The 49,208-nt window shown below is 63.8% G+C and carries 83 protein-coding genes and 1 tRNA gene (2 of these 84 only partly in view); 53 read left to right on the forward strand and 31 right to left on the reverse strand.

Annotated features, from left to right (window positions below):
* The 19 genes from ASE67_RS02435 to ASE67_RS02510 all read right to left on the reverse strand — a co-directional run.
* Positions 1 to 247, reverse strand: partial view of a hypothetical protein gene (locus ASE67_RS02435; protein WP_055756419.1) — the 5' portion only. 47 nt of this gene lie to the left of the window's left edge; only the first 247 of its 294 coding nucleotides appear in the window; the start codon lies at positions 245 to 247; the stop codon falls past the left edge of the window.
* Positions 244 to 507: a hypothetical protein gene (locus ASE67_RS02440; RefSeq protein ID WP_055756420.1), complete on the reverse strand. Its 264-nt coding sequence runs from the start codon at positions 505 to 507 to the stop codon at positions 244 to 246. The genes ASE67_RS02435 and ASE67_RS02440 overlap by 4 nt, the downstream gene beginning before the upstream one ends.
* Positions 504 to 776: a hypothetical protein gene (locus ASE67_RS02445; protein ID WP_055756422.1), complete on the reverse strand. Its 273-nt coding sequence runs from the start codon at positions 774 to 776 to the stop codon at positions 504 to 506. Before ASE67_RS02445 ends, ASE67_RS02440 begins: the two co-directional genes overlap by 4 nt.
* Positions 776 to 1,030: a hypothetical protein gene (locus ASE67_RS02450; protein ID WP_156348466.1), complete on the reverse strand. Its 255-nt coding sequence runs from the start codon at positions 1,028 to 1,030 to the stop codon at positions 776 to 778. Before ASE67_RS02450 ends, ASE67_RS02445 begins: the two co-directional genes overlap by 1 nt.
* A 24-nt stretch (positions 1,031 to 1,054) precedes the next feature.
* Positions 1,055 to 1,264 (reverse strand): hypothetical protein, encoded by a 210-nt coding sequence (locus ASE67_RS02455; RefSeq protein WP_055756426.1) that lies wholly within the window; start codon positions 1,262 to 1,264, stop codon positions 1,055 to 1,057.
* The gene (locus ASE67_RS02460; protein ID WP_082456894.1) at positions 1,264 to 2,106 is read right to left on the reverse strand and encodes a recombinase RecT; all 843 of its coding nucleotides are present in this window, start codon (positions 2,104 to 2,106) and stop codon (positions 1,264 to 1,266) included. The genes ASE67_RS02455 and ASE67_RS02460 overlap by 1 nt, the downstream gene beginning before the upstream one ends.
* 12 nt (positions 2,107 to 2,118) lie before the next feature.
* Positions 2,119 to 2,271, reverse strand: a complete 153-nt coding sequence (locus ASE67_RS18035) for a hypothetical protein (RefSeq protein WP_156348467.1) — start codon at positions 2,269 to 2,271, stop codon at positions 2,119 to 2,121.
* A complete protein-coding gene (locus ASE67_RS02465) occupies positions 2,268 to 3,173 on the reverse strand; it encodes a YqaJ viral recombinase family protein (protein WP_235511754.1) in 906 nt (301 codons plus the stop codon). The genes ASE67_RS18035 and ASE67_RS02465 overlap by 4 nt, the downstream gene beginning before the upstream one ends.
* Positions 3,173 to 3,445, reverse strand: a complete 273-nt coding sequence (locus tag ASE67_RS02470) for a hypothetical protein (protein WP_055756433.1) — start codon at positions 3,443 to 3,445, stop codon at positions 3,173 to 3,175. The genes ASE67_RS02465 and ASE67_RS02470 overlap by 1 nt, the downstream gene beginning before the upstream one ends.
* On the reverse strand, positions 3,442 to 3,774 hold the full coding sequence (locus ASE67_RS02475; protein WP_055756435.1) for a DUF6197 family protein: 333 nt from the start codon (positions 3,772 to 3,774) through the stop codon (positions 3,442 to 3,444). The genes ASE67_RS02470 and ASE67_RS02475 overlap by 4 nt, the downstream gene beginning before the upstream one ends.
* Positions 3,771 to 4,067, reverse strand: a complete 297-nt coding sequence (locus ASE67_RS18040) for a hypothetical protein (RefSeq protein ID WP_156348468.1) — start codon at positions 4,065 to 4,067, stop codon at positions 3,771 to 3,773. The genes ASE67_RS02475 and ASE67_RS18040 overlap by 4 nt, the downstream gene beginning before the upstream one ends.
* Positions 4,060 to 4,248, reverse strand: coding sequence for a hypothetical protein (locus tag ASE67_RS02480; protein WP_156348469.1), 189 nt, complete (start codon positions 4,246 to 4,248; stop codon positions 4,060 to 4,062). The genes ASE67_RS18040 and ASE67_RS02480 overlap by 8 nt, the downstream gene beginning before the upstream one ends.
* A 26-nt stretch (positions 4,249 to 4,274) precedes the next feature.
* Positions 4,275 to 4,439, reverse strand: coding sequence for a hypothetical protein (locus ASE67_RS18045; protein ID WP_156348470.1), 165 nt, complete (start codon positions 4,437 to 4,439; stop codon positions 4,275 to 4,277).
* The gene (locus ASE67_RS02485; RefSeq protein WP_055756439.1) at positions 4,436 to 4,693 is read right to left on the reverse strand and encodes a hypothetical protein; all 258 of its coding nucleotides are present in this window, start codon (positions 4,691 to 4,693) and stop codon (positions 4,436 to 4,438) included. Before ASE67_RS02485 ends, ASE67_RS18045 begins: the two co-directional genes overlap by 4 nt.
* A 3-nt stretch (positions 4,694 to 4,696) precedes the next feature.
* Positions 4,697 to 5,047 carry a hypothetical protein gene (locus tag ASE67_RS02490; RefSeq protein WP_156348471.1) on the reverse strand — a complete coding sequence of 117 codons (351 nt, stop codon included), beginning with the start codon at positions 5,045 to 5,047 and terminating at the stop codon, positions 4,697 to 4,699.
* Positions 5,044 to 5,367 carry a hypothetical protein gene (locus tag ASE67_RS02495; RefSeq protein ID WP_055756443.1) on the reverse strand — a complete coding sequence of 108 codons (324 nt, stop codon included), beginning with the start codon at positions 5,365 to 5,367 and terminating at the stop codon, positions 5,044 to 5,046. The genes ASE67_RS02490 and ASE67_RS02495 overlap by 4 nt, the downstream gene beginning before the upstream one ends.
* Positions 5,364 to 5,588 (reverse strand): hypothetical protein, encoded by a 225-nt coding sequence (locus ASE67_RS02500; RefSeq protein ID WP_055756445.1) that lies wholly within the window; start codon positions 5,586 to 5,588, stop codon positions 5,364 to 5,366. Before ASE67_RS02500 ends, ASE67_RS02495 begins: the two co-directional genes overlap by 4 nt.
* 110 nt (positions 5,589 to 5,698) lie before the next feature.
* On the reverse strand, positions 5,699 to 5,974 hold the full coding sequence (locus ASE67_RS02505; RefSeq protein WP_055756447.1) for a hypothetical protein: 276 nt from the start codon (positions 5,972 to 5,974) through the stop codon (positions 5,699 to 5,701).
* Positions 5,967 to 6,317, reverse strand: a complete 351-nt coding sequence (locus tag ASE67_RS02510; RefSeq protein WP_156348472.1) for a hypothetical protein — start codon at positions 6,315 to 6,317, stop codon at positions 5,967 to 5,969. The genes ASE67_RS02505 and ASE67_RS02510 overlap by 8 nt, the downstream gene beginning before the upstream one ends.
* 94 nt (positions 6,318 to 6,411) lie before the next feature.
* On the opposite strand from ASE67_RS02510, the gene ASE67_RS02515 reads away from it, so the two are divergent.
* On the forward strand, positions 6,412 to 6,645 hold the full coding sequence (locus ASE67_RS02515; protein WP_156348473.1) for a helix-turn-helix domain-containing protein: 234 nt from the start codon (positions 6,412 to 6,414) through the stop codon (positions 6,643 to 6,645).
* Positions 6,642 to 6,869: a hypothetical protein gene (locus ASE67_RS02520; protein ID WP_055756453.1), complete on the forward strand. Its 228-nt coding sequence runs from the start codon at positions 6,642 to 6,644 to the stop codon at positions 6,867 to 6,869. The genes ASE67_RS02515 and ASE67_RS02520 overlap by 4 nt, the downstream gene beginning before the upstream one ends.
* A gap of 67 nt (positions 6,870 to 6,936) precedes the next feature.
* Here the strand turns inward: ASE67_RS02520 and ASE67_RS02525 are convergent, their stop codons facing one another.
* Positions 6,937 to 7,203 carry a hypothetical protein gene (locus ASE67_RS02525; protein WP_055756455.1) on the reverse strand — a complete coding sequence of 89 codons (267 nt, stop codon included), beginning with the start codon at positions 7,201 to 7,203 and terminating at the stop codon, positions 6,937 to 6,939.
* A gap of 320 nt (positions 7,204 to 7,523) precedes the next feature.
* Between ASE67_RS02525 and ASE67_RS18050 the strand changes: the two genes are divergently transcribed.
* From ASE67_RS18050 to ASE67_RS18080, 46 genes are all read left to right on the forward strand, one after another.
* Positions 7,524 to 7,679, forward strand: a complete 156-nt coding sequence (locus tag ASE67_RS18050) for a hypothetical protein (RefSeq protein ID WP_156348474.1) — start codon at positions 7,524 to 7,526, stop codon at positions 7,677 to 7,679.
* Positions 7,676 to 8,128 (forward strand): hypothetical protein, encoded by a 453-nt coding sequence (locus ASE67_RS02530; RefSeq protein ID WP_055756457.1) that lies wholly within the window; start codon positions 7,676 to 7,678, stop codon positions 8,126 to 8,128. The genes ASE67_RS18050 and ASE67_RS02530 overlap by 4 nt, the downstream gene beginning before the upstream one ends.
* The gene (locus ASE67_RS02535) at positions 8,125 to 8,343 is read left to right on the forward strand and encodes a hypothetical protein (protein WP_055756459.1); all 219 of its coding nucleotides are present in this window, start codon (positions 8,125 to 8,127) and stop codon (positions 8,341 to 8,343) included. Before ASE67_RS02530 ends, ASE67_RS02535 begins: the two co-directional genes overlap by 4 nt.
* Positions 8,340 to 8,873 carry a hypothetical protein gene (locus tag ASE67_RS02540; protein ID WP_055756461.1) on the forward strand — a complete coding sequence of 178 codons (534 nt, stop codon included), beginning with the start codon at positions 8,340 to 8,342 and terminating at the stop codon, positions 8,871 to 8,873. Before ASE67_RS02535 ends, ASE67_RS02540 begins: the two co-directional genes overlap by 4 nt.
* Positions 8,873 to 9,064: a hypothetical protein gene (locus ASE67_RS02545; protein WP_055756463.1), complete on the forward strand. Its 192-nt coding sequence runs from the start codon at positions 8,873 to 8,875 to the stop codon at positions 9,062 to 9,064. Before ASE67_RS02540 ends, ASE67_RS02545 begins: the two co-directional genes overlap by 1 nt.
* Complete coding sequence (locus ASE67_RS02550; protein ID WP_055756465.1) at positions 9,061 to 9,483, forward strand: hypothetical protein; 423 nt, start codon at positions 9,061 to 9,063, stop codon at positions 9,481 to 9,483. The genes ASE67_RS02545 and ASE67_RS02550 overlap by 4 nt, the downstream gene beginning before the upstream one ends.
* A complete protein-coding gene (locus ASE67_RS02555) occupies positions 9,480 to 9,662 on the forward strand; it encodes a hypothetical protein (RefSeq protein ID WP_055756466.1) in 183 nt (60 codons plus the stop codon). Before ASE67_RS02550 ends, ASE67_RS02555 begins: the two co-directional genes overlap by 4 nt.
* A 2-nt stretch (positions 9,663 to 9,664) precedes the next feature.
* Positions 9,665 to 11,674, forward strand: a complete 2,010-nt coding sequence (locus tag ASE67_RS02560) for an AAA family ATPase (protein ID WP_055756469.1) — start codon at positions 9,665 to 9,667, stop codon at positions 11,672 to 11,674.
* Between the two features lie 218 nt (positions 11,675 to 11,892).
* Positions 11,893 to 12,060, forward strand: a complete 168-nt coding sequence (locus tag ASE67_RS18055) for a hypothetical protein (RefSeq protein WP_156348475.1) — start codon at positions 11,893 to 11,895, stop codon at positions 12,058 to 12,060.
* Positions 12,061 to 12,062: 2 nt separating this feature from the next.
* Entirely contained in the window at positions 12,063 to 12,554 is a 492-nt protein-coding gene (gene ssb / locus ASE67_RS02565) for a single-stranded DNA-binding protein (protein ID WP_055756471.1), read from the forward strand.
* A complete protein-coding gene (locus ASE67_RS17635) occupies positions 12,554 to 12,973 on the forward strand; it encodes an HNH endonuclease signature motif containing protein (RefSeq protein WP_082456896.1) in 420 nt (139 codons plus the stop codon). The genes ssb and ASE67_RS17635 overlap by 1 nt, the downstream gene beginning before the upstream one ends.
* Positions 12,973 to 13,110, forward strand: coding sequence for a hypothetical protein (locus tag ASE67_RS18060; RefSeq protein WP_156348476.1), 138 nt, complete (start codon positions 12,973 to 12,975; stop codon positions 13,108 to 13,110). The genes ASE67_RS17635 and ASE67_RS18060 overlap by 1 nt, the downstream gene beginning before the upstream one ends.
* 1 nt (position 13,111) lies before the next feature.
* Positions 13,112 to 13,666 carry a hypothetical protein gene (locus ASE67_RS02570; protein WP_055756473.1) on the forward strand — a complete coding sequence of 185 codons (555 nt, stop codon included), beginning with the start codon at positions 13,112 to 13,114 and terminating at the stop codon, positions 13,664 to 13,666.
* Entirely contained in the window at positions 13,663 to 14,010 is a 348-nt protein-coding gene (locus tag ASE67_RS02575) for a hypothetical protein (protein ID WP_055756475.1), read from the forward strand. The genes ASE67_RS02570 and ASE67_RS02575 overlap by 4 nt, the downstream gene beginning before the upstream one ends.
* 151 nt (positions 14,011 to 14,161) lie before the next feature.
* The gene (locus ASE67_RS18825; RefSeq protein ID WP_055756477.1) at positions 14,162 to 14,428 is read left to right on the forward strand and encodes an HNH endonuclease signature motif containing protein; all 267 of its coding nucleotides are present in this window, start codon (positions 14,162 to 14,164) and stop codon (positions 14,426 to 14,428) included.
* A 90-nt stretch (positions 14,429 to 14,518) separates the two neighbouring features.
* Positions 14,519 to 14,896 carry a hypothetical protein gene (locus tag ASE67_RS18065; RefSeq protein ID WP_156348477.1) on the forward strand — a complete coding sequence of 126 codons (378 nt, stop codon included), beginning with the start codon at positions 14,519 to 14,521 and terminating at the stop codon, positions 14,894 to 14,896.
* A complete protein-coding gene (locus ASE67_RS02590) occupies positions 14,856 to 16,730 on the forward strand; it encodes a terminase large subunit (protein WP_082456897.1) in 1,875 nt (624 codons plus the stop codon). Before ASE67_RS18065 ends, ASE67_RS02590 begins: the two co-directional genes overlap by 41 nt.
* Complete coding sequence (locus tag ASE67_RS02595; RefSeq protein WP_082456898.1) at positions 16,730 to 17,947, forward strand: phage portal protein; 1,218 nt, start codon at positions 16,730 to 16,732, stop codon at positions 17,945 to 17,947. Before ASE67_RS02590 ends, ASE67_RS02595 begins: the two co-directional genes overlap by 1 nt.
* Positions 17,944 to 18,138 carry a hypothetical protein gene (locus ASE67_RS18070; protein ID WP_156348478.1) on the forward strand — a complete coding sequence of 65 codons (195 nt, stop codon included), beginning with the start codon at positions 17,944 to 17,946 and terminating at the stop codon, positions 18,136 to 18,138. Before ASE67_RS02595 ends, ASE67_RS18070 begins: the two co-directional genes overlap by 4 nt.
* A gap of 4 nt (positions 18,139 to 18,142) precedes the next feature.
* Positions 18,143 to 18,760, forward strand: coding sequence for an HK97 family phage prohead protease (locus ASE67_RS02600; RefSeq protein WP_055756483.1), 618 nt, complete (start codon positions 18,143 to 18,145; stop codon positions 18,758 to 18,760).
* A gap of 26 nt (positions 18,761 to 18,786) precedes the next feature.
* Positions 18,787 to 20,097: a phage major capsid protein gene (locus ASE67_RS02605; protein WP_055756485.1), complete on the forward strand. Its 1,311-nt coding sequence runs from the start codon at positions 18,787 to 18,789 to the stop codon at positions 20,095 to 20,097.
* Positions 20,098 to 20,142: 45 nt separating this feature from the next.
* On the forward strand, positions 20,143 to 20,421 hold the full coding sequence (locus tag ASE67_RS02610) for a hypothetical protein (RefSeq protein WP_055756488.1): 279 nt from the start codon (positions 20,143 to 20,145) through the stop codon (positions 20,419 to 20,421).
* Complete coding sequence (locus tag ASE67_RS02615; RefSeq protein WP_055756490.1) at positions 20,418 to 20,885, forward strand: head-tail connector protein; 468 nt, start codon at positions 20,418 to 20,420, stop codon at positions 20,883 to 20,885. The genes ASE67_RS02610 and ASE67_RS02615 overlap by 4 nt, the downstream gene beginning before the upstream one ends.
* A complete protein-coding gene (locus tag ASE67_RS02620) occupies positions 20,882 to 21,202 on the forward strand; it encodes a phage head closure protein (protein WP_055756492.1) in 321 nt (106 codons plus the stop codon). The genes ASE67_RS02615 and ASE67_RS02620 overlap by 4 nt, the downstream gene beginning before the upstream one ends.
* A 10-nt stretch (positions 21,203 to 21,212) precedes the next feature.
* Entirely contained in the window at positions 21,213 to 21,479 is a 267-nt protein-coding gene (locus ASE67_RS02625; RefSeq protein WP_055756494.1) for a spike base protein, RCAP_Rcc01079 family, read from the forward strand.
* A 3-nt stretch (positions 21,480 to 21,482) separates the two neighbouring features.
* Complete coding sequence (locus ASE67_RS02630; RefSeq protein WP_156348479.1) at positions 21,483 to 23,309, forward strand: hypothetical protein; 1,827 nt, start codon at positions 21,483 to 21,485, stop codon at positions 23,307 to 23,309.
* Positions 23,306 to 23,749, forward strand: a complete 444-nt coding sequence (locus ASE67_RS02635; protein WP_055756499.1) for an HK97-gp10 family putative phage morphogenesis protein — start codon at positions 23,306 to 23,308, stop codon at positions 23,747 to 23,749. The genes ASE67_RS02630 and ASE67_RS02635 overlap by 4 nt, the downstream gene beginning before the upstream one ends.
* Before the next feature lie 3 nt (positions 23,750 to 23,752).
* The gene (locus tag ASE67_RS02640) at positions 23,753 to 24,145 is read left to right on the forward strand and encodes a DUF3168 domain-containing protein (RefSeq protein WP_082456901.1); all 393 of its coding nucleotides are present in this window, start codon (positions 23,753 to 23,755) and stop codon (positions 24,143 to 24,145) included.
* An 11-nt stretch (positions 24,146 to 24,156) separates the two neighbouring features.
* Positions 24,157 to 24,591, forward strand: a complete 435-nt coding sequence (locus tag ASE67_RS02645; protein ID WP_055756502.1) for a hypothetical protein — start codon at positions 24,157 to 24,159, stop codon at positions 24,589 to 24,591.
* Positions 24,591 to 24,971, forward strand: a complete 381-nt coding sequence (locus tag ASE67_RS02650; protein ID WP_055756505.1) for a hypothetical protein — start codon at positions 24,591 to 24,593, stop codon at positions 24,969 to 24,971. The genes ASE67_RS02645 and ASE67_RS02650 overlap by 1 nt, the downstream gene beginning before the upstream one ends.
* 71 nt (positions 24,972 to 25,042) lie before the next feature.
* Complete coding sequence (locus ASE67_RS02655; RefSeq protein ID WP_055756506.1) at positions 25,043 to 25,264, forward strand: hypothetical protein; 222 nt, start codon at positions 25,043 to 25,045, stop codon at positions 25,262 to 25,264.
* Between the two features lie 58 nt (positions 25,265 to 25,322).
* Complete coding sequence (locus tag ASE67_RS18075; protein WP_156348480.1) at positions 25,323 to 25,787, forward strand: hypothetical protein; 465 nt, start codon at positions 25,323 to 25,325, stop codon at positions 25,785 to 25,787.
* 57 nt (positions 25,788 to 25,844) lie between these two features.
* A complete protein-coding gene (locus tag ASE67_RS02660; protein ID WP_082456902.1) occupies positions 25,845 to 28,361 on the forward strand; it encodes a tape measure protein in 2,517 nt (838 codons plus the stop codon).
* Entirely contained in the window at positions 28,358 to 28,948 is a 591-nt protein-coding gene (locus ASE67_RS02665) for a hypothetical protein (protein ID WP_055756510.1), read from the forward strand. The genes ASE67_RS02660 and ASE67_RS02665 overlap by 4 nt, the downstream gene beginning before the upstream one ends.
* Positions 28,945 to 29,550, forward strand: coding sequence for a hypothetical protein (locus tag ASE67_RS02670; protein WP_055756513.1), 606 nt, complete (start codon positions 28,945 to 28,947; stop codon positions 29,548 to 29,550). Before ASE67_RS02665 ends, ASE67_RS02670 begins: the two co-directional genes overlap by 4 nt.
* Before the next feature lie 2 nt (positions 29,551 to 29,552).
* The gene (locus ASE67_RS02675) at positions 29,553 to 29,960 is read left to right on the forward strand and encodes a DUF6950 family protein (RefSeq protein WP_082456903.1); all 408 of its coding nucleotides are present in this window, start codon (positions 29,553 to 29,555) and stop codon (positions 29,958 to 29,960) included.
* Positions 29,960 to 32,041 carry a hypothetical protein gene (locus tag ASE67_RS02680; RefSeq protein ID WP_055756517.1) on the forward strand — a complete coding sequence of 694 codons (2,082 nt, stop codon included), beginning with the start codon at positions 29,960 to 29,962 and terminating at the stop codon, positions 32,039 to 32,041. Before ASE67_RS02675 ends, ASE67_RS02680 begins: the two co-directional genes overlap by 1 nt.
* A gap of 1 nt (position 32,042) precedes the next feature.
* Entirely contained in the window at positions 32,043 to 32,468 is a 426-nt protein-coding gene (locus ASE67_RS02685) for a hypothetical protein (protein ID WP_055756518.1), read from the forward strand.
* A 22-nt stretch (positions 32,469 to 32,490) separates the two neighbouring features.
* A complete protein-coding gene (locus ASE67_RS02690; protein ID WP_156348482.1) occupies positions 32,491 to 32,889 on the forward strand; it encodes a hypothetical protein in 399 nt (132 codons plus the stop codon).
* On the forward strand, positions 32,886 to 34,013 hold the full coding sequence (locus ASE67_RS02695) for a hypothetical protein (RefSeq protein ID WP_156348483.1): 1,128 nt from the start codon (positions 32,886 to 32,888) through the stop codon (positions 34,011 to 34,013). The genes ASE67_RS02690 and ASE67_RS02695 overlap by 4 nt, the downstream gene beginning before the upstream one ends.
* Before the next feature lie 129 nt (positions 34,014 to 34,142).
* Positions 34,143 to 34,595, forward strand: a complete 453-nt coding sequence (locus ASE67_RS02700; protein WP_055756524.1) for a hypothetical protein — start codon at positions 34,143 to 34,145, stop codon at positions 34,593 to 34,595.
* Positions 34,588 to 34,899, forward strand: coding sequence for a hypothetical protein (locus tag ASE67_RS02705; protein ID WP_055756526.1), 312 nt, complete (start codon positions 34,588 to 34,590; stop codon positions 34,897 to 34,899). Before ASE67_RS02700 ends, ASE67_RS02705 begins: the two co-directional genes overlap by 8 nt.
* Positions 34,892 to 35,242 carry a hypothetical protein gene (locus tag ASE67_RS02710; RefSeq protein ID WP_055756528.1) on the forward strand — a complete coding sequence of 117 codons (351 nt, stop codon included), beginning with the start codon at positions 34,892 to 34,894 and terminating at the stop codon, positions 35,240 to 35,242. Before ASE67_RS02705 ends, ASE67_RS02710 begins: the two co-directional genes overlap by 8 nt.
* Positions 35,239 to 35,835: a glycosyl hydrolase 108 family protein gene (locus tag ASE67_RS02715; protein WP_055756530.1), complete on the forward strand. Its 597-nt coding sequence runs from the start codon at positions 35,239 to 35,241 to the stop codon at positions 35,833 to 35,835. The genes ASE67_RS02710 and ASE67_RS02715 overlap by 4 nt, the downstream gene beginning before the upstream one ends.
* Positions 35,832 to 36,104 (forward strand): hypothetical protein, encoded by a 273-nt coding sequence (locus ASE67_RS02720; protein WP_055756532.1) that lies wholly within the window; start codon positions 35,832 to 35,834, stop codon positions 36,102 to 36,104. Before ASE67_RS02715 ends, ASE67_RS02720 begins: the two co-directional genes overlap by 4 nt.
* 2 nt (positions 36,105 to 36,106) lie before the next feature.
* A complete protein-coding gene (locus tag ASE67_RS18080) occupies positions 36,107 to 36,268 on the forward strand; it encodes a hypothetical protein (protein ID WP_156348485.1) in 162 nt (53 codons plus the stop codon).
* A gap of 774 nt (positions 36,269 to 37,042) precedes the next feature.
* Here the strand turns inward: ASE67_RS18080 and ASE67_RS02725 are convergent.
* From ASE67_RS02725 to ASE67_RS02760, 9 genes are all read right to left on the reverse strand, one after another.
* Entirely contained in the window at positions 37,043 to 37,228 is a 186-nt protein-coding gene (locus ASE67_RS02725; RefSeq protein WP_055756533.1) for a hypothetical protein, read from the reverse strand.
* A 199-nt stretch (positions 37,229 to 37,427) separates the two neighbouring features.
* Positions 37,428 to 38,135 (reverse strand): hypothetical protein, encoded by a 708-nt coding sequence (locus tag ASE67_RS02730; protein ID WP_156348486.1) that lies wholly within the window; start codon positions 38,133 to 38,135, stop codon positions 37,428 to 37,430.
* Positions 38,132 to 38,335, reverse strand: coding sequence for a hypothetical protein (locus ASE67_RS02735; RefSeq protein WP_055756538.1), 204 nt, complete (start codon positions 38,333 to 38,335; stop codon positions 38,132 to 38,134). The genes ASE67_RS02730 and ASE67_RS02735 overlap by 4 nt, the downstream gene beginning before the upstream one ends.
* Positions 38,332 to 38,949 (reverse strand): HNH endonuclease, encoded by a 618-nt coding sequence (locus tag ASE67_RS02740; protein WP_156348487.1) that lies wholly within the window; start codon positions 38,947 to 38,949, stop codon positions 38,332 to 38,334. Before ASE67_RS02740 ends, ASE67_RS02735 begins: the two co-directional genes overlap by 4 nt.
* 8 nt (positions 38,950 to 38,957) lie before the next feature.
* Positions 38,958 to 39,086, reverse strand: a complete 129-nt coding sequence (locus ASE67_RS18705) for a hypothetical protein (protein ID WP_268795344.1) — start codon at positions 39,084 to 39,086, stop codon at positions 38,958 to 38,960.
* A complete protein-coding gene (locus tag ASE67_RS02745) occupies positions 39,083 to 39,280 on the reverse strand; it encodes a hypothetical protein (RefSeq protein WP_156348488.1) in 198 nt (65 codons plus the stop codon). The genes ASE67_RS18705 and ASE67_RS02745 overlap by 4 nt, the downstream gene beginning before the upstream one ends.
* A 17-nt stretch (positions 39,281 to 39,297) precedes the next feature.
* The gene (locus ASE67_RS18830) at positions 39,298 to 39,681 is read right to left on the reverse strand and encodes a Lar family restriction alleviation protein (protein WP_055756544.1); all 384 of its coding nucleotides are present in this window, start codon (positions 39,679 to 39,681) and stop codon (positions 39,298 to 39,300) included.
* On the reverse strand, positions 39,678 to 39,926 hold the full coding sequence (locus ASE67_RS02755) for a Lar family restriction alleviation protein (protein WP_055756545.1): 249 nt from the start codon (positions 39,924 to 39,926) through the stop codon (positions 39,678 to 39,680). The genes ASE67_RS18830 and ASE67_RS02755 overlap by 4 nt, the downstream gene beginning before the upstream one ends.
* Positions 39,923 to 40,447, reverse strand: a complete 525-nt coding sequence (locus ASE67_RS02760; protein WP_055756547.1) for a hypothetical protein — start codon at positions 40,445 to 40,447, stop codon at positions 39,923 to 39,925. Before ASE67_RS02760 ends, ASE67_RS02755 begins: the two co-directional genes overlap by 4 nt.
* 372 nt (positions 40,448 to 40,819) lie before the next feature.
* Here ASE67_RS02760 and ASE67_RS02770 point away from each other — a divergent pair, with 372 nt between their 5' ends.
* Together ASE67_RS02770 and ASE67_RS02775 are read left to right on the forward strand one after the other, a co-directional pair.
* Positions 40,820 to 42,451, forward strand: a complete 1,632-nt coding sequence (locus tag ASE67_RS02770) for a hypothetical protein (protein ID WP_055756549.1) — start codon at positions 40,820 to 40,822, stop codon at positions 42,449 to 42,451.
* Between the two features lie 103 nt (positions 42,452 to 42,554).
* On the forward strand, positions 42,555 to 45,362 hold the full coding sequence (locus tag ASE67_RS02775; RefSeq protein WP_055756550.1) for a TonB-dependent receptor domain-containing protein: 2,808 nt from the start codon (positions 42,555 to 42,557) through the stop codon (positions 45,360 to 45,362).
* A 59-nt stretch (positions 45,363 to 45,421) separates the two neighbouring features.
* On the opposite strand, the gene ASE67_RS02780 is transcribed toward ASE67_RS02775, so the two are convergent.
* A complete protein-coding gene (locus ASE67_RS02780; protein ID WP_055756551.1) occupies positions 45,422 to 46,093 on the reverse strand; it encodes a prolyl hydroxylase family protein in 672 nt (223 codons plus the stop codon).
* Positions 46,094 to 46,174: 81 nt separating this feature from the next.
* Between ASE67_RS02780 and ASE67_RS02785 the strand changes: the two genes are divergently transcribed.
* A tRNA-His gene (locus tag ASE67_RS02785) sits at positions 46,175 to 46,251 on the forward strand.
* A gap of 26 nt (positions 46,252 to 46,277) precedes the next feature.
* A complete protein-coding gene (locus ASE67_RS02790; RefSeq protein WP_055756553.1) occupies positions 46,278 to 47,327 on the forward strand; it encodes a Glu/Leu/Phe/Val family dehydrogenase in 1,050 nt (349 codons plus the stop codon).
* Positions 47,328 to 47,346: 19 nt separating this feature from the next.
* Here ASE67_RS02790 and ASE67_RS02795 read toward each other — a convergent pair whose 3' ends face one another.
* Positions 47,347 to 48,231 (reverse strand): diacylglycerol/lipid kinase family protein, encoded by an 885-nt coding sequence (locus ASE67_RS02795; RefSeq protein WP_055756555.1) that lies wholly within the window; start codon positions 48,229 to 48,231, stop codon positions 47,347 to 47,349.
* Between the two features lie 83 nt (positions 48,232 to 48,314).
* On the opposite strand from ASE67_RS02795, the gene hemB reads away from it, so the two are divergent.
* Positions 48,315 to 49,208, forward strand: the 5' portion of a protein-coding gene (gene hemB, locus ASE67_RS02800) for a porphobilinogen synthase (protein WP_055756558.1). It continues 93 nt past the right edge of the window; only the first 894 of its 987 coding nucleotides appear in the window; it begins with the start codon at positions 48,315 to 48,317; its stop codon lies off the right edge, out of view.

The following is a 49,208-nucleotide window of genomic DNA, read 5'->3' on the forward strand; positions in this document are numbered from 1 at the left end:
CAAGCACCTCGTCAATCTGACGATCGCCGTCAGTCGGAGGCCATTCTTGATCGCACATCGCGTCCCGTGCTGCGATAGCCGCCCGCTCGCGCATGGCTGCGGCTTCTGCGTCGGCGAAGGCGAGCATGGCGGCTACGATGTCGCCCACAGGGAACAACAGTTGATCGGCGATGGGGGAGTTCATCACTTCCTCATATGTGCCGACCGTCTTGCACAGCGACTTAATCGCCTTCTGTTCCCGCGTCATGCCAATGCCTCCGCTTGGGCGCGCAAATCACGGACCGTCTGGCTGCGGTTGCGGGTCCAGTCCGGTGCCCAATGGGTCATGTCGCAGCCCTTGCGATCGGTGTAGATCACCTTGGTTCCGGCATGATTGGGGCGGGCAGATGCCCACGTCTTGCACGGCTCGAACAGGGCGACCTCGACCTGCACGTCGAGCGCGTTGTCCTCGCCCTCGCCGTTCGCGACCTCGCTGGCCAGCGCCAGCAGCTTGCTCCGATCGGTCATGCCGTCGTCTCCGGGGGTGTGGGGAGGGCAGTGGGGTCAATGGTCTGCGTCCAGAAGCGACCCAGCCCAGTATCGACCCAGCGAACCATGCGCCCACGCTCACCGCGAACGGTCGATGTCTTGAGCATCGCGAACAGGCTGTCCCGTTCGCTGATGGCCTCGGACAACGCCGCGCCCACAGTCCGCTTGTCCGTGTTCGCCTGATCGCGCTCCGCCCGGACCTTGGCCATCTCCGCGTCATGGGTGCGGACCCGCATGAGGCCGAACATCAGGAATACGCCTTGATGGTGCTGACCGGGGGCCAGTACACCGCAGCCGAACCGTAGTAGGCACCCCGGCTATCGGTCTTGCGGCCCATCACGACATAGCTTTCATGATCGCGACCCAAGCCGCCGCCGCCAGCCTTCGGGAAGCCGACCTGAGCGGGCTTTTGGCCACCCGGTACGACCGCCACGATTTCACCGATCTTGCGCGTGTTGCTGGTGGTCCATTCCACCGGATCACCGACTGCGAACTTCGTCATCATCTTCTCCGTATCTTGCGGGGGTTAGGCGGGGCGTCGCAGATCAGCGAGCGACCGGGTAAGATCCATGCTGGCCCGGCGAATCGCGCCTCCATCCTTGGGCGGGAAGCCGTCATCGACGTAGCTTCCGCCCCCGTGGTAGTATTGGCGCTCGACAGGTGCGGGCAGTGCTTTCGCCCGCGCGATGAAGCGCTCGGCTTCGGCAACGGCGGCGGCCAGCTTCTTGCGGTCCATCACTCGCCATCCCGCGTATCTTCGCCCATGTCGGCGTCGTCGCGTTTCTCGGCGGCGGTGGGATTGTCGACTGGATCGTAGGTGCCGTCGTTGGCGATGTGCTGTTCGAGGGCGTCGAGGCGCGAAACAGGCTGGACCGGCGTCATGGCGACCCGTTCCTCGTCGGTCGGCATAGTCTCGTCGCGTTCGAACATCGCCTCAATGTCGGTCGCCTGCGGAAGCCGTTTGGCGTGGTGCCGGATGACCGTCTTGATCGCGCCTTCGTCTTGGAAGGTCGTCCACATGAGACTGCCACCGCCGCGCCCCTGGTTCTTCGCCTTCTCGATCCGCCACCACGGCATGTAGTCGCGGCTCTTGGTGCCGTCCTTGAACGTCACGATGCTGTAGGCGCCGATGACCTTGCCGGGGTCGCCTTCTTCGTGGGGCTTGTGGAAAATGCGCTGATCGTCGCCCAGCAGGCGTTCGAACTGGTCCTTCTCATAGACCGCAGCTACGTCCCACGACGCGACCTCGCCCGACCGGCGCACCTTCTGCATGATGCCCGCGACCATCGGCATCCACTGCGCCTTGCCCTTGAACGGCACGATCGCGCCTTCGCGGCCATCGGGCAGCAAGCCGTCCTGCGCCGCGCGGACCAGTGCCGTGAACAGCGAGGCGCGCTCAACCTTCGACCCGTCGAGCAGGTCGGGATTTGTCTGAACGGCGGTCGTCGCCACCCGCCGGAACTTGTCGACGCTGATATGGGTCGGGAGAGCCATCTTGATTTCGCTGACCCGCGTGTCGAGCGCCTGACGGAAGGCTTCGACGGGGTGGACGCGGCGTTCTGCCAATTGGGTAGCCATGGTTCAGTTCCTTTAGAAGGGGATCATCGCCGCGTTTGCGGCTCGGTCTGCACGGGCGAGGCGGCGGGGGCTTGCGTCTCGGTCGATCAGCTTCCGCTCCATCTTGAGAGCGTGGTCCGCGCGCTGCGGATCATAGGGCCGCATCGCATTCTTCATGTTCGTCACGCTGCGATCTCCTTCAAATCGAAGCGTCGGTAGCCCCGCCGCCCCTTGATGATTTCGCCCTCTTTCGCGACGCGATCGGGCGTGTCCTTGGGGCGGTTGGCGGCGAGCCGGAACGACGGCAGCAGGGCCTTGCCGGCAGTGCCGATGCGCTCGATCAGCCGCGTCTTGGCGGCTTCCATCTGCGCCTCGCCCGCGTCTCGCATTGCCTTCCCGGCGGCGAAGTCGATCGCCCACTGTTCGGCGGTCAGGTCATCGCGCAGGTCCGCCAATTCCTCGGTCGGATCGCCCAGCACTTCGACCAGCGCCTTGCCGTCGCGAGTGTAATCGACCGGTGGTTCGTGGCCTTCGCGCACATCGTCCCAGAAGGTAGCGACACGGCGTTCGATCTCAGCGAACAGGGCCGGGCGCGCCTCGTACTGGAACCGGCGCAATTCGTTGCCGCCGACCAGCACGATAAGGTCCGCCCATGCGACGCCAGCAAGGCCCGCATAGACCTGCGATTGCAGCAGGTAATTCAGCGGCGGCTCCTCGCCCCATCCTTTCACAACCAGCCAGTCGGCAGTCTTGACCTCCAGAATGCCACGCCCGCGTTGGGGACAGATGACGATCCGGTCAGGATGCCCGCCCAGCCCTTTGCCGTTGGTCAGGCGTTCCGGCGTCGGCTCGGGCACATAACCCCAGCGCTCACAGGCCGCTTCGATCACGATCGGCTCCAGCTTCACGCCGAAATAGACGCGCTCGTTCTCGGGCTTGCCGTCGACCACCGCATTGAAGTCGGGCGTCGCGATCGTACCGCGCTTGCGGTGGTACAGCTCGTACCGCGTGACCCAAGGGCTGGCGTCGAACAGGGCCGCGACCTCAGCCGCACCGACCACCGATTGGCGGAACGCTGCGTCGTCCATCAGCGGTCCCTCCGCATCTGCACCCAGACCGTGAGGCATACAGCCGTCATGGTCAGGCCGGTGATAAAGCCGGCGAGCGGGTTGAAGATCGCCCACGCCATGCCGGTGCCGAAAATGCCGCAGACCGCGAGGCTTTCCAGCTTCTGCGCAGGCGTGATCCCCCCACGCTCGTCCGCCATCGGCATCCCCTGGCACCGGCGCTCGGCTTCACGACGGACGGCGTGCGGGGTGGCGGACAGCCGCGACCAGTGCGCGTGCTGGTGCTCGATCATGCCTGTTGCTCCTTGGCGAGAGCGGCAGCGCGGCGGAGGGCGTCGACTACTTCGGGCTGAGTGCGGGCAGGGTCGTCGTTCCACGCCCCCAAATCAGGGACGCCGAGAAATTCCCGCAGGAAATCGTCCGCCGCTTGGCCTTCGTCGCCTTCTTCGCCGGCAACGCAAGTCGCGCCCATCACGCACCAGCAAACAGGAGTGTCACTCGCCGCTAGCGGCCCCGTGCTTTGCCCCCTGCCATTCCGCGCGAAAGCCTTCTGCGTCCAAGCCCCCGGCTTCTCCAGCAGATCAGCCGCCTCGCTCAGCACCTGCGATACGGGCGCGGTCATGCGGGCTGGCCTTCACGGACAGGCTTGCGGGCACGGATCAAGCGCGAGACTTCGGTGTCGGGCGCGTCGATCTTGCGGAAGCGACGGGTAACATAACCACCCAAATCTCGCGGTGGCCAAATATCACCCTCTAGCCGGCAAAGATGAGCGTCGGGCATCGCTGAAATCCGGTAGTAAGCACCCTGACGCAGATACCCTAGTGCTGCCGCAACCGCCCCCGGCGTCATGGTCGGGGTGTACTTGGCAGGACTGTGCGCATCCACACACACGACCAGATCACCAACATCAAACATTGCGGTTCTCCTCAGCGGCCCAGCGAGCTTCACGCTCAGCGCGGACGCGGGCATCATGGGGGGCGAACAGGGCATCGATGCGGGCCTGCTCGCGGCGGCGTTCGGTTTCGAAGGGCCGGCTGTCGCGCCAGTACGCTTCGAGGTTCGGCACATGCAGGGGCGCGCCGTCGATGAAGGTCATCCCCGCCCGGTTCGTGCTTTCGGGTATCATGCTGCGATCCCCTTCAGGAGTTCGTCGGCTTCCTCGGTCAGGTCCATTGCCTGTCGAAGCGCGTCGTCGATCGGGCTATCGGCGGGCTGCACGACACGGGTCCGCTCCTGTCCAAGGGCGTAGTATGCCTTGGCGAGCGGTTCGTGGTTCCAGCCCGTCATGCCCCGGCTCCGGTCGCTTTGGCGATGGCGGCGCGGGCGGCTGCTTCACGGTCAGCCTGCCTTTTGGCAGCGTACTCGGTGGCGTGCGTGAAGCAACGCGGACCGATCGGCGTCGTATAGGACGCCACGATATGGCAGCAGCCACACTTCGGGCGCTCGATATGATCTTGGACAGTTGCGTAGCCGATGCTTCTCGGCTTCGACCATGCGTGCAGGCGCTTGATGCCGTCACGCTTCATCTGTTCGGCGGACATATCTCAATCCTCCTTGTCTGCGTCACGGGCGGTGCTACGGCGCTCACCAGCGGCGATTGCGTGCATGTGGTCGACCGATGCCGCGACGGGGCAGGCCAGCACGCGCTTGACGGCACGGTCCCATTCCTCGCGGGCGGTGATGCCGTCGAACATGCGCATCGCTTCATCGAAGCGCGCTTCCTTCGACAGGCCGCTGTAGGTCGTACTGACGGGCACACGGACGATCGGACGCGGGCCACGCTGCTGCGCGACGATCATCATTGCCTGAGCCTGCGTCAGCTTGCCTGCACGCGCGTCTCGGTCGTCGGCGGCTTCGCATAGGGCAGGGGTGATGCGGAACGCTGGGGCGTTCATGGCTGCTCACCTCGCGCTAGCGAAAGCGCTCGCCGTTCTACCGGAGACGCAGACCCCTCGTTGATTGCCTTTGCGATGCGCTGGTAAAGGATGGTCCGCATGTCTGACGGGAGCCGCCTTCCGTCGCAGAGTGACAGGGCGGCAAGCATCGCCTGATCTGCACGTGCGCGCTGGCTGTTGAGTTCTGACATGGCGATGACCACGCCACTGGTGACGGCCTCCGTTAGGCGGCGATGATCGTCAGGATGCTTGACAAGCCATCCCATGATCGCAGCGCACAGATATTCGAGGTCCGCCGCCCCGCCATCCGCCGGGGTCATGCGGACACCTGTGCGGCAAGGTAATCGCGACATGCAGCCACGACGTCTGCGCGCGAGTCCCAGTCGCGCCCGTTCATGTAGTAGCCGGCGACAAGCCAGCCTTCGCCGGGCATCGAGAAAATCGTCACGTCGGCAGGCGGGATCAGCACCCAGTCGCCGTCGATGTCCTGTTCAAGCTCGTAGCCAACGGGCAGGCCGTCGCTATTCTGGGGAACACCCACTTGTCGTCTCCCACATCCCGCCGAAGCGGTGCCGCGGTGTGCGGCTGATGGGAGATGGTTCGCACATTACGAACCTAAGGGCAAGCGGTTTGTTCGCTAATTACGAACTTTTATTTTTCGCCGAGTGTCATCACCCAAACGAGTAGGCAAGCGCAGACGATCGAAAGCACCGAAAACTGCTGCGAAAGGATCCAGTTTATCGCGCGATCAAAGCCGATCCAGTCAGTTTGCACGACGCCGAACAGCCATTCACCGGTCCACGCTGGCCACTCGCCATAGCGCAGCCATTGATATGCTTGCAGGGCGGTTAGGACGATCGGGGCGACCAAAAGCGCAAGGAACGTCCAGACAGCGACGCCATATAGCGCAGTAGTCTTCTCACCCATCGGTGCCGGTTCGTTCCACGTTGGGTTTCATGTCAATGGATTTATCAACTGCCGGCACAGACTTAGCGACAAGCGCGGCGGTATCGCGGAACGACCGCAAAGCCATGGCACGCTCCGGCGGGATCAGTAGTTCGAACGGCTCGACGTGCAACGCAACCGCCGCCGTTTCCAATATCTCCGGATTGAAGTTCTGCTTGCCGTTATAAAGCTGGTTCATGGTGGCCTTCGACCAACCGGTCAGCTCCATCATGCGCGCCTGTGCGCCACGCTGGTTCAAGCCAACCGCGTCCATCCACTCGACCAGATACCAGGGCGCACCCTTGGGAAGACCTCGACGTGCCATGTTCGCATAATACGTCCGTTTCGGTTTCACGTCGGCTCGCACAGTGCGAACTTTAGCGCTTGTCTGAATGTTCGTAATGTGCGAACAAGATGGCATGACAAGCACCCCCGGCACCATGGAACTGGCAGGCAAGGCGGGCATCGCTAAATCCTACGCCAGCGAAATCATTAACGGCAAACGGTCGCCTTCGCGCCCGCTGGCGATCCACATAATGCGGGCGATTGGTTGGCGGCATCCGTCGATTGACGGTCTGACCGATGAGCAGATCAAGACGCTGGAAGCGATTGAGCCGTACCAGCCCCGTCGCCGTGCGCAGGTGTCGGCATGAAGTGTCGATTTGATCTGCGGTTCTGGGTTCTGCTGGCTGCAATTCTCATTGGACTGATGTTGTTCTTCAGCTTGCTGATGGTCGGCATTCGCATTGCGACGCAGGCGCTCGGCTTCACGGTTTACGCGCAAGGTGTCGCGATCGGTATGGCAAGCTGCGTCCTGCCGTACCTGTTCTGTCACTACGTGTTCGGCGGCGACAAGCCGTCTGAAGGGGATGCGTAAGATGGCAACCGTCACGCACCCCCTTCGTATCGCGATCGAGCAAGCATGGCTGGATGCGGCGTTAGCCTCAGCCCGGTCGGTATTTGATGTGCTTGTTCCCAGCGGTGGATTTCCGCAGGCTCTCGTTCCAGATTTTCCGGACTTCATCGGTGACGTGAGCGCCAGCGGCTTTCGTGATCTCCGCCTTGAAGCCAGCAATCTGCTCGGGCGTGAAACGGTCGACATGACCGCACTCGGGACATGCGAAGTCGTCTTCCATCCCAGTGATCGGTACGTCGAATTTGTGACCGCAGTCGCCCGTGACCGGGATGTGTCCTGTGACTTGGACCTCCATGGGTGGCCTATCCTTTCGTCGGTGTGTTGCAGCACGACGATAGCGGACGGGGAGGGTGGCGCAACCGCTCTCCCCGAAAGCACCACTCCCTCCCCCCGTCGCGAACGCGGGGCGGATCGGTGAGCCGCGTCGTACCAGACTGCCCGTATTGTCGAGATACGGGCGTCCTGCATCGTGTCGTCGGGCACGACCACGGCAGGATCATTTTTGCGCCTGAACCGTGCGCGCATGTGTGGACGCCCCGCACGCCAGACCAGTCGGACCTCTTTGAGTCGACCGCCCAGCGCCCGCCCCACACCCCACACAGCGAGGTACAGTAGATGACCGTCCTCCTTAACATCGCGCTGGCATTCGGCATTGCCGTCGTCGCGCTCAGCATCTTCGGCTGCGCTTGCTCGCTGGTCCGGCGCGTCCGGCTTGCGATCGAATTGCGTAATTTGCGTAATCATGTCGACGGATCGGATACGGTAGCATGAGCGGCGCGTCTGTCCAAAAGCGCCCCGCTGGCAAGTCGCAGGTGTCCGATGCGTTTGCGTCCGGGCTGTCGCGCGCTGTCACCGCTGCTGGTGGCAAGGGTGCCTGTGCCGATCGCCTGGAGGTCGAGCCGAAAACACTCGGCCGCTGGATGGCCGGTGACACGATGCCCGAGCTGCATCTAGCAGCGGGCGCGCTCGCGATCGACAAGACCGCGCTGAACGACGTGCTGGCGATCTACGGCCTGACCGCCACGCCGAAGGTCGCAGATGCTGCCAACGACATGGCACTGGTCGGCGCGCTGTCGAACAGCGTGACGGAATTTCTGCGGTTGATAGCGGATGGCAAGCGCTGCCACATTGATACCGCGGTGCTGGCGACGCTGTTCCGGCCGCTGATCCCCCAGATGCAGTCGATTGTCGACGAGCATGACAAGCGGGTGGCAGCATGAGCCTCACCCGTCAGCAACAGCGCATCGTCGACTTCCTCACCAGTCGCGGTGCTGCATGGACGCGCGCCAAGGACATTGCCGTCGCCGTCAGCAAGCGTTCGAGCCGGCACGGCATCTATGTCCAGATCGGCCATATGCGTCGCAAGGGCGTCGCGATCGACACCCACCCGCATGCCTATCGCAGCGAAGGCTATCGCCTGGGCGGTGTGGCATGACCGGCTGCTTGGACTGCGGCACCGCGCTCGGTCGGCGCAATGTGTCGGGCCGCTGTCGCACCTGCACCATCAAGCGCGTCAATGCCTGTCCGGCGACGGCGGAAAAGCGCAAGGCTGGCATTCATGCCAAGCTGGCGCGCGATCCAGACTATCGGGCTGCACTCGTCAGAAGGGCCGTCACCCTGCATGAGAAGCTGACCCCGGAGCAGCAGGAAGCCCGCCGGCTGCATGGCATCCGCCAGCGCGTTACTGTGCTGTCCCGCCCCGACGTGCAGGCCCGCACGCATTCGCCTGAAGCGCGTGCGAAACGCGGGCGATCGGCATCCGCGACGTGGCTTAGCTGGTGCCCCGCTGACCGGCGCGAGGAATATCGGCGCCTAATTCGGTCGAAGCGGATTCCTGCCGCCGAAGCGCGAGCAATTATCGAGGCGGAAGTCGCCGGCACGCCTGCCGCAGCACGGCGCGAGGTGGCGACGCACCAGCTGCAAATGCGACTGCGCCATGAGCGCGATCTGGCGAGCCGGTACTGATGCGTGTCGACCGCTACGCCCGCGTCCCGAAGGCCCGCACGCGCGAGGACAAGCGCCTCGACGTGGTGCGCTACCTCAACATGGGGCGGCCGCACATGATCGCCAAGGAGACGGTCGAGACGATCGCCGAGCGCTATGACGTGACGGTCGACGTTGCCCGCGCCGAGATGCGCAAGGCCGGCCTGCTGTGAGCGCGTGGGCCGCCCTTGCTTGCGATGCAGCGCCCAAGCCGCTGTTCCCGGTCGAGCCGAAGGACAAGGCGCGCGATAGCGAGGCTACGCGGCAGTCTGGGTTCCGCAAACTGCTGCGCTACCAAGGCCCGTCTGTCACGTCGTGGGGCGTGCCGAACGCTGGCAAGCGTGGGCTGAAGGCGCAGGCGCAGTCGAAGCGCGAAGGGCTGACCGCTGGTGTGTTCGACGAGCACTATGCCTGGAACCACGGCATTGCCTTCCTCGAATGGAAGGACGGCAAGGGCGACCTGAGCGACAATCAAATTGAGTGGGGCAACGCTATGCTCGAGCGCGGCTTTCGCGTCGCCTGCGTTCGGACGCCGGAGTTCGCGTTGTCGCTGTTCCTCGAATGGGGCGCACCCGTCCGGGGGCTGCAATGAAGCTCGTCCCGCCCGCCTTCACGATCCCCGCGCATCTGGCCGCGCTGCAATCTCTCGTCGATCGCTGCCGGGATGCCGAAGCCCGCAAGGCGCTGATCGTCGCGGCGGGCGCTGCCGAGTGCATCTCGCGTGACGACGCCTTCCTGATGATCACCGCTAACCAGCTAGAGACGGCATGAGCATGGCGATAGATTTCGATGCGATCCGCCGCGACTATCCGCTGGAAACGGTGGTCGCCAAGGTCGTGCAGCTGCGCCGGTCGGGTGCGAACAAGGTCGCGTGCTGCCCTTTCCACGCCGACAAGACGCCCTCGCTGGTCCTCTACAAAGACCAGACCTACCATTGCTTCGGATGCGGCGCGCATGGTGACGTGCTCGACTTCGTGGCTGGCACGCAGCGCACCAGCATTTCGGGTGCAATCCGCTATCTGACCGGCGGCAACGCACCGGTGCTCGACGAGATCGATCAACAGCGCCGCGCACAGGAAATGCGCCAGCGTGAGGCGGCTCAGGCCAAGCACGCGCAGGACGCTGTGCAGGGTGCCCGGAGCCGCTGGCAGCGCGCGTTGCCTGTCGACGGTACGGATAACGCCTATCTGACCCGCAAGAACGTCGCGCCATATGGCTGCCGGCGGGAAGGCGACAATCTGCTGGTGCCGATCTTCGACGAGCAGGGGTTGATCGCCTCCGTTCAGTCGATCCCGCCCGAGGCTGGCGGCAAGAAGCTGTTTCATGCCGGCGCCCCGGTGAAGGGCGGCACGTTCACGATCGGCGATGCCAAGGACGGCCCGGTCGTGATCGCGGAGGGCTTCGCGACCGGCGCGACCGTGCAGATGGCAACCGGTCATCTTGTCGTGATCGGCTTCAGCAAGGGCGCGTTGAAGCGCACCGCCGAACTGGCAGCCAAGCGCTACCCGGGGCGCGCGATCGTCATCGCAGCCGATGTGAATGGCGTCGACGAGGCACAGGCGGCGTCGGATGCGGTTGGTGGCCGTGTAGCGCTGCCGGACCTGCAAGGCGCGGACGGCACCGACTTCAACGACCAGGCCGGGCATTACGGGCTGGATGATGTGGCAGCTGTGTTTGCCGAGCGCAGCCCGCTTCCCCTTGCGGTTCTGTCGCCAGCGGATTGGCATGGCAAAAAGCCCCCTGAGCGCGAATGGAAAGTGGAGGGCCTTGTCCCGAACCACCAAGCCACGCTGCTGACCGGCGCGGGCGCGGCGGGCAAGTCGCTGGTGTCTCAGTTGCTCTGCACCTGTGCGGGGATGGGCGTCGATTTCCTCGGCATCCGCGTCGACCGCTGCCCGACCCTCTACATCACGTGCGAAGATGACAACGACGAGCTGCATCGTCGCCAGCAGGCAATCTGCGACGGCTTGGAAATGTCGCTCAGCGCTACGCGCGGGCATGTCCATCTGCTCAGCCTCTACGGCGAGATGGGCAACGAGCTTTGCACCTTCGACGAAAAGCGCACGCTGGTAACGGCTAAGCGCTACCGCGAAATTGTTCAGACCGCGATCGCCTTGGGCGTCCGGCTGATCGTGCTGGATAACACCAGCCACATGTTCACCGGCAACGAGAACGCCCGTTCCGAGGTCGCCGCCTTCGTCAATCTCGCTAACGCCATGGCGCGCGATATCGACGGTGCGGTCATCATCGTGGGCTTTCCCAACAAGGCCGGCGACTCCTACTCGGGATCGACCGCGTGGGAAAACCAGGTGCGATCGCGCCTGTTCCTTGAAACCCCGAAGAACGAGGATGGCGTGGTCACCGACCCCGACTATCGCGTCCTTCGCAACGAGAAAGCCAACTACGCTCGCAAGGGCACCGAGATTGGTTTCATGTGGAAAAACGGCACGTTCGTCCTCCCGCCAAAGGCAGAGGGCGGCGCTCCCGTGGGCCACCAATTCAGCGATCAACATGCCTGGTACGCACTCACCGAAATCGATCGGCGGTGGCGGGAAGGGAATCCCTTCAGCGCGTCGCACATCGCATCGGAACGCTTCATCGGCACGTGGCTCCAGCAGCGGTTCAAGATGAGCCGCGCTGCCGCCTCGGCGCAGTTGAAGGCGTGGGGAGCGGCCGAAATCATCGTGAGCGAACAGCGCAATTCGAACAGCAAAATGATGGGTCTGCGGGTCAAAAAATGGCCCGATCAGCCTTGCGGAAGTAGTGCGGAAGTAAACCGCTGATTTTGCTAACCCATTGAAATTGCTTGCGGAAGTAGTGCGGAAGTAGGTTGCGGAAGTAGTGCGGAAGTAGGTTTGGCCATTTCGCTAAGTGGCTGATTCAATTGCGGAAGTAGCTGCGGAAGTAGCGGCGAAACTGCGGAGGTTAAATAGCTAGGTACTACGTACCTACCCGGCCCCGCCTTCTGGGGCGGCGGGCCGGGAAATTAGGGAGACGACGAATGATGAAATTGCAGACCAAGGAAGGACCGGTCTGGGTCAACCCCGATCACATCATCAGCCTACGGGATGAAGGCTCGTTCGTGACGATCACGACCATCTTCGGCGGGACGATCTACGTCACCGAAAATAAGGCTGAGCGGATCGCCAACCTGATCAACGGAGGCTGAAAATGGCAGGCAGCGTGAACAAGGTAATCCTCGTCGGCAATCTCGGCCGGGACCCCGAAAGCAAATCGTTCCAGAATGGCGGCAAGGTCGTGAACCTCCGCATCGCCACGTCGGAAAACTGGAAGGACAAGCAGTCCGGTGAGCGTAAGGAAAAGACCGAGTGGCATTCGGTCGCGATCTTCAACGAAGGCCTCGCCAACGTCGCCGAGCGGTTTCTGCGTAAAGGTTCGAAGGTCTATATCGAGGGCCAGTTGCAGACGCGGAAGTGGCAGGACCAGCAGGGCCAGGACAAGTACAGCACTGAGATCGTGTTGCAGGGCTTCAATAGCGTTCTGACGATGTTGGATGGACCGGGCAACGATAGCGGACAGCAGCGCGGCTCGACGCAGCGGGAGGCCAGCAGTCATCAGTCGGCCGGCAAGAGCAACCAGGGCGGCGGCTTCGGCGGCAATAGCTTCGGAGGTGACGACCTTTCGGACGAGGTTCCTTTTTGATGCCGGCGGTATGGAAGCCGGTGCCTAGCCTGCCGGGCGTGATGGTCAGCGACGTGGGGCAAATCCTATTGCCTCCTCGTTCGGCACCGCTGCCAAACGGCGGCTACCGGACATACATTCCTGAGCCAACATTTGGTTGCGTACGTCGTGCCAAGAAAGGCGCAGCTCACGAATATCTCGGCATTTCCAACCGGATATTCGGCAACATCAAGGTTCATCGCGCGGTTTGCGAGGCGTTCCATGGTCTACCACCCTCGGAGAGTTCAGTGGTTCTGCATCTGGATGAAAATGCCCTGAACAATCGGCCTGATAACCTCCGCTGGGGCACGCAGCGCGAGAACATGAATGCTCCGGGGCACAAGGCCTATTGCGCGTCCGTTTGTAAGCGGAAGATGCAAGGTGGGAGGGTTTCGGCCTGATGTCGCCGCTTACCCGGTTCATCGTCGACATGCTGGCCGGGAAGCTGCCCTCGCGCGACCCAGCCGCACTGGCCCAAGGTTACGGCATCCGCGCGGATCACGCCCGCGACTATCTCAACGCATGGAGGAATAGGTGACATGGGCAAAGCGATGAAGAAGAAGCCGCGTCCGGTGCGTGTGCCTTGCCCGAGCGGCGAGGATGCGACACCGCAGCGTCTGGCGCATGGTGATCATGAACTGTCGGCCGGGATCATTGACCGGGCAGGCGAGCGGACCCCGTTGGTGCGCAAGTTCCGGTCGTCGCATCTGGACCGGCTGCACAAGTCCCATGCGATCGATCAGGCGCAGTGGTTCGCTGGGAACTGGTATCGCGAGCAATATGCGCGTGGTGCCACTGTGATGCGGGTCGTGGCGTCCTATGGCGAGCATACGGGCGCAGGGACGCATCCTGGGGACTTCGGGTATGGGCTGCCGCGTCAGGAGGCGCAGGTGCGGGCGAGGGAGCGGTGGCGGCGTGCGCGTGACGAGATGCCGATGACCGAATGGGGCTTCATGGATCGGTTCTTGCTGCACGACGACCTACCTCGCTACAAAGGCGCGACGTTCATGCGCAGCATGGCGCAGATCAGGCGGAATCTCGACGTGCTGGTGCAGCATCTGAAGGTATCTCACATGGCGCAGGAGCGGGCATGAGGATCGTCGATCGAGCCACATTTCTCGCAATGCCCGCCGGCACCTTATTCGCGAAAGCCGACACCCCGAACTGCTACGGCTTTGGGCCACTGACCTTGAAGGGTGAGACAACCGGCAACGACTTCTACGAGCAACGGCTGATCGGGGATGTCGAGGGCGCGGACGACAGCGAACGATGGATACAGGCTTACGATGCGATGGTTGCTGGCGAGGCCAAGGCAATCGACCTAGACATTGAGGGCAGGGACGGGCTGTTCGACGACGACCAGCTATTCGCGGTGTTTGATAGGTCGGACCATATCAATCTCATCAAACGACTGATCGACGCTCTTGACCAAGGGTAACGATTCAGCTACGCAAAGCGACAAGATCAAGAGCTGCGCCCGAAAGGTCGCGGCTCTTTTCGCATCCGGCCTAGCCGGCCCCGCCGATCATCCGACGCGACACAGCAGCAAGCGTTAGCAGAGCGGTCGGCACTGTTCGCGCGGGGGAACGATGGCGGCACGCTTACGAGGCAGGGCAGGGGCTGCCCAGCGCAAGCGTCGCCTGACCGCTGAACCTACGTGCCGCATCTGCCGAAGCAAGGGCATCATCGTCGCGGCGACGCGGGTGGATCACATCGTCGCGCTGGTGAATGGCGGCACCGACGACGACAGCAACGCCCAGAGCCTCTGTGAGCCCTGCCACGACGCGAAGACGAGGGTGGACCTAGGGCAGAGGCAGCAGGTCGCCATCGGCCTCGACGGGTGGCCCCTGCCCTGACCGGGGGGGTGTTGAGAAGTCTGGGGCCTTTCGGGCTGGACACCGACGGCAAACCTAAATTCACGCGCTGCCACTTGAGAGTTCAACCACATGGCCCACCCACGAACGCCAGCGGCGAAGGCTAAGGCGACCGGGGCGGATCAGCTTCACCCAGGGCGCCACAAAGGCCGCAGCGAGCCGAAATCGTCTGCGCTTGGCAAGCCCTCGCCGTTCCTCGACCTGAGCGGTCAGCAGGCATGGGAAGGGTTTCGCCGCGAGCTGCCGTGGCTGATGGAATCGGATCGCGCGCTGGTCGAAATCGCGTCGAGCGTGCGCGGCAGGCTGTTGGCTGGCGAGGACGTGGGCGTGACTGCCCTCTCAATGCTCCAGTCGATCCTGAGCAAGCTGGGCGGGTCGCCGGCCGATCGCAGTAAGGTGGCGTTGCCTGATGACGAAAAGGAGCGCGACGAGTTTTTCGGCGATAGCTGACCGGGCTACGCAATACGCGCGCGACGTGCTGGCGGGGAAGTTTGTCGCTGGTCCGCATGTTCGTAATGCCTGTCGTCGCCACCTTGACGATCTGGAGCGCGGTCATGAGCGCGGTCTGTGGTATTCGGTCGAGAAGGCGGATCGGGTCATCCGCTTCTACGAGCAGAAGTTGCGGCTGAACGGCGGGCAGTTCGAGGGCAAGCCGTTCCTCCTGCACCCGAGCCAAGCCTTCAAGTTGGGCAGCCTCTTCGGATGGCAGCGGGCTGATGGCACGCGGCGCTTCCGGCGGGCTTACATCGAAGAGGGCAAGGGTAACGGTAAGTCGCCGTTCGCTGGTGGTATCGGCCTGTACGGCATGATGGCGGACGACGAGCCGGGCGCGGAGATTTACGCGGTCGCGGCGCATCGAGATCAGGCGAAAATCCTGTTCAACGACGCTGTGTCGATGATGGAGCAGTCGCCGGACCTGTCATCGCGGATCACGCCAAGCGGCGGGCCGGGTCGGGTCTATAACATGGCTTGGTTGCCGAAGGGGTCGTTTTTCCGCCCCCTGAGCAAATCGGCGGGGAAGTCCGGATCGGGGCTTAGGCCCCATATCGGCCTTGCCGACGAGCTGCACGAGCACCCGAACCGCGACGCGGTGGAGATGATCGAGCGCGGCTTCAAGTTTCGCCGGCAGCCGCTGCTGCTGATGATTACGAACAGCGGCACCGACCGCCAGTCGATCTGCTATGAGGAACACGAACACGCGGTAAAGGTCGCGGCGGGCACGCTGACACCGGGCGATACCTTCGCCTATGTCGGCGAGCCGATCGACGACACGACATTTTCCTTCGTGTGCAGCCTTGATCCCGGCGATGACCCGCTTGAGGACCCGACGTGCTGGGCCAAGGCGAACCCGCTGCTGGGCACGATCCTGACCGAAGAGTATCTGGCTGGCGTGGTGGCGCAGGCGAAGGCGCTACCGGGCAAGCTGAATAACATCCTCCGGTTGCATTTCTGCGTTTGGACCGAGGCTGACACGGCATGGATGAGCCGTGAGGTTCTTGAACCATGCCTTGCCGACTTCGACCCGGTGATCCACCACGGCAAACGGATCGCGCAAGGCATCGACCTTTCGCAGAGCCGCGACATTACGGCTAAGGCGAGTGTCGTCGAAACGGGCAGCATTCCGGTCGAAGTCGAGGTCGACGGACAGCGTGTTGCGGTCAACAAACCGACGTATGATGCATGGATCGAGGCGTGGACGCCGGGAGACACGATCAAGGCGCGGTCGGATCGCGACAAGGCACCCTACGAGGTCTGGGCACGCGAGGGCTATCTGAACGCGCCCAAGGGCCAGAGCATCCGCTTTGACCATGTGGCGCAGTCACTGGCTGACGATGACCGGGATTTCGACGTCGGCATGGTCGGCTACGACCGCTACGCGTTCCGCCGGTTCGAAGAGGAAGTGCAGAAGCTCGGGCTGAGTATCAATTTCGTCGAGCATCCCCAAGGCGGCACCAAAAAGGGCAAGCCGACTGCGGACATGAAAGATGCCGCTGAGGCCGAAGGTCGCGAGCCTGAGGGCCTGTGGATGCCAGGATCGCTGCGCGCTTTGGAAGAAGCGCTGTTGGAGGGCCGGATAAGGCTGCGGCGCAACCCGGTGCTGATTTCGGCGATGATGACGGCGGTTACTGACGAGGATCGCTGGGAAAACCGCTGGCTGGCGAAAGAGCGCGCAGCGGGCAAGATCGACGCCGCCGTGGCGTTGGCGATGGCGTTGGGGGTGGCTATGGCAATGCCGAAGACCACTGGCGTCGACGACTGGCTTGCCAGTCTCAGGGCCGCGTAATGGGGTTCTGGTCGAACACCTTCGCCTTTCTTGGGTGGCCTGTCGGCGCGCAGGATGGCGACAACGTGCGCACGGGCACGATCACCACTGAGCGCGCGAGCGACACTGGTACAGCGAACGCGCAGGCCGCTACCGGGCTGGCGTCGACTTGGGCTTGTGTCTCTTTCTGGGCAGGCAATATCGCCGGTTTGCCGCTGACGATTTACCGGCCGGGACCGATGGGTGTACCGATCGAGGATCGCGACCACCCCCTGTTCTGGCTGTTGCGCAGCCCAAATTACGACCAGTCCGCTTTTGACTTTTGGGAGTACATGGTCGCGGCGATCGAGCTTCGCGGCAATGCCTACGCGGAGATTATCAAACGCGCAGACGGGGCGGTGGTGGCGCTCTCACCTATCCCGCCGCATCTGGTTACTGTTACCCGCCAGCGCGACGGTAGCTTGCGTTACGTGTGGGAGGCGGATGGCACCCGGCATGACGAGCCGCAAGAAAAGGTGCTGCATATTCGGGGCTTCGGCGGTGGGCCGCTAGGCGGTGTATCGCCGCTTGATGCTTGCCGCGGCACGTTTTCGTCAGCCCTTTCGGCTGAAAACGCGGCGCGGGCTACGTTCAGCAACGGGGCGCGACCTTCTGGCACGCTCTCAACTGATAAGCCGTTAAAGCCGGAGCAGCGGCTCGAAGCAGAGCGGTTGTTACAGGAAAAATTCGTAGGTGCTGTCAACGCCGGTCGGCCGATGCTGCTGGACAACGGGCTAACATGGCAGTCTCTCTCGATTACGCCAGAAGCCGCGCAGATGCTCGAAAGCCGCCAGTTCTCGCTGGAGGAAATCTGCCGTGTCTTTGAAGTCGATCCCCACTTGGTCGGCCATACGGCAGGCAACAGCTTTCTTGGCAGCAGCATCGCAAACCAGACGCTATCCCTGCTGAAGTTCAAGATGCGTAAGCGTCTCAAGCGCATCGAAGGCGCGCTGGAAAAGCAGTTGCTTACGCAAAACGAACGCAAGGCGGGCGTGTCGATCGAGTTCAACGTCGAAGCGTTTCTGCGCGCCGACAGCCAAGGTCGGGCCACATACTACCAGATCATGAAGCAGTTCATGACGCGCAACGAAATTCGCGCTCTGGAGGGGCTGGCTCCTGTCGAAGGCGGCGATACGATTATGGTCCAAATGCAAGACGTATCCCTGACGCAGAACGGCACACCGGAGAAGGCTCAATGACCGATGATCGCATGACCCCGGAAGAGCGTATTGCCGCGCACCGTGCTCGGATGAATGTCGCCGGGGCAGTACCAATGACGGCTGAAGAAATTCTGACCGGCCAATCGCAGGGCGGCGTGCCACGCCCGGCCTTCCTCAAGGATCACGACGACGACGGCACGGTCGACGCGATCGACCCCGGAGAAAGGTGAGGCTATGGACGAGCTGGACTTCGTACTCGACGCCAAATCGATCGATAGCGACGGTAATATCGAAGGGCTGGCGATCGGGTATGGAGACGTGGACCATGGCGGCGATGTGGTCGTGCGTGGCGCGGTCGATCTAGAGGAGCGCAAAAGCCTCCCGATGCTCATGCACCACGACCGCAAGCGGCCAGTCGGTGTCTGGACAGATTTCGACGACCGCCTCGAGGGTCTGCACGTCAAGGGCCGATTCTCCACTTCGGCGGCTGGGCGCGAAGCGCGCGATGACGTTCGTGCCGGCATCATTACCGGCCTATCGATGGGGTTCATCACCAAGGAGCGCCGGTTCGAGGGCAAGTCCCGCCACCTGCTAAAGCTCGGGCTGCATGAAATTTCGCTCGTGACGGTGCCGATGAACAACCGGACCCGGATCACCGGGTTCAAGGACATTCTGGGCGCCGGTGACATGCCGACCGTCCGCGATCTTGAGGACTTCCTGCGGGACGCCGGATTTTCTCGGACCAAGGCAGCGGCAATGGCCGCTGCCTGCACGCCGCATCTTCGGGGGGAACCCGAGGCGAAGGCGATCGACCCAGCCCTGGCCTTCTGGTCCGCAATGGCGGTTGGCTGACCCAACCTTTTCCGAAGGAACTACCGATGCGAAAGCACACCCTGTTCGCGGGGGCTGTGGCCCTGTGCGCGATGACCGCTGCCGAACGCGCCAAGGGGCGCTATATGCGCTCGCCCGATGGGCACGGCGGCGGCAAGACCGCCGAGCAACTGGCGACCGAGGCAAAGGCCGCGTTCGACAAGAAGCACGACGAGGTGAAGCAGATTGCCGAGAAGGCGCTTGCTGAAGCCGAGCGTGGCATTCCCATGTCGACGACCGCCAAGGAACTGGCCGATCAGGCGCTGACCGGCATGAACGAGGCCAAGTCGCGGCTCGACGAGCTAGAACAGAAGATGGCGCGGCGCGGCGGTGCGGGCGGCGATGCGGAAACCAAGTCGATCGGGCAGCAGTACATCGACAGCGATGCCTACAAGGCGGCTTTCGGTAGCGGCGCTCGTCAGGGCCAGAATGTCGGCATCGAGGTCAAGGCGATTACGTCGCTGACGACCGACGCAAACGGTTCGGCGGGCGATCTGGTGCGCCCGGAACGTGTGCAGTCGCCGATGATGAACCTGCCCGACCGGCAGTTGACCATCCGCAACCTGATCGCGCCCGGCCAGACCAGCTCGTCGTCGATCGAATACGTTCAGGAGACCGGGTTCACCAACAACGCCGGCATGGTCGCGGAAGGCACGCTGAAGCCGGAATCGACCCTGAAGTACGACCTGAAGAACGCGCCGGTTCGCAAGATCGCGCACTGGTTCTTGGCCTCGGCTGAAATTCTGTCGGACGCTCCGGGCCTGCGGTCAATGATCGACAACCGCCTGCGCTACGGCCTCGCGTTCGTCGAGGATGTGCAGCTGCTCAAGGGCGATGGCACCGGGCAGAATCTGGCGGGCATCAAGCCGCAGGCGGCGGATTACGCCGTGCCAGCTGGCCTCACCGGCTTCGCTGCGCCTTCGATGATCGACAAACTGCGTATCGCGCAGTTGCAGGTAGCTCTGGCACTTTACCCTGCCGATGGTCAGGTGCTGCACCCGATCGACTGGGCCATCATCGAAATGATGAAGGATGGCGAGGGCCGGTATCTCATTGGCAACCCCCAGGGCACGCTGTCGCCGACACTGTGGGGCCTGCCGGTCGTGCCGTCGATGGCGCAGACGGTGGGCGAATTCACCGTTGGCGCCTGGCGGATGGGCGCGCAGCTGTTCGACCGCGAACAGTCGGGTGTGCTCGTCTCGACTGAGGACGGTGATAATTTTCGGCGCAATATGGTGACCGTGCTCGCGGAGGAGCGGCTTGCCCTCACCGTGTATCGCCCGGAAGCCTTCGTTGACGGTGCGTTCGCCAACGCATGACCTGTCGGGGGCGTGTAATGCGCCCCCGCAACCGGGAGGCCCCGCATGGCCGACAAGAAAACCTACACCGTCCATCGCGCAATGCATGGCGACGGTCGTGATTACGCACGCGGCGACACCCGTGAAATGACCGAAGCGGATGCAGCATCGCTCGTCACAACCGGCGCGCTATCGCTGGAAGGCGATGAGCCGAAAGCGGCCGCGCCTGCTATCGAGCACACTTTTGGCCAGAAGCCGAGCAGTGTGAACGACGGCGGCTACACCAGCGCCAGCGGCGGCGCTGTCAAGCCGGCCTCAAAGCCCGCGAACAAGGGCGCAAAATGACCCCCCTGACCCTCGACCTGCTGAAGGACTGGCTGCGCGTCACGTCGAATGACGAGGATGTGCTGCTGGGCGTCGCGCTGCGCGCGGCGGTTCGGCATATCGAGGGTCAGACCGGTGTGCTTTTCACCCGCCGCGAAGTCACGCAGCCGCTTTATAACGGCCGGCTGCTGTATGGCCCCGATCGCGGGACTGTCACGGTCGCATGGACCGGTGACGGTGTGGCGCAGACCGAGGCCGGCGTCGTGATCGGCGACACGCTGACCAATACCATCTACCCCGGCGCTACTGCCACCTATGAAGCGGGCTATTCCGACCCGGAGGACGTGCCTGAGGACCTGCTGGTAGCCGCGCTGCTGCTGGCAGGGAATTGGGACGCGAACCGGGAGGCGACCGCCGGCAATCTGGCACCTCTGCCGTTCGGCGTTGAATCGCTGATCGGCAATTATCGCCCGGTGCTGGTGTGAGCGCAGGCCCACGCGATCGGCGTATCTCGATCGAGCGCAGGACGGTCACCTCCGACGATTACGGCGGCGAGGTCGAGACGTGGACCCAGATCGTCCAGCCTTGGGCCAAGATTACCTACGGGACCGGACAGGAACGGCGGGTCGCAGCGCAGGAAAGCGCGACGCTGACCGCCACCTTCCGCATCCGTGAAGATAGCATTGCGGCGACGATCACGCCGCTAGACCGCATCCTTTTTGATGGCGCGACCTGGGACATTGCCAGCAGCGTGCCGTATCGCCGCGAAGCCCGCGACCTGACCGCCACCCGGCAAGCATAGGGGTAACGACATGGCCGATCCTTTCGCCGCGTTCGCTGATTCGACGGACGGGCCAAGCGCCGCGCCGTTCGCAATCGTGCCGCATGACACGAACGAACTCGCGACCGTGCCGAAGGGCATTTACGTCGGGACCGGTGGCGACGTGACCCTGCGCGGCGTCCGTGGCGCCGCCGACGTAACCTACAAGAACCTCCCGGATGCGTCGTATATCGCGGTGCGGGCACAGTATGTCCGCGCGACCGGCACGACGGCCACCAACCTTGTCGCGGAGGCCTGAGGCATGACGCGCAGTTCGGGAGCGATCGGGGGCGTCAGCACTAGGCAGCTTGCCGTCCAAGGTGTTGGTAGGGTGCCAGTATGCGTCCGCTGCGACACGCTGGCCGACTATAAGGAATGGACCGCATTCACCGGCCGCGCGCCGGACATGATCCACGGGTTTGCATCCTCTGCCCTCGGCGGTTCGACGCCGTATGAGAATAACATTGGGGCCTTCGATGCGTGTTTGGGTGTCGCCCGATCGATCATCGCGACGTGGACCGCCAATGCCGTGACCCTCGGGGTTCCGGTAATTCCGATCTGCTGGGCTGTCCCAGGGGCGACCAACACCCAGACGGCGGCAGACGTGGGCGCGGGTGTCTATGACGACCAGATTCTAGCTCTGCTATCGGCGTTCCTTGCGCACCGCACCGACACGGGTCCGATCAATATCCGGCCGAATTGGGAGGGCGGCTATCCGAACACTTGGCCGTGGTCGTTCACCCGGTCCACGCAAGACGCGACGGATTACAAGGCGTCGTTCCAGCGGATCGCGACGCTGGCCCGTAGCCTTTCGGAACGCTTCAAGATCGAATGGTGCGTGCAGCATTATTGCACGGACACCGGTGGTGCGATCGTCGACCCGACCGTCGCCGGCAATCCCGGCCCGGCGTTCTTCGATATTGTCGCCCCGGACGTGTATGTCGTCGGCAACAACTTCGGTCAGAACATCAACTTCAGCGATGTCGCGCGCAGCACGGCAACCCTGAAATTTGCGGGCTTCCCCTATGGCGCCCGCTATCTCGCGGACTATGCGCGCGCCAATGGCAAGCAAATGTCCTTCCCTGAATGGGGGATCGGCGCAGACTCTCCGGGCATGATGCGGGATTATGCCGCCTTCATTCAGGACCCCAGCAACCGTTTCGCCTATCACGGCGTGTGGAATAAGAACGCTTCTCCGCCCTTCTTCTGCCGCGTCTCGAACCGTCAGCATCCCAAAAAGGCTGCTACCTACCTCGACAGCTTCGTCGGCACCGGCAAGGCGCTGACCGAGCAGTCCGAGACGTCGGCCTATGCGTTGCGCGCGACCGCGCCACCTGTAGCGACCCGGCGCGCCGCGATCGACAAGCTGTATGCGCGCCTGAAGCAATTCGGTCTGCTGTCGAAGCTGGACGAAATTTACCTGCTGGCTGGCGCCGACAACGACATCAGCCGCCTCGGACTCAAACTGACCGGCGGCGGCTTGCCTGCTGGCAACGGCCTGCCGGCCTACAAAGTGCCCGGCAAGCAGCTGGTCATCAACGGCGCGCCGATCTTCACGGCCGATCAGGGGTGGCAGGGCACGGGCACCTATGCCGACTATCTCAGCACCGGTCTGAACCCTGCGGCGGGCTGGAGTGGGCGGTTTGTCCAGAACAGCGCTCACATGGGTATCCTATCGCTGACTGCGATGGACAACGCCGGCACGGCCAGCGGCGATTTCGGCTCGAACGTCTCGTCGATCGGGCGAAACACCGCATCGACGTGGGTGGGGCGCCCAAACACCGCTGCCGACGTCAGCATTTCCGCAGCCGGACGCGGTGCAGGCCATATCATGTGGAACCGCACGGCGGCGGGGGCCTGGCAATCGTTCTTCAACGGGGCGCCTGAGCGAAGTGGCACCGATGCCAGCACGGCGATCATCACGAACGACCTGCATATCGGTCGCATTGCCGGCATTCGCGCGGGCGTGAACCGCCTGGCGGTGGCTCACTTTGGTGCAGCGCTGACGGTTGGCGTGAACCAAAATGACCCGCTCAATCTTTACAGCGCTATCCTCGAATACGCGCAAGCGGTCGGGCTGAACCCGTGACGACCCGCACCGTCCGCGTAGAAGGGCTGCGTGAGCTTGACCGTGCGCTCGGTCAGCTGCCGAAGTCGACGGCGCGGGCGGCATTGCAGCGGACGCTGAAGAAGGCGGCGCAGCCGCTGAAAGCCGCGATGAAGGCCAAGGCGCCGAAGCTGACCCGCGCGCTGGAGGAATCGATCGTCGACGGGACGAAGCTGACCGGGCGGCAGGCGCGGATGGTCAAGAAGGACGGGAGGGCATTTGCGACGCGGCATGTCGGCAGCGCCGATCCGTCCGCGATCCCGCAGGAGTTCGGCACCTTCAAGGAAAACGCTCAGCCTTTCGCTCGCCCGGCATGGTCAGAGACGCAGGACGAGGTGCTGGCGATCATCGGCCGCGATCTTGGGCAGGAAATTACCAAGGCCGCGCAGCGGTTGGCGGTGCGACAGGCGAGGGGGCGGTGACGCATGGACATGGAAACCGCCATGCGCGCCCGATTGCTGGCCGATTCTACGGTCGCCGAGCTGGTCTGCACGCGGGTGTACTGGATTGAGCGCCCACAGGCGACCTTGCTGGAAGCCATCACGCTCCAGCATGTCACCGACGAGCGCCGCACGAATTACGACGACTTCGACGGGATGCAGCCGGGCTACGTTCAGGCCGATGTGTGGGCATCCAGCTATGCGAAGGGGAAGGCGATCAAGGAGGCGGTGATCGCCGCTCTTGCGCCTGCTGGCGAGCATGGCGGCGTCCGCTTCACCCGTGCCTTTCCCGACGCCCGCGATCTTAGCGAGCGGGTCGATACCAAGACGATCTTTCGGCCATCGATCGACTTCACCTTTTTCTACGGCCAAGCCTGAGGGAGCATACCATGGCAGACGAATCCACGGGCTTCGGCTCGTCCTTCTCGATCGGCAATCCGGTCACGCTGATCGAACTGGCGAACATCGAGGAATTCCCCGACCTGCCGTCGTTCACGCGCGATCTGCTGGACACGACGCACTACAAGACCGCCGGCGGCTTCATGACCTACATGGGCAGCCCGCTGAAGGATGGCGCCGAAAGCGATCTGGTAATGAAGATCGCGCTCGGATCGGCCAGCGATGTGGCCTGCCGCACTGCCATGGCTGACGGTCTGGAGCGCCCCTACAAGATGGTGCTGCCGGTCGCGGGCGGGGAGACGTGGGAAATCACGGGAAACCTCATCGTGCGTAATTACGTCCGCACAAACCCGAAGGCCGATCTTCGCCTCGCCACGCTGACCGTGAAGTGGTCGGGTCAGGCGACTGAGGCAGAGGGCGCATAATGCTTGCTGCCTTCTATCACGAAGAGCAGCTGACGGTCGGCGACGAAACGCTGCGCTTGGTCATCAATTTCGCGGCGCTGGACGCCGTAGAGTCGCTGACCGGGCGCGCGTTCGACCGCATCCTTGCCGACTTCACCAAGAAGGATGCAGAGCCGCAGCTGAGCTTGCAGGGCAAGGTCGTATGGGGGCTGTTGCGCCAGCATCACCCCGAAATCACGCTCGATCAGGTCGCGGCACTGCTGTTCGGCCCGACCGGTGCGCGGATCGGTGCGGCGATTGCCAAACTGATGGCGGCGGCGTTCCCTGCTGCTGAACCGGCAGACCCGAAAGCGAAGGGCGCAAACCCTCGCAAGCCGCGTGGAGCATCGAATCCTTCCTGACCGCATGGTGTGAGCAGGGGCTGACGCCGGCCGAATTCTGGCAGCAGACGCCCCGCACCTATCTGGCGATCATGAAAGGCCGGGCACGCGCGGCGAAACACGAAGCCGAGCTGATGATTTCGCAGGCGTGGCATTGTGAAGCGTTCGCCCGCGCGAAAAGGCTGGAACCGCTAGGCCACTATCTGCCGAGCGATGGCGAGGAAGCGCAGCCGGTGCAGGCCGAGGTTATCCTGGACGCTATGATGACCATGCAGGCGCATGGCGTGCCGATGAACATCAACCGGCTGCATTAGCTGTGGACTGAAGCCAATTACGCCGCATCATCTAACCTTTGCAGGTAAGGGTGATTCGGTGACGTGGCTGAAAACATTTGCAACGGCGATTTTTGGAGGAAAACAGGAAACCTTGCCGGATCGGCGTAAGCTGAGCCTGACTGGTTTCTACTGGCAAGTGAGCGGCGTAACCGCATTGGCATCTAGCCGAGGGTTCTCCCAGAAAGTTGTCGGAGAGTCGTTCTACAGGGCGGAAATTGAAGAGGTCGTGGGTGGAGCGACGACCCATGGCGTCACACTTGCTATCGCCGCCGTCCTAAGTCCGGCAATCTACAAGGGCGACCCAGCAATTGACGTCCTTCTCGGGGGCAAAAAGTGCGGCTCAATACCGAAAGCGGAAGTGCCGGCGCTGCTTAACGAGTTGTATGAAGTATCTTCAAGCGGCATCGCCTCAGCCAAAGCCCGTGTTAGGGCGGGCTTCGAAGGTGGCGATTATTGCATTGAATTGAACATTAAGCGGCCACTGGCTGCGAAGATCGCCTAAGGTCGGCACCGGCTACGCCGGTTGTCGCTGCTCGGGCTACAACCGGGGAAGACGCCTATGCCGTCCGCACTAATTGGCGCGCTTCGGGTCGAACTTGGAATCGATAGCGCGCAGTTCAGCAATGGCCTGAAGCGCGCTAATCGAGACGCTTCCAGCGCATCACGCGCAATCGAGCGCTCGTTGGGCGGTATAGGCCGCGCCGTGGCCGGGTTGACGGCGGGTTTTGCTGGCATGAGGGCCGCGCAGGCGTTCCTCGCTATCTCCGACAAGGCGAAGTCGATGGAGAGCCAACTACGGCTCGCTACGGCGTCCTTTGGCAGCTTCACGAAGGCGCAGGAGGACAGCGAGCGGATTGCGAAGGAAGCGCGAGGCGGCATTGTGGAGACAACGAGCCTCTACAGCAGTTTCTTGCGCACGTCGGCAGAACTTGGGCGGACGCAGGCGCAGGCGGCAACCGCAACCGAGACGTTTAGCAAGGCGCTAAAGCTGGGCGGGGCCAGTACCGCGCAGATCAACAGCGCCACGCTCCAGATGGGGCAGGCGCTCGCATCGGCCAACGTCCAGTGGGATGAATTGGGCCAGATTTTGGAAGCGTCTCCCCGGCTTGGGAAGGTATTCACGGACTATCTGGGCAAGACGCGCGGCGAACTGAAAAAGATGGCCGAGGACGGGAAGCTCACCAATCAGATGCTTTTCGACGCCCTGAACGATTCTAAGATTACGGCCGGCATCAATCAGGAGTTTCGCCAGCTTTCCAAGACCTTTGACGAAGCGATGCAGCAGGTTGAGAACGCATCGATCGCGACGTTTGCGGCCTTCGATCGCGGAGGGCAATTTTCCAACATGCTCGCAAGCTTCATGAACGAAGCCGCGACCGGGTTTAAGGGCATGTCGGGCGACGCTGAGCAGACCGGCGTTGAAATCCGCGCAATCATGGAGGGCCTGCACGACGCTTTCGAACCGATGGTACAGGGAGCGTTGGCGGCGTTCGAAACGATCGGCCTCGATAGCCGGAGCCTCGCAAAGCAGATCGCGGACGACCTCTCCATTATCGGCAACGGCATCGACGCCATCCGCAATTTTGACAACGGGCTTGAGAACACGATCCGCAACAAGATCGGGCTTTCTGGCAACGGCGAGGGGCCGTCCGGGTTCGGCAAGCGGTTCGACAGTGGCGCGGACGCATATCGCCGCGTGGGCGCTCTACGGGCGCGCGACCGGCAGGCCGATAAGATGTTCGACAAGCTGCTAGGCGGCACGCCCCAACCCGCGCAGATTGGCGATTGGTTCCGGGGTGAAGGGGCCTTCGCTCCCCGTCGCGCTCGCTCGACTGCGGCCGGGAAGAGTGGCGGCAAAGGCAAGAGCGCGGAACAGCGCCAGCGCGAGGCGGAGCGGGCGGCGGAAAAGGCCATCCGCGATCAATACCAGCTCGACCGCGAGGCACTGGCAGGGAAGCGGGAACTTCTATCGGCACAGCGCGACCTGACGACCGACTATACCGAGCGCAACGTCTTGTCCGTTCAGATGCTCAACCTAGAACGGCAGGCACGCGAAAAGCAGATCAATCTCGACTTGGCGATGGGCGATATTTCGAAGGTCGAAGCCGATCGCCGACGCGCCTTGGAAGACCAACTGACGCTGCTGGGCAAGCAGCGCATCTGGCAAGAAGAAGAGCTTGCTCGCCTTGCGGGGATCGCGGAGGTTGAGGACGAGGCATTCTCGCTTCGCGAACGCGCGCTACAGGGCGAGGCGACACTGGCCGAAACGATGGCCGAACGCCGCGAAGTCGAAATGCGTATCCTCGACCTCGCCCGCGAACGCGAGCAGAAGGAAATCGACCGGCTGCGACTGGGATCGGTCGAGGATCAGCAGCGCGCGGACATGCGCCAATCGGCGCTGAACGGGAATTATGCTCGCGACCGGGCAACGGTGATGCAGCAGACGCGCGGGCCATGGGAATCCTTCCTTACCAGCTTGCCGGACACCGCCGCCAAGGCGAATGAGGCGCTTGAAGGCGTAGCGGCTAATGGCGTCGGTACTCTAATTGATGGGCTGTCTTCAGCTGGCTTTAAGATCAAGGAACTCGGAGCCACGTTCAAGCAGGTCTCGAAAAGCATTCTAGCCGATCTATTGCGGATCCAGCTCCAAAAAGCGTTCGTCGGTGCGATCGGCAACGCGTTGGGTGGCCTGCTGGGCGGCTTGGGCGGTGGTCTGAAGGTAGCACCGGGTAGCGAATTCGGGCTGGGCAATGACCTGAAGAGCTTCACCCCGAACCTCACAGGCTTGGCGACTGGCGGCACAATCAGCGTGTTGGGCAAGGGCGGGCTGGATACCAACCTGCTGTCGATCAACGGTATGCCGGTAGCGCGGGTCAATCGTGGCGAGCGCATCCGGGTCGATCCGAACGCGACGCCGGCCAATGACCGGCAGTTGTCGGTGATGGTCGAGAAAAGCCCGCTGTTCGACGTGACCGTTCGCGATATTGCGCAGACCCAGGCGACTGCATCGACGATTGAAGGGCAGCGGACGCAAGCCCGCCGCGCGCGCAATACGATGGGGCGGGGTGGCCGATGATCGACCTGACCACCGCCCCGATCGCCGAAAGCGTGCCGCGCCTGCTGCAATGGGGGTCGGAACTGACGCCGACCCTTGGCGGGGTGACGCAGCGGCTCGACCGGCTCGGGTCACGGCACGGGCTAGACGTGCAGATGCCGCCGATGCGGATGGCAGACGAGGGGCGGCGGTGGATTTCGCGGCTGCTGCTGGCAAAGCAAGAGGGCGGGCGCATCGCCTTTCCGCAGGTCGATTTCGAGCCGGGTCCGTGTGGGCGCCCAACGGTCAGCATTGCAACCGCATCGGGCCGCTCCATCCCGATCACGGGTGCCACAGCCTATTACACCGTGCGTGAGGGCCAGTGGCTGTCTGTCACCCATGCCGGCAGGTCATACCTTTACTGCGCCACGGCACAGGTCGTGCTGAACGGCAGCGGGGCAGGCGCTGTGCCGGTCGACGTGCTGCTGCGTTCGCCGCTGTCGGTCGGGGATGCGGTGGAGCTGTCGAAGCCGGTCATTGAGGGATGGCTGTCGGGTGACGGCTACGAATGGACGCTGGAGCGCAGCCGCACCGTGGGCTTGGGCTTTACGATTGTGGAGAGGGCATGACCGCTCTGCATCCCGCGCTCGATGCCGCGCTGGCTGGCGACCGCGCGCTGATCTTCGCTGCGCTGCGGGTGGACTTCGACGGCGATCCGGCTCTGCTGCTAGACGGATCGGGCACGGCCACTTTCTCGGTCGACGGATCGCCCGTGACGTTCATCGGCGCGCACCCGGTCTGGGGTTCGTGGGACGGCATCGACGACTATTCGGATGGTGCTGGCGATGAAGCCCCGTCCTTCGCATTCTCGCTCCTGCCCCCGGTTGGTGCTGACCCGGAAGCCATCGCGACCGACGACATGCAGGGCACCCGCGTGCGTTTCTGGATCGGGGCTATCAACCCGCAGACGGGCGCGGTGATTGGCGAACCGCTGCTGCTGTTCGACGGCGAGATTGACGTGCCGACGCCGGTCATTGCCATGCAGTCGGTGCGGGTCGACTTCGATTGCGTGGGCGGCATGGAACGCTTCTTCGAGAATGAAGAAGGGGTGCGGCTTGCCCCAGCGTTCCACAAGCGGGTCTGGCCGGGTGAGCTGGGTTTGGACTTCATCACAGGCGTTCCCGATCCGGTATATTGGGGCCAGTCGACACCGAGCGGGGTGCGCATATGAAGATGCACCAACGCCGCGACGTGACGCAGGCAACGATGGATCATTTCACGCCGAAGCCGTTCGATTGGTGCAAGGCAGCGACCTGCGTCCACATGGTCCGCCGGCATGTCGCTGCAATGGGCCATCCGGTGCCGCCGATGCCGCGCTTCCGGTCGGCTCTCACCGCCAAGGCCGCGCTGACCGAGCGGGGCTGGAGCAATCTGGCCGAGATGATGGACGCGACCTTGCCCCGGATCATGCCGGCGCAGGTCATCATGGGCGATGTGGTCGAATTGCAAAGCGAAAGCGACGTGTTCGGCGCCCTGTGCATCGCGCTCGGTGACGGCCGGGTCATGGGGTATTCCGAGGGAAACGAAGGGTTTAGCGTAATGCAGCCTTTCACCTCTCCTATCGCGGCTTGGAGGGCATAATGTCCAAGGTCGCAAAGATCGCCGCCGTCGTCATTGCCGTCGCAGCGGCCATTCCTTCGGGTGGCACATCGCTGCTGGCGGCGGGCGTGGCGGCGGCAGGGGTGGCATCGGGCGCAGCTGCGGTGGCCGTGGCAAGCGCCATTGCGATCGGGTCCAATCTGGCGGTCGGGCTGCTGTCGCCACGTACCGGCGGCACGGGTGGTGGCACGCAGACGGATTGGTCGGCCGATCCGCGCGCGCCGATCCCGATCCGCTTTGGACGCACTGGCGGCGCAGGGAACATCGTCTATCGCAAGGGCAGCGGCGAGGCGGATAAGAACCAGTACCAGACGCTGACGACGGTATTGAGCGGTGCTGGACCGATCGACGCAATCGAGGCGAGCTATGCCGACAAGAAACTACTGACCTTCACGGGTGCGGCTGCAAACGCGCCGTTCTCGGGATGGCTGTGGGAGGTTCGCCAGCTTGGCCTTTGCCCTGAACCGGCTGCGCTGAACACCGGCGTTGGCAATAAGCCGGGCTGGACCGCCGATCACAAGCTATCGAGCCTCGCGGCGGTGCAGACGACCCTACGCTACGACAGCACAGGCAAGGGCACCTTCATGACCGAGCCGGGGATGCTCTGGGTCACGCGAGGCGTGCGCTGCTACGACCCGCGACTGGACAGCACCTATCCCGGTGGCAGCGGGCCGCAGCGGTGGTTCGATCAGACGACGTGGGCCTTCAGCAAGAACCCCTACATCGTCGGGCTGACCTGGGCGATCGGGTGGAAGGCGAATAGCGTCCGCGTGGCTGGCGTCGGCATCCATATCCGTAATATCGAGGTGTCGCGGTTCGTCGAAGGCGCGAACGTCGCCGACTTCAATGGCTGGACCTGCGGCGGTGAAGTCTCGACGGGTGACGACAAGTGGCAGGTGCTGAAGTCGATCCTGCAAGCCGGCAGCGGGGAGCCGCTGAAGGATGGCGCAACGCTCTCCTGCATGGTCAACGCGCCGCGCGTGCCGATCGCAACGATCACCCGCGACGACGTTGTGGGCGAAGTTAGCGCGCCGCGCACGCAGCCGCGCCGGGATCGGGTGAATGGCATCATCCCGACCTATCGCAGCGAGGCGCATTTCTGGGAGGTCGTGCCGGGCGAGGTTGTCCGTGACGCCGCGATGCTCGCCAAAGACGGCGACGAGCGGACGAAGGAAATCGCCTACGGGCTGGTGCAGGTCGAAGGTAGCGAGGACGTGCAGCAGACGGTCGAGCTTGCCGGCTATGATCTGGAGAATGCCCGCGAAGCCGGCCCGATCACAATGCCGCTCAAGCTGCGGTGGATCGGCTTCCGCGCTGGCGACTGCGTGACGATCGACGCGGACGAGACGGGCCTGTCGGGCAAGCAGATTATCCTGCTGAAGCGGTCACTTGACCCCGCGACCGGCATGGTCCCGATGACGATGCGGACGGAGGACCCGACGAAGCACGCGCGGGTGTTCGCACGCACGGGCACGCTGCCGCCGATCGTGGTCCCGGTGCGGCCGGATATTCCCGGCGATTATAGCGAGAATCCGATCGCCGATGAACTAATGGCTGACGTGACCGAGTTGCAGGAGCAGTTCGGCGTTGCGACGGGTTGGGCCAATTACGCGCATACGGGCGGCGCGGTGACGATCGCTGCTAATACCCGCACGCAGCTTATCATCAACGCCGGCACGAAGATCGAGACGCAGAAGCCGAGCGACATTTCGGCGCTGTGGGATGGCACGGCAAGCCGCATTACGGGCCGCAATGGCGACGCGGTGGGCGCCCGTATTCGCCTGATCGCTACGCCGACCGACGCCACGGCCAGCACGCTCAAGGTCGAGTTCGACATTTCAGGAACGACGCCGGTAGCACCGGGAGTCGACCCGATCGTTGCCGCTCGCACCGAGGCTCTGATTTCCGGCGCGGCAGTCCCGCAGTTGATGACGCTTACGGAGCTACTGTTCATGGGCGCGACGTTCGCTGCGAATGGCTGCGCGGTCTGGGTCACATCGGACGGCCCGGTCACGATCACCTCGCCGTCGATCCACATTCAAGTCACGCACAGGGCGCGCTGATATGGCGATGGAATATACCGGCGAGGGCAGCATCCCAGACATTCGGGCGCGGCTGCCGAAGCGTCGCGGGCAGGTGACGTTCGGCACGAATGGAACCGCGACGATCGAATTCAATCCGCCGATTTCCTTGACCCGCGAGCCGTTCGTGCAGCTGACCCCGCGCATCGCGCCGCTTTCGGCCGAAATGGTCATCGCCAATCTGGTGGACGGCAGCTTCACCACGAACGCGCAGGGCATGTACACCAGCGTCCAGATCAAGGGCGGGCGGTTGCGGGCCAATCTGCCAACGCTGACCGTGTTGTCGCTGGGCGCGTTGCTCACAAGCGTCGTCACTGGCGTAAACGCGATCGTGACGGCTCTGACCGGCCTGACGCTGGTCAACAGCACGACGATCAGCGGCGTCAAGGTCGACTGGCAAGCATCCTAACTTTCCACTTTCGGAGAACGCTATGACGCCTGGCAATCTGCCAATGGTGCTGCGGCGCAATGCGCCCGATCCATTGGTGCTGCATCTTGAGGGACCGGACGGGCCGCTTGACCTCACCGGCTATTCGCTTCGCCTAGAGGTACGGCTTTACCCTGGCCAGCCCGGCGCACCCTATCTCTCGGCTACGACAGCAAACGGCGTGATCGTGATCACAGATGCCGCCGCCGGGTCCGTGAAAATCGACTGGCCCCAGATCGCCGACGAAATCGAAGCCCTTCCAGTAGGCAGCGAGGCTGGCAATGCCGGCGAACCTCGCGTCGATACTTTCTCATACGACCTGCTGCTGTTCGACCCCGACGGTCGCCCGCAAGCAATTCTTGAAGGCCCCGCGCCTGTTCCTTTCGGAGTGACCATCCCATGAGCGAAGTCGTAAAGGTTGTCGTTGGTGCCGAGCGCGGCCCAGTGGGGCCTGCTGGCCCGATTGGCCCCGCTGGCACTATCACCGACGCAAGCGGGTTCTTGGGCGCGCTCGCAATCGCTGCCGGCGGGGGTTCGAAGCCGCTGATTACGCGCGCCTCGGACGGCTTGGTCGTCGCAAAGATCGACGTAAATAGCGGCTTCACCGGTTATGCAGGCACGCTGACCAGCGGCGCGGGCCGCGTCACGATAGGAACGAACACCCCTACCGGTGACGACAGCGCGATTATTCTGACGCGCGCCGTCGTCGGCGACACCCATTCCCATGGCGTCCGAGACGAAGGCACGGTGGACGGGACGGTCCTGAACAACGCCTATGCATCTTTCGATGCGGTGGCGCGTGTCATCAGCGCATCTTCGACCCCGGTAAAGCTGGACCACATTCGTGGCTTCCAGGCTCGTATGCTCTATGACCGGGCGGGAGCGCTTGAAGAATACAACGGGTTTGGATCGCAGGCCAATATCCTGCAAGGATCAGTGGGCAACCTGTTCGACTTCCACGTCCAGACGCCCGCTGTTTCCGCTGGGGCCACGATCCAGAACCATTTCGGCATCCGAATCGACAAGCTCGACAAAGCGGTCACGAACGTCGGCATCTTCTGCGAGAATGACTGCTACTTTCTGGGCACCGTGCAAATCCAAGGCAATCTAACCGGCGTCGTCGGCATGGATGCATCCGCGCGTGTCAGCGGGCAGGACATCCGCGCGAAGGGCACTTTGTCTGCGGTGACGGCCAATGCGACCGTCCTGATCGGCAGCCGTGGCGCTGCCAGCTACGGCGCTGTGCAGGGATATGGCGCGCTTAGCAGCGGCGCGCAGACCACCAAAGGCCTCGCGCTCAACCCGGACGGCGGGCAGGTGCTGGTTGGCCGCAACGGCGTGCCAGTCACCGGCGAAGCATTCGAGGTTGGCGGCACGATCGGCGGCACTGCTTATCGCGTCAGCGGCACGAAGGTTGTCGGCGCGCAGGGTGCTGCCGTCGCCGATGCGACCGACGCCGCTTCCGTCATCACCCAGCTGAACGCTCTCCTGTCGCGCCTCCGCGCGCACGGGCTGATCGCCACCTAACGCGCCCCCGGTCGCACCCACCGGCAGGAGAATGAGAATGCCTGATCAAGTCCCCCCGTATCCTTCGCCGACCCCGACGCCCACTCCGACGCCGAAGCCGCCGGCCAAGCCGACCGGTAGCCCGCGCTAATGGCGTGGCTGGCAGGCTTTAGCGCCCTGAGCGTGTGTGGGCTGCTGTTGGCAGTCTATTCGCGTGACGAGGACGCGCGCCTGCTGGCCGTGGCGCTGGTGGGGCTGGCAGGTGCCGGCGGTGCGCTGTGGACGGCGGACGCTATGACGTATTTGCCGCTGATCGACTGGCTTATCGCTGTGCTCGCCTTCGTCATGTGGGATGTGCGCCGTGCTGACTGGCTTCGGGCATTCGTTGCGGTCTGCGTCGTCCGCCTTGGGACCCACATCGGCATCGCCATCTCGCCGCCGGCCTCGCTCTGGCTGTTCTATCACCTACTGAACGCGACCTTCGTGGCGCAGGTGTTCATCGTGTCAAAGCAGGGGGGCATTCGTGCTGGCAATCGGCTGTTTTTTTGGCTTCGTGGCGTTCGCGTGGCTGTACCGGCGCAGGCGTTCGTAGGTCATGGATGACATGCACCCGGTCGTCCGCCACGGCTATCTTCTCATGGCTGCGATTGCCGGGTCGGTGACGGCGCTGTCTTTCCGGCAGTGGAAGACGATGTCGACGGCCGAAATCGCGCTGACGCTGTTCGTCGGCGCGTCGTTTGCGATCTTCGTGACGCCGCTGATCGCCGAGTGGATGACGATTGGCAGCCCGCGCGGCGTGGCGGCGCTGACCTACATTACCGCGTCCGGCTCCAATGTCCTGATCCCGGTAGCAATCCGCTGGCTCAAGCGCGTGTTTCCTGTGGAAAAGGAGGCGGTCGATGACTGATCCTCTCGACCTGTTCTGCGTCGGCGGCAACATGCTGGCGCGGCTGATCCTGACATTCCTGTCAGCCGGCATCCTGCATTACTACCATGACCGCCTGATCGCTTCGCAGCGGATCGGTCTGGGCCTGCTGGGCGGGCTGTCGTTCCTGACGGTCCCTGTCGTGCTGGACGCCTACACGGCCAACGCAGGCACGCCGTTCGACGTATGGGCAGGCTTTGGCGCGTCGGTCGGCATGACAATGTTCCTGTGGGGATCCTTCGTCCGCATCCGCGCGCACTCGCGGGCCAATGAACAGCAAATCCACCACGCGCGCCACCATTTGAAGGGGAGGGGCAAGCTATGATGACGCCACACGACTTCGCGAAGGACTTCATCACCCGCTGGGAAGGCAAGCTCTCGCTCGACCCCATAGACAACGGCAATTGGACCGGCGGCAAGCAGGGCGTCGGCGCGCTGGTCGGGTCCAACTACGGCGTGACGGCCGCAGCGCTGGCGGCACATCGTAAAGTCCCGGTCGCCACGATCACCAAGCCGGTCATGGCCGCGCTGACGCTGGACGAAGCCGCCGACATCGCGCTGGCGCAATACTACCGCAAGCCGCGGCTCGACCTGCTGCCATGGAACCGCGTCACCGCCTCGATCTTCGACATGGGCTGGGGCACTGGACCGTCGCAGGCGATCAAGCTGCTACAGCGCATGGTCGGCACGGCTGACGACGGGATCAATGGTCCCGCGACCGCAGCCGCCTACAAAGCAATGCTCGATCGCTTCGGGGAAGCCTTCGTCTCGGCGCTGTGGTGGTCACGGCGATACGACTTCTACGATGCCATCATCAAGTCGCGGCCGGCGAACGCCAAGTATGAGCGCGGGTGGAAGAACCGCTCGGACTATTTCACGCCTGGTGGTGATGGCTGGTGGTCGAGGTTCGCGGCATGACCGGCCTCAAGCTCCCCGACGCGCGTGGGTGGATCGGCATCGGCGTGTTCCTGCTGACAGTGATGGTTTTCGCCATGACCGCCGCCGTGCCGGCCCTGCGCGACAATGAGTATTTCAAGACGCTCGGCACGCTGGTTGTCGGTGCCTTCATCAAGGACGTCGTGTCGTGGGCCTATGCCGCGACCAAGGGCGGCGGCGAGCTGGCCGAGCAGAACGCGACGATCGTCCGCAAGCAGGCGGAAAGCAGCCCGCCAATCACAGGGGAATGACCATGAAAATCAACGTCGGCAAGATCGCCAAGGCCGTAGCCACGAAGGCGAAAGAGAACCCCGAAACGGCGCTGGCGATCGCGAGCCTGCTGGCACCGGGCCTGTTCCGCAAGCTGGCGCCCAAGGTCGTGCCGATCATTGTGGCGGTGGCTGGGAAGAAGTAGGGCGGCGGCGCTTTGGCATCATCGCCTTGGTTCAGCCGCCACCTGCACCAACTAGCTAATACCGTACCGCCCTGTGCTGCGGAGCGCCCCTCCTTCCGAAGGAGTAGGCCAAACCGCAGCCCACAACTCTACACGACTCGCGCGTTTCCGCAAGTTCCGCTTTGTCAACGGGGCGGGGTGTGGTAATTATTCAAGGCTGCGGCGGCGTGGATGGACACGGGGCCGACGAGTGACCAGCAGTTCGCGCCGCTACGTCCTGCTCGACAGGCTCCGGGGAAGCGGGACAGCGTTGCAGCCGGTTTCGAGTCCGGCCCGCAGCTACCCCAACATCCACCTCAGCCGCGCCTCGGAGGTCGACAAAGGCCGCATGACCCCGTGCAGGTAGGAGAAGCTATTCCAGCCCTTGCATCCTTCGGTCAGTCGACACCGACAGCGGCGATTGCATAGCGAATAGTCCGGCCCGACCTTGGCAAGCAGCGCGACCAGATCGACCCGCTGACACACCCGGCACCTGTCGCACCACACCTGCACGACGCACCCGCTTTCGACCATTGCGCCGACCGTCTCGGCCCAGCGTGGAAAGTCCCATGGCCGTGGTGTTCGCCGCATCCCCATGGGGAACGGGTGGAGAACGAAATCCTACAAGTCGAGTCATTATCGGCAAGCGGTATTGCTGCTAGCCGAACAGCCACCCGCTAGCAGCAACCACCACCGCCAGCCCGACCAGCGCGAGCGCCACTCCGGCCCAGAACTGGCGGCTTAGGAGGACCGGCTTCACTTCGCGGCCTTCACCTCGACCACACCTGCCCCACGCTTTGCCGCCTCGATCACCATCCGCACGTCGGCGATCGTCAGCGGCATGTCGCCGTCGATCTGGTCGCCTTCGGGGTAGGTGTCGGCGAAGTCCTGTAGCCGCGCGATGGCGGTGTTCAGGGCAATTTGGTCGTGGGGGTCGGTCATGGACATTCCTACTGCACGATGGGCCAGCCTGTGGTTCCTTCGACACGATATAGCAGGCTATCCACGCCTGCTACCGTCATGCCAATAGCGCGTGCCGCTTCCGCCTTTGTATGACCGGCTGCAGAATGCTGTCGTAGCTGTTCAAGACGCAGACGGGCACGAGCAGCGTTGGTCGCTCGCGATTTGCGCTGACCGGGAGTCATGCCCCCTCCACCTTCGCGGGCGGGGATTGCAGGGCGAGGATGGCGTCGGCTTTGTCCAGAGATAGCCGAACCACAGCGTCGGCATTGTACTGCCAATGAGCCATCTGACGGCGAATGTAGCCTTCACGTTCCTGCCATTTTTCAGGTGCGATGATCCGCGCAATCGCTTCCCGGCTTTGCTCCCCCACCGCTGCGGGCGGGCGGGCGAGGGCGGCGGCGACTAGCAACTCGACGGTCGCAAAATCGAGTTCGATCCGATCACCGCCACGCGCACGAGCCTTGCCGATCCACCCTTGGATACGGCTTGGCAGGTCGCCGAGTTTCGTGCGCTCAACTGGCGCAGACGATGCCAGCAGCGCATTATGGGATGCCTCCCCATGCCACGCTGGAACCCCATCCCCGGCAGGCGTGATCGGTTTGCCGCCGTCGGCAAAGGCAGGCGCGGAGGCGAGGGCGGCAAGGCGGTCAGCGACTTCGGTCATAAGCGCCGACGCGCGCTCGTAAGTGTTTACCATAACACGCTGTTGCGGTGTCATAGGGATCGCTTCCATGGTTCGCGTGTCCACCCGGTTGCGATGCCCGTTCGCAGCATCGGTCATCAAGAAAGCCTCACCGCGTAGTCGTCCGGCGAGGTGTTGCAATGTTCCCGGTTCAGGCACCGTCACCGGCGCGTCGTTCGTGGGGGGCATGCGGGGGTCGGTCATGGCATTTTCTCGATTTGGGAGTTGCGGTCATCGAACCCGCGATCGTAAGCCGCTCGCAGCTTCGGATTGGCGTAGCGATTGTCGGGATGATGGGATCGGTCGCGGCGGCCATGGCCACTGTCGTATGCGACCTGCTCCGTGTAATTTGCGCCAGGCCAATGAACGATTTGCGCATTGCCCGCTTCATTTTCCTCGCTCACTTCGCATTCTCCTGTTTCAGGTGCTGGGCGACGCGGATCGATTGGGTGAATGTGCCCCATCGCCTGCCGTCGCGGATCATGCGGACCGTATCCTTGCCGACGCCGTACTCTCTGCCGACGCGGGTAGGAGACTCACCGTTCAGAGCGCGCCAGCAGATCGTCCGCGCTTGCGTCTCGGTCAGCTTTGAACTGTTCGCTCGCGAGCCGACTGCGTGGGTGCCATGAATGTGCTTGTCTCGCATATTCGCGAGACGGGTCTTCCAAGCGAGGTTCTCGGCCCGGTTGTCTGTCCGGATGCCGTTGACGTGCGACGCCTCCAACTCTCCATCTGGTTCGCCATGGAATGCGCGGCAGACCAAGCGGTGCGTTTCGCGCGTAACGCTTTTGCCATCCTTGTTCAGCGCGACCACTGGCCTGCCGTTCCGGTTCAGGTGTTGAATCATTACCCGCGCCGGCACGGTAACAACTTGGCGGCGACCGCGAACGGTACGGGTGAACGTCCGGGCAAACGAGTAGACCAATCCCTGATCGCAAACCGCGTAATAGCCTTCGTATCCGGGTATCCACCGCTGGTTTGGATCCAGCTTCGCCGCGACCTCTGCGTCAGTCTGCATGGGGAAGGTCACAGCGCACCTCGGATCAGCAAGCCGATGCCTGACCAGAAAGCGCCGAACATGACGACCGCGAACAGCTTGTGCCAGTCGAGTTCCAGCCACGCGGCCCGCAGCCGCCTCACAAGATCGTCCGTCATGGGCGGGGGTCCTTTGCGTAGTCGGTTATGTCGTGGGCGGCGATGATGTCGAGTTTGCCTGTCGGCTGCTTTCCCATCGCGGTCTTCACGAATGCGCCGCGCGCCTCGTCCTCGCTATGGTACCAGCCCACATGGCTCTCGATGTAATTGGCCTGCTGGCCGGCTGACTGCACGAAGACGACCGTCGTGCCCATGAATAGCCGCACCCCGCTCACCCCCGTTCTCCGAGGGCTTGGAGGGCGGCGGCTACAGCTTCGATTTCGGTGGCGTGCATATCCGAGCCGTTCGACCGGAGGATCCGAGCGCTATCCAGCAGCCAATAGGTAGCAAGACCGGGCAGCTCCACCCGCTCCACGTCCGCATCCCGGCCTTCGATCGGCGGGGTGGGGGTGGCGCGCGTGTTCCAGGCGCAGGTTGCTAGTCGAGAATTGTCCTCTCGCCCGAAACCGTCGTCGCAATTAGGACCTTGGCAACCGCACTTAACGCACGACACCTCCGCGTCCTCAAATACCTGCTTGCCGATATCAAGCCGAGCCGCGCCCCCGCAAAAGGGGCAAGTCTTCAGCAGCTCGCCCGCAGGCGCACCCCCGCTCATGCCGAGGGGCCTGATAGGCGGGTGTTCCACGCGGCGATGGCGTCGCGGCGATGAGAGAAGTCGTTGAACGGTGCCGGGTCGCCAATAATGCACTGATCGTTCTGGCACTGGACCGTCGAACTGGTGCTGCTCACCAACTTCGCCTCGCTACCGCAGAACGGGCAGGGCAGAAGCTTGCAGGTGCAATGCTCCGGGCCGTCCTCATACAGCAGGCCGCAGTCGGGATCGTGCGCATTCTCGCTCATGCTGCGGCTCCTTCGGTGAGGGGGGCCAGCGTTGTGAACTGCATCACGGCGTTGATCTGGTGGACCAGCGGATGCGCATGGGTCATTTCAAGCGTCAGGTCCTGCCAGCGGTCATCGCCTCGCGCCTGCTGTAGCAACTGCGCCGCCAGTGGGTCGTAGGTAGTGGCGCTGAATTGATCGACCCGGATCAGCCGCAGGACATATTCATCCTCGTCCAGCATCCACGCCAAGTCAGCGATGCGCTTGAATTTGTCGTTCTCGATTTCATTGCAGACGACCGCTTCGAAGATCGTCACGACCTTCCGGCCTAGGTCGACCATGTAGGCGTCTGGGATGATGCCGAGATGCCGGAACCAGTCGCTTGTGATCTCGCTTTGCAAGGTCGACGTGTCCGGCAGTTTGCGCAGCGCGTCTTTGAACCCGCGGGTCTTTGCGGTCGGGTTCGCCTCCAGAATGCCGGCAATCAGGGCGTGGTGCGGGCTGGACAATTTCTGGCCAGCAAATGCCGTTTCGTTCACCATTGAATCACTCTCCGTTCTGGCATCGGAATGCCGGTTACAGAGCGTTTGGAATGGCTTACGGCCCTTCACACGGGTGGGGTCACAGGTTCAATCCCTGTCGCGCCCACCAGATCAACGGCCGCCCGGCACTTCGACCTCTGTAAAGAGGCGCTGTGCCGGGCGGCCGTTTCTGATTCCGGACGTGGCGTGCCGTTTTGGCAAGTGTCATAAATCAGAAACCATAACGTCTTCGAAACTTCATCGAAATCGCACGTTCCCGTCATCCAGCGCGCCTAACGCGGCGGCTGTGGATCGACCGCAGGGGGAGCCTTGGTCGATCGCCGGGTCACAGCGCCCGCACAATGACAACCAGGTTTCGGGAGTTCTTCGGTGATGGCCAGCAGCAAGCGCATCGGCTTTATTCTCATGGCATCGACGGCCTGTGCCGCGCTGGCCGGGTGCAGCGGCGCCGATGGCGTCGCGTCGCCGGGCGCCGGCACCATCAACGTGACCATCCCCGCACCGGCCCCCACGCCGACCCCGACCGCCTCGGCCACGCCGAGCGCGATCACCGCTGCGCAGTTCGCGACCTCGACGACGGTCAACGGCATCTCGATCACCGCCGACGAACAGCTCGCGATCGTCAATGCGGGCACCAACAACAACGTCAACGGCGTCGGTTCGACGATGAACGGCGTCTATCCGGTCGGCAGCGCCTCGCTCGCCACCGCGACCGATCCGTCGACGATCAACAGCTTCTTCACCAGCACCAACTATGTCGGTGCGCTGAATGGCCCGACCGACACCGCGTTCCAGGGCTGGACCTGCAACTCGACCTCGGCCGAATTCGGCGGCTCGGGCGCGCGCTGCACCGCGGTTCCGTCGATCGGCACCTATGCCGCCGCGACCTCGGTCTGCCCGACCGGCACGACCGATGACGGCACCAACAGCTCGTCGAGCCCGTCGATCCGTTACTGCCGCCTGCCGCAGAACATCACGACCGACCTGTCGCTGCCGAAGATCGCGGGCGTCGTCTATCGCCTGCGCGGCCAGACCGAAGTCGGCACCGACCTCGGCACCACGGGCGGCACCGGCGCGACGCTGACGATCGCTGCCGGCGTCGTGATCGCCGCCGACTCGACCGAAGCGACCAACGACCTGCTGCTCATCAATCGCGGATCGAAGATTTCGGCGATCGGCACGCGCGATGCCCCGATCATCTTCACGTCGCAGCAGAACACCGTCAGCAACGGTGTGTCGGACGCGAGTCAGGGCCAGTGGGGCGGCATCATCCTGCTCGGCCGCGCGCCGACCGCCGTCTGCGCCACCGGCACCGGCCCGAACGTCGCTGCGGGCACGTCGACGACCTGCCAGCAGGCGATCGAAGGCGTGACCGGTCGCTTCTACGGCGGCCCGAATGCCGCCGACAGCTCGGGCCAGATGTCCTACGTCCAGATCCGCTATTCGGGCATCGCGATCAGCGACGGCAACGAACTGCAGGGCCTGACGCTAGGCGGCACCGGTTCGGGCACCGTGCTGGACCACATCCAGAGCCACAACTCGGCCGACGACGGCATCGAAATCTTCGGTGGCACCACCAACCTGAAGTATATCGCGATCACCGGCGCGGACGATGACGGCTTCGATATCGACAACGGCTATCGCGGCTTCATGCAGTTCATGATCGCGGCACAGCGCGTGCTGGGCGCGACCGCCGACTCGTTCTCGACCGAGATCGACTCGAACAACGCGGAAGACCTGCTGCCGCGTACCTACAGCACCTATGCGAACTTCACCTTCGTCCAGACCGCACTCGCCCCGGCGGCGATCCGTCAGCGTGGCGGGTCGGACATGCGCTACGTCAACGGCGTCGTGAAGTCGGTGTCGGGCGTCCCCTGCCTCAACCTGATCGCCGGTGAAACCAGCGCGTCGGATCGCTCGACGATCCGCGCGGCCGACAGCAGCAAGCAGGACGTCGGCCCGCCGGTGTTCAACTCGATCTACTTCGCCTGCAACGGCCGCTGATCCGACCCGTCGCTCTCCAGCGATGACACGCCGATGCCGGGGCGGGCCGATACGCCCGTCCCGGCATTCGCTCTTTACGACTTGAACAGGTGGACCCCCGGTCATGCAGCACCGCCGCGCCTATGCAACGCTCCTTCTCCTAACCTCGCAACTGGTCGCGCCGGCCGTGCTGGCACAGACCGCGCCTGCGCCGACGACCGCGACCCCGCCGGTCGTACAGACCGGTACGCAGCCCGACACGGCCACCGCGCCGCAGGACGGCACGACGACCGACGCCCCGGCCGAAGTCTCCTCGCCCGGTTTCGATGAATCGGCGGCGGAGGAAATCGTCGTCGTCGGCCGCAACATCCCGAACGTCGTGCGCGCCACGCCGCAGATCGTGTCGGTGTTGTCGGAGGCCGACATCGCCCGCACCGGTGATGGCGATATTGCCGGCGCGCTGACCCGCGTCACCGGCCTGTCGGTCGTCGGCGGCGGCTTCGTGTATGTCCGTGGCCTTGGTGATCGCTATTCTTCGTCGCTGCTCAACGGATCGCCGCTGCCCAGCCCCGAACCGCTGCGCCGTTCGGTGCCGCTCGACATCTTCCCGACGGCGATCGTCGGATCGGCGCTGGTGCAGAAGACCTATTCGGTCAACTTCCCCGGCGAATTCGGCGGCGGCGTCATCAACCTGACGTCGAAGGCGATCCCGAAGAAGAACTTCCTGTCGATCGGTGGATCGATCGCCGCCGATACGGCGACGACCAGCGAGCTCGGTTATGTCTATGCCGGCGGCAAGGCCGACTGGCTGGGGTATGACGACGGCACGCGCGGCGTTCCCGCCTTCATCCGCAATGCGGAAAACGGCTCGGGCATCTTCAATGCGCAGCAGGTCGCACAGCTGAACAACGCGCGCACCACGCTGTTGCAGGTCAATAACCAGCTGCCCGCCAACCTGTCGGGTGAGATTGCCGGCGGGTCGGTGTTCGATATCGGCAGCGACCGGCTGGGCGTCATCGCCTCGCTCGGCCTGTCGAACACGTTCCGCACCCGCGACGCGATCCAGCAGGACAGCGTCAGCGAAAACGGCACCGTCCGGAACGACTTCCGCACCGTGCTGACCGATAATCGCATCGTCGCGAACGCGCTGGTCGGCCTCGGCTATGAGTTCAACGACAACACGCTACGCTGGACCAACGTCTATATCCACGACACGCTGAAGCAGGGCCGCCTCGCAGGCTCGGAGGCGTACAACAACTTCAGCGGCCTGCGCCTGCAGCAGAACACCAACTGGTTCGAACGCCAGCTGCTCGAGACGCAGCTCGTCGGCGAATTCAAGCTGACCGACGCGCTGAAGTTCGACGCGCGTGGTGCCTATGCCAATTCGAAGCGCAATGCGCCGTACGAGCGGCAGTTCGACTATCTCTGTTCGAACCGCACCACCAACGGCTATCCGATCACCAGCGATGGTGCGCCGTTCTCGCGCGGGTTCAACTGCAACGGCGCGTATCAGGTGACGCAGCGCTTCTCGCCGTTCGCCAGCGTGGTGTTTAGCGAACTGAACGAGAACCTCTACACCGGTCAGGCCGATCTGGCATACAAGCTGCCGACCGATCGGCCGATCACGCTTTCGACCGGCTATTTCTATTCGAACACCGATCGCAATTCGCGCCGGCTTCAGTTCAACTACCAGACCAGCGATGGCGCGGGCACGGCCCCTGGTTTCCCCAACAACCTGCTCCGGCCCGATTACCTGCTGTCGCCGGATTCGCTGTTCAACGCCTGTCCGCAGCGTGGGACCGGAGCCTGCACCATCCAGCTGCAGTTCAACACGCAGAACGGCGCCTACGCCTATGATGCCGGCCTCGAAATCCATGCCGGCTATGCCCAGGCGGAAGCGGAGGTCAGCGACGGGCTGCGCGCGGTTGCCGGTGTGCGGTATGAAACGGCGCGTGAGATCGTGACGCCGATCGGCAACCCGTCGACGATCCTGAAGAACGGGTATTGGCTGCCGGCGGGGACCCTGACGTGGAATTTCGCGTCGGACATGCAGGCCCGACTGAGCGGGGCGAAGACGATCTCGCGGCCGCAGTTCCGCGAACTCGCCCCGCAGCAGTTCCGCGATCCCGACTCCGACCGCCTGTTCTTCGGTAACCCGAACCTGCGCGATTCGGAGCTTTGGAACCTCGAAGCACGCTATGAATGGTTCTTCGGTCGCGACCAGCGCGTGACGGCGGCGGGCTTCTACAAGCGGATCGATCGTCCGATCGAACAGGCCGGCTTCTATCCCAGCCCCGACGCCACGCTGCAGACCGGCTTCACCTATCTGCCCAAGGCAACCTTGTGGGGCGCCGAGGTCGAAGCGCAGAAGTACATTCCGCTCGAAAGCCTCGGCAATTTCTTCGCGACGCGGCGCCTGCTGCTGCTGGCGAACTACACGTACACCCAGTCGCAGATCACTGCGGATGGAAGCTGCGTGCCCAATCCGGCAGCGGCGCTGGGCTCGCCCGGTATCGGCGGCTGCGCGGCGGGCTTCGGCCGCGCCAACCTGCTGTTCCGCGACGGCGCACCGCTGACCGGCCAGTCGGACCATCTGGTGAACGTGCAGGTCGGGCTGGAGGACACGGCCAACCTTTCGCAGATTACCCTGCTGTTCAACTATGCCAGCGACCGCGTGACCAACCGTGGCCCGTCGAACCTGTCGGGGCAGGGGTTCCAGCCCGATATCGTCGAGCGTCCGGGCATCCGCCTCGACCTCGTGGCGCGGCAGGGTTTCGAAGTCGCTGGTGCGAACCTCGAAGTGAAGGCGGAAGCGCGCAACCTGACCGGGACGCGCTATTCGGAAAGCCAGAATTTCGGTGGCAATCCGGTGTATATCAATCGCTACGACCTTGGTCGGATGTTCTCGCTGGGTATCACCGCCCAGTTTTGATCCGGTTCGAGAAGCAACAGGACGGGCCGTCGGCAGCGATGCCGGCGACCCGTTTGCGTTCAGCCCCAGGGACGCTCGCGAAACCACTTGGTCAGGACATATTTCGTCCCCTCGCGCACCTTCATGCCATGATGTAGCGTCGTAGGGTTGGGCGTGCCATCGGCGCGCAGGTTGTTCCACGCCAGCAGCTTGCCAGCTTCGGGCTGGACGATCTTGTCGATCGCCTTGAACCGGGTGGCACCGCCAGCGCCCGGTTCGTTCAGGTACAGCATGACCGTCCACGTTCGGTTGCCGGCGACCGAGCAGTATTTCGCAAAGTCGCCACCCTGCGGGTCGAAATAGTCGGTATGCGCCTTGAACTCCTGCCCCACGGCATAGCGTTGCCCCTGGAGCGGTTCGCCATGCGCCGGGTCAAGGCCACAGAAATCGAAGATCAGCGCTTCTGTCGCCGCCACCACCGGATCGCTCGAATCGAGGTCGCAGGTTTCGCTGGTGCGAAAGGTGGGATCACCATTGGCATCGGCGATGGTCGACGGCCGCCGCTTCGCATCGATCCGTTCGATCAGCGCGGTGCACAGGTCGGCGGGGATCAGCGCGCGGCGGATGAACAGCGACAGTTTCGCGCTCGGCACGCGCTGCACGCCCGGCTGGGCCAGGATGTGGGCGACGACCGGTTCGGACGGGTGGCCGGAACCCAAATTCGGCCGGGCGGGGGCAGGGGGCGTTTGCATGAAGAATTTCCTGCCAGAACGATTATCGTTACGCCACTGCTTGACCGATGCGTGAGGCACCGCTAAGCGCGCCACTCCACGGCGACCGTAGTTCAATTGGTTAGAGCGCCGGCTTGTGATGCCGGAAGTTGCGGGTTCAAGTCCCGTCGGTCGCCCCATCCTTTACAGCGCTGGAGCCGCCGCCGTGCAGACCGATTGGGGTTATCCCGACTTCGACGATCACGAGGGCATCCACCTCTTTTCCGATCATCAGACCGGCCTGCGCTGCGTCATCGCGGTCCATTCGACCGCGCTGGGTCCGGCGGCGGGCGGTGTCCGCTTCTGGCGTTACGCCAATAGCGACGCGGCGGTCACCGACGCGCTGCGCCTGTCGCGCGGCATGAGTTTCAAGAACGCGATGGCCGGGTTGCAGATGGGCGGCGGCAAGGGCGTGGTGCTGGCGCCCGAGGGTGGTGCCAAGACGCCCGAACTGCTCGCCGCATTCGGTCGCGCGGTCGAATCGCTTGGCGGTCGCTATGTCACCGCCGAGGACGTCGGCATGTCGGAAGCCGACATGATCACAATCTCCGGTTCGACCAAGTACGTGTCGGGCCTTCCGGTCGCGGCAGGCAATGCCGGTGGCGATCCGGGCCCGTTCACCGCGATGGGCGTCTATCTGGGCGTCCGCGCGGCGGCCAAGCGGGCGCTGGGCAGCGACGACATGCGCGGCGTGCGCGTTGCGGTGCAGGGTGTCGGTTCGGTCGGCGGCGGCCTCGCCCGCCTGCTGGCGAAGGACGGTGCCATCCTGACGCTGGCCGACGTAAACGAAGCCCGTGCCGAAGCGTTGGCATGCGAACTTGGCGCGACGACCGCCGATCCGGCCTCGGTTTTGACGCTGGAGGCCGATATCGTCAGCCCCAATGCGCTGGGCGCGGTGCTGGACGAGGCGACGATCGCGGCGCTTCGGTGCAAGGCGGTGGCCGGCGGCGCCAACAACCAGCTGGCGACGGCGGCCGAGGGCAAGCGCCTGCAGGATCGCGGCATCCTCTACGCCCCCGATTACGTCATCAACGCCGGCGGCATCATCAACGTGGCGCTTGAATATCTCGGCCAGGGTGACCGCGCCGAAGTGGAATCGCGGATCGCGCGCATTCCCGACCGGCTGGTGCAGGTTTGGGACGAGAGCGATGCGAGCGGCAAGCCGCATTCCGACGTTGCCGATGCCATTGCCCGCCGCCTGATCGGTCGCGGCTGATCCTGCTGCCGGTCGGGCGTCAGCGCTCGACCGGTGCCATGACCTCGATGATCCCGGCGGCGATCTTCGCCATCACCGGCGTCTTGGCCAGCACCTCCCCATCGATCGAGATCGGCAGCGGCGGGTTGGTCTCGATCCGCAGTGCCTGCCCGTGGAAGGTGATGGTGTCGACCCGGCGGGAATCGAGTCGGAAGAAGCCGGCCGTCCAATTGCGCACCAGGCTGCGCTTGCCCTTGCCCGCCACGACCTGAACGATGATTTCCCCGCTGTCGAGCCGCGCCTCCTCGACCAGTTCGGTGCCGCCGTGGAAGCGGCCGTTCGAGATGCGCACTTCGGTCGCCATCATCCGCTTGGCGGTATCGCCCTGTCCGACGACCAGCTCGAACGGATGGAATTTCGCGAATTGCAGCGTCGCCCACGCCAGATAACCGACCCGTCCGAACAGCCGCTTGATGCCATGCGGGACAGTCTTGGCGATCTGCGGCGAGAGGCCGATCGCGGCACAGTTCGCAAAATAATCGCCGTCGATCATGCCCAGGTCGATGCGACGTGGCTCGCCGGTCTTCAACACCTCGATCGCGCCGGGAATGTCGAGCGGGATGCCGAGTGTCCGGCAGAAGCTGTTCGCGGTGCCGAGCGGCAGGACGCCCAGGATCACGTCATGCCCCAGCAGATAGTCGACGAGGCTGCTGATCGTCCCGTCGCCACCGCCCAGGATCACCATGTCGGGCTTGGCCGCCAGCGCGCGCTTCAGCGTCAGGACCAGCTGATCGGGGTCTTCGACGGCATGCGCGTCGACCTCGAACGCGGCGCCCTTCAGCGCGCTGCAGGCCTGCGCGAACTGGTTCTGCCCGCTACGCGACCGGGCGTTGACGATCATGGCGGCAGTGCGGATGCGGTTCATGGCGTCGGTAACGCCCCGTAACGAAATTCGACGCAAGTCACTTTCGGTTGATCGGTCGAACCGCATGGCCCACAAGTCGCGCCATGTCCGCTGCTTATCCCGCGCTGCGCCTGCGCCGTACCCGTGCCACCGGCTGGAGCCGCCGGCTCTATGCCGAAACCATCCTGACCCCGGCCGATCTGATCTGGCCGCTGTTCGTGACGGAAGGCGAAGGCGAGCCGGTGAAGGCGTTGCCGGGCGTGTCGCGCTGGAGCTTGGCCGGCATCGTCGACCGCGCGCGCGAGGCCCGTGACCTGGGCATTCCGGTGATTGCATTGTTCCCCAACACCCCGCGCGATTTGCGCAGCGACGATGGCGCGGAAGCGTTCAATCCCGGCAATCTGATGTGCCGCGCGATCCGCGCGATCAAGGATGCGGTGCCGGAGGTCGGCGTGCTGACCGACGTCGCGCTCGACCCCTATACGTCGCACGGGCATGACGGGATCGTCGACGCATCGGGCTATGTCCTGAACGACGTGACGTCGGAGGCGCTGGTGCGGCAGGCGCTGGTGCAGGCAGAGGCGGGCAGTGATATCGTCGCCCCGTCCGACATGATGGACGGCCGGGTCGCGGCGATCCGCGACGCGCTGGAAACCGGCGGTCACCATAATGTGCAGATCATGGCCTATGCCGCCAAATATGCCAGCGCCTTTTACGGCCCGTTCCGCGACGCGGTTGGCACGCACGGGCTGCTGAAGGGCGACAAGAAGACCTATCAGATGGACCCGGCGAACAGCGAGGAAGCGTTGCGCGAAGTCGCACTCGACCTCGCCGAAGGTGCCGACAGCGTGATGATAAAGCCCGGCCTGCCCTATCTCGACATCATCACGCGGGTGAAAGCGGCGTTCGAGGTGCCGGTCTTCGCCTATCAGGTGTCGGGCGAATATGCGCTGATCGAGGCGGGCGTGGCGGCTGGCGTGGCGGATCGCGACGCGATG

Origin of the sequence: Sphingomonas sp. Leaf23 (genome assembly GCF_001421585.1) — a bacterium.
In the GTDB taxonomy this organism is placed as follows: Bacteria; Pseudomonadota; Alphaproteobacteria; order Sphingomonadales; family Sphingomonadaceae; genus Sphingomonas.

Excerpts from the sequence above, each read along its gene's own strand:
- ASE67_RS02745 (WP_156348488.1), bottom strand. The coding sequence starts at position 39,280 with ATGGGCACGACGGTCGTCTTCGTGCAGTCAGCCGGCCAGCAGGCCAAT.
- ASE67_RS02605 (WP_055756485.1), top strand. The coding sequence starts at position 18,787 with ATGCGAAAGCACACCCTGTTCGCGGGGGCTGTGGCCCTGTGCGCGATG.
- ASE67_RS02705 (WP_055756526.1), top strand. The coding sequence starts at position 34,588 with ATGGATGACATGCACCCGGTCGTCCGCCACGGCTATCTTCTCATGGCT.
- ASE67_RS18830 (WP_055756544.1), bottom strand. The coding sequence starts at position 39,681 with ATGAGCGGGGGTGCGCCTGCGGGCGAGCTGCTGAAGACTTGCCCCTTT.
- ASE67_RS02755 (WP_055756545.1), bottom strand. The coding sequence starts at position 39,926 with ATGAGCGAGAATGCGCACGATCCCGACTGCGGCCTGCTGTATGAGGAC.
- ASE67_RS02570 (WP_055756473.1), top strand. The coding sequence starts at position 13,112 with ATGGGCAAAGCGATGAAGAAGAAGCCGCGTCCGGTGCGTGTGCCTTGC.
- ASE67_RS02780 (WP_055756551.1), bottom strand. The coding sequence starts at position 46,093 with ATGCAAACGCCCCCTGCCCCCGCCCGGCCGAATTTGGGTTCCGGCCAC.
- ASE67_RS02615 (WP_055756490.1), top strand. The coding sequence starts at position 20,418 with ATGACCCCCCTGACCCTCGACCTGCTGAAGGACTGGCTGCGCGTCACG.
- ASE67_RS02560 (WP_055756469.1), top strand. The coding sequence starts at position 9,665 with ATGGCGATAGATTTCGATGCGATCCGCCGCGACTATCCGCTGGAAACG.
- ASE67_RS02510 (WP_156348472.1), bottom strand. The coding sequence starts at position 6,317 with ATGGCACGTCGAGGTCTTCCCAAGGGTGCGCCCTGGTATCTGGTCGAG.
- ASE67_RS02740 (WP_156348487.1), bottom strand. The coding sequence starts at position 38,949 with ATGCAGACTGACGCAGAGGTCGCGGCGAAGCTGGATCCAAACCAGCGG.
- ASE67_RS02795 (WP_055756555.1), bottom strand. The coding sequence starts at position 48,231 with ATGAACCGCATCCGCACTGCCGCCATGATCGTCAACGCCCGGTCGCGT.
- ASE67_RS02625 (WP_055756494.1), top strand. The coding sequence starts at position 21,213 with ATGGCCGATCCTTTCGCCGCGTTCGCTGATTCGACGGACGGGCCAAGC.
- ASE67_RS02545 (WP_055756463.1), top strand. The coding sequence starts at position 8,873 with ATGCGTGTCGACCGCTACGCCCGCGTCCCGAAGGCCCGCACGCGCGAG.
- ASE67_RS02505 (WP_055756447.1), bottom strand. The coding sequence starts at position 5,974 with ATGGGTGAGAAGACTACTGCGCTATATGGCGTCGCTGTCTGGACGTTC.
- ASE67_RS02555 (WP_055756466.1), top strand. The coding sequence starts at position 9,480 with ATGAAGCTCGTCCCGCCCGCCTTCACGATCCCCGCGCATCTGGCCGCG.
- ASE67_RS02530 (WP_055756457.1), top strand. The coding sequence starts at position 7,676 with ATGAGCGGCGCGTCTGTCCAAAAGCGCCCCGCTGGCAAGTCGCAGGTG.
- ASE67_RS02720 (WP_055756532.1), top strand. The coding sequence starts at position 35,832 with ATGACCGGCCTCAAGCTCCCCGACGCGCGTGGGTGGATCGGCATCGGC.
- ASE67_RS02590 (WP_082456897.1), top strand. The coding sequence starts at position 14,856 with ATGACGAAAAGGAGCGCGACGAGTTTTTCGGCGATAGCTGACCGGGCT.
- ASE67_RS02685 (WP_055756518.1), top strand. The coding sequence starts at position 32,043 with ATGGCGATGGAATATACCGGCGAGGGCAGCATCCCAGACATTCGGGCG.
- ASE67_RS02655 (WP_055756506.1), top strand. The coding sequence starts at position 25,043 with ATGAAAGGCCGGGCACGCGCGGCGAAACACGAAGCCGAGCTGATGATT.
- ASE67_RS18825 (WP_055756477.1), top strand. The coding sequence starts at position 14,162 with ATGGCGGCACGCTTACGAGGCAGGGCAGGGGCTGCCCAGCGCAAGCGT.
- ASE67_RS02575 (WP_055756475.1), top strand. The coding sequence starts at position 13,663 with ATGAGGATCGTCGATCGAGCCACATTTCTCGCAATGCCCGCCGGCACC.
- ASE67_RS02465 (WP_235511754.1), bottom strand. The coding sequence starts at position 3,173 with ATGGACGACGCAGCGTTCCGCCAATCGGTGGTCGGTGCGGCTGAGGTC.
- ASE67_RS18065 (WP_156348477.1), top strand. The coding sequence starts at position 14,519 with ATGGCCCACCCACGAACGCCAGCGGCGAAGGCTAAGGCGACCGGGGCG.
- ASE67_RS02445 (WP_055756422.1), bottom strand. The coding sequence starts at position 776 with ATGTTCGGCCTCATGCGGGTCCGCACCCATGACGCGGAGATGGCCAAG.
- ASE67_RS02645 (WP_055756502.1), top strand. The coding sequence starts at position 24,157 with ATGGCAGACGAATCCACGGGCTTCGGCTCGTCCTTCTCGATCGGCAAT.
- ASE67_RS02495 (WP_055756443.1), bottom strand. The coding sequence starts at position 5,367 with ATGACCCCGGCGGATGGCGGGGCGGCGGACCTCGAATATCTGTGCGCT.
- ASE67_RS02670 (WP_055756513.1), top strand. The coding sequence starts at position 28,945 with ATGACCGCTCTGCATCCCGCGCTCGATGCCGCGCTGGCTGGCGACCGC.
- ASE67_RS02610 (WP_055756488.1), top strand. The coding sequence starts at position 20,143 with ATGGCCGACAAGAAAACCTACACCGTCCATCGCGCAATGCATGGCGAC.
- ASE67_RS02675 (WP_082456903.1), top strand. The coding sequence starts at position 29,553 with ATGCACCAACGCCGCGACGTGACGCAGGCAACGATGGATCATTTCACG.
- ASE67_RS02725 (WP_055756533.1), bottom strand. The coding sequence starts at position 37,228 with ATGACCGACCCCCACGACCAAATTGCCCTGAACACCGCCATCGCGCGG.
- ssb (WP_055756471.1), top strand. The coding sequence starts at position 12,063 with ATGGCAGGCAGCGTGAACAAGGTAATCCTCGTCGGCAATCTCGGCCGG.
- ASE67_RS02470 (WP_055756433.1), bottom strand. The coding sequence starts at position 3,445 with ATGATCGAGCACCAGCACGCGCACTGGTCGCGGCTGTCCGCCACCCCG.
- ASE67_RS02600 (WP_055756483.1), top strand. The coding sequence starts at position 18,143 with ATGGACGAGCTGGACTTCGTACTCGACGCCAAATCGATCGATAGCGAC.
- ASE67_RS02730 (WP_156348486.1), bottom strand. The coding sequence starts at position 38,135 with ATGACCGACCCCCGCATGCCCCCCACGAACGACGCGCCGGTGACGGTG.
- ASE67_RS02460 (WP_082456894.1), bottom strand. The coding sequence starts at position 2,106 with ATGGCTACCCAATTGGCAGAACGCCGCGTCCACCCCGTCGAAGCCTTC.
- ASE67_RS02450 (WP_156348466.1), bottom strand. The coding sequence starts at position 1,030 with ATGACGAAGTTCGCAGTCGGTGATCCGGTGGAATGGACCACCAGCAAC.
- ASE67_RS18045 (WP_156348470.1), bottom strand. The coding sequence starts at position 4,439 with ATGACGGGCTGGAACCACGAACCGCTCGCCAAGGCATACTACGCCCTT.
- ASE67_RS02715 (WP_055756530.1), top strand. The coding sequence starts at position 35,239 with ATGATGACGCCACACGACTTCGCGAAGGACTTCATCACCCGCTGGGAA.
- ASE67_RS18055 (WP_156348475.1), top strand. The coding sequence starts at position 11,893 with ATGATGAAATTGCAGACCAAGGAAGGACCGGTCTGGGTCAACCCCGAT.
- ASE67_RS18060 (WP_156348476.1), top strand. The coding sequence starts at position 12,973 with ATGTCGCCGCTTACCCGGTTCATCGTCGACATGCTGGCCGGGAAGCTG.
- ASE67_RS18070 (WP_156348478.1), top strand. The coding sequence starts at position 17,944 with ATGACCGATGATCGCATGACCCCGGAAGAGCGTATTGCCGCGCACCGT.
- ASE67_RS02485 (WP_055756439.1), bottom strand. The coding sequence starts at position 4,693 with ATGTCCGCCGAACAGATGAAGCGTGACGGCATCAAGCGCCTGCACGCA.
- ASE67_RS02710 (WP_055756528.1), top strand. The coding sequence starts at position 34,892 with ATGACTGATCCTCTCGACCTGTTCTGCGTCGGCGGCAACATGCTGGCG.
- ASE67_RS02455 (WP_055756426.1), bottom strand. The coding sequence starts at position 1,264 with ATGGACCGCAAGAAGCTGGCCGCCGCCGTTGCCGAAGCCGAGCGCTTC.
- ASE67_RS02475 (WP_055756435.1), bottom strand. The coding sequence starts at position 3,774 with ATGACCGCGCCCGTATCGCAGGTGCTGAGCGAGGCGGCTGATCTGCTG.
- ASE67_RS02695 (WP_156348483.1), top strand. The coding sequence starts at position 32,886 with ATGAGCGAAGTCGTAAAGGTTGTCGTTGGTGCCGAGCGCGGCCCAGTG.
- ASE67_RS02540 (WP_055756461.1), top strand. The coding sequence starts at position 8,340 with ATGACCGGCTGCTTGGACTGCGGCACCGCGCTCGGTCGGCGCAATGTG.
- ASE67_RS02660 (WP_082456902.1), top strand. The coding sequence starts at position 25,845 with ATGCCGTCCGCACTAATTGGCGCGCTTCGGGTCGAACTTGGAATCGAT.
- ASE67_RS02515 (WP_156348473.1), top strand. The coding sequence starts at position 6,412 with ATGACAAGCACCCCCGGCACCATGGAACTGGCAGGCAAGGCGGGCATC.
- ASE67_RS02640 (WP_082456901.1), top strand. The coding sequence starts at position 23,753 with ATGGACATGGAAACCGCCATGCGCGCCCGATTGCTGGCCGATTCTACG.
- ASE67_RS02775 (WP_055756550.1), top strand. The coding sequence starts at position 42,555 with ATGCAGCACCGCCGCGCCTATGCAACGCTCCTTCTCCTAACCTCGCAA.
- ASE67_RS18050 (WP_156348474.1), top strand. The coding sequence starts at position 7,524 with ATGACCGTCCTCCTTAACATCGCGCTGGCATTCGGCATTGCCGTCGTC.
- ASE67_RS02650 (WP_055756505.1), top strand. The coding sequence starts at position 24,591 with ATGCTTGCTGCCTTCTATCACGAAGAGCAGCTGACGGTCGGCGACGAA.
- ASE67_RS02665 (WP_055756510.1), top strand. The coding sequence starts at position 28,358 with ATGATCGACCTGACCACCGCCCCGATCGCCGAAAGCGTGCCGCGCCTG.
- ASE67_RS02595 (WP_082456898.1), top strand. The coding sequence starts at position 16,730 with ATGGGGTTCTGGTCGAACACCTTCGCCTTTCTTGGGTGGCCTGTCGGC.
- ASE67_RS02480 (WP_156348469.1), bottom strand. The coding sequence starts at position 4,248 with ATGACCTTCATCGACGGCGCGCCCCTGCATGTGCCGAACCTCGAAGCG.
- ASE67_RS02525 (WP_055756455.1), bottom strand. The coding sequence starts at position 7,203 with ATGGAGGTCCAAGTCACAGGACACATCCCGGTCACGGGCGACTGCGGT.
- ASE67_RS02680 (WP_055756517.1), top strand. The coding sequence starts at position 29,960 with ATGTCCAAGGTCGCAAAGATCGCCGCCGTCGTCATTGCCGTCGCAGCG.
- ASE67_RS18040 (WP_156348468.1), bottom strand. The coding sequence starts at position 4,067 with ATGTTTGATGTTGGTGATCTGGTCGTGTGTGTGGATGCGCACAGTCCT.
- ASE67_RS02760 (WP_055756547.1), bottom strand. The coding sequence starts at position 40,447 with ATGGTGAACGAAACGGCATTTGCTGGCCAGAAATTGTCCAGCCCGCAC.
- ASE67_RS02440 (WP_055756420.1), bottom strand. The coding sequence starts at position 507 with ATGACCGATCGGAGCAAGCTGCTGGCGCTGGCCAGCGAGGTCGCGAAC.
- ASE67_RS18705 (WP_268795344.1), bottom strand. The coding sequence starts at position 39,086 with ATGACGGACGATCTTGTGAGGCGGCTGCGGGCCGCGTGGCTGGAACTC.
- ASE67_RS02690 (WP_156348482.1), top strand. The coding sequence starts at position 32,491 with ATGACGCCTGGCAATCTGCCAATGGTGCTGCGGCGCAATGCGCCCGAT.
- ASE67_RS17635 (WP_082456896.1), top strand. The coding sequence starts at position 12,554 with ATGCCGGCGGTATGGAAGCCGGTGCCTAGCCTGCCGGGCGTGATGGTC.
- ASE67_RS18080 (WP_156348485.1), top strand. The coding sequence starts at position 36,107 with ATGAAAATCAACGTCGGCAAGATCGCCAAGGCCGTAGCCACGAAGGCG.
- ASE67_RS02535 (WP_055756459.1), top strand. The coding sequence starts at position 8,125 with ATGAGCCTCACCCGTCAGCAACAGCGCATCGTCGACTTCCTCACCAGT.
- ASE67_RS02700 (WP_055756524.1), top strand. The coding sequence starts at position 34,143 with ATGGCGTGGCTGGCAGGCTTTAGCGCCCTGAGCGTGTGTGGGCTGCTG.
- ASE67_RS02490 (WP_156348471.1), bottom strand. The coding sequence starts at position 5,047 with ATGAACGCCCCAGCGTTCCGCATCACCCCTGCCCTATGCGAAGCCGCC.
- ASE67_RS02520 (WP_055756453.1), top strand. The coding sequence starts at position 6,642 with ATGAAGTGTCGATTTGATCTGCGGTTCTGGGTTCTGCTGGCTGCAATT.
- ASE67_RS02630 (WP_156348479.1), top strand. The coding sequence starts at position 21,483 with ATGACGCGCAGTTCGGGAGCGATCGGGGGCGTCAGCACTAGGCAGCTT.
- ASE67_RS02770 (WP_055756549.1), top strand. The coding sequence starts at position 40,820 with ATGGCCAGCAGCAAGCGCATCGGCTTTATTCTCATGGCATCGACGGCC.